The following is a 50,742-nucleotide window of genomic DNA, read 5'->3' on the forward strand; positions in this document are numbered from 1 at the left end:
AAAAAAATTGATACAGTACTCAATTCACGCATAAAAAAGGATATAAATTTTGCGCTCGTTCTTTGTAATTTGTGTTTTAATGACGCCAGCATTAACGGGCTGCTCCCTTTTCGGGGAAGTCCATACGAATACAGAACCACTTAATGCGGCCGATTTAGCAGCAAAACACATTTACAAGCTTCCTAAAAAAAACAATGCAGCGCAGCATTTTAAACGGTTTAACGATCCGCAATTAAATCAACTCGTTTCTGTTGCTCTCGTAGATGCACCTAATATGCATAGCGCTAAAGCACGAGTTAAACGCGCTCAGCATCTTGCCAAAATTGCCTCTTCATCACTTTGGCCATTTTTAGACTCCAGCGGTTATTTAGAAAAGGCATACTTTCCAATACGTGGTACAGTACCTCCCCCGTTCAATTCAATCAAAATTGATCAGGCGAAGATTGCCGATATTGGCTTAAAGTTTAATTATGAGCTGGATTTTTGGGGCAAAAACAGAGAAAACTTAGCAAGCAAAGTAAGTGAAACCTTTGCTGCACAGATGGATTTGGCAGAAACACAACTCGTTTTGAGTGCTGCAGTGGCTACAACTTATTTCGATATTCAAAATAATATGATCCAACAACGTTTAGCCAAAGAAAATGTGCGCTTACTTAAACAGCTTGCGGATATTATCATTGCCCGAGAAAAGCAAGGCATCGAATCCAATATTCCAGTAAAAACAGCATTAGCTAATTCCCAAGCAGCCATATTATCCATAGAGGATTACAAACGTGCAGAACTGCAGTCACGGCATCAATTGGCTGTATTAATGGGCAAAAACCCTCTGAACACACAAATTGATACAGCGACTTTTGTTTATAACAAGAGACAGCTTATGTTACCTGCAGTAATCCCTGCAAATATACTCGCGCAAAGACCTGATATTGCCTCTGCCCGTGCTCTAGCTGAAGCAGCAGCACATCAAGTGAAGGTTGCTAAAACAGCCTTTTTTCCCAATATTAATCTAAAAGGTTTGCTAAGCTTGCAAAGCTTTTACTTTACTAAAGCTTTTAATATATGGCTGCAAAACGATAACGCTTCGGCAGCGTTTGATTTACCTATTTTTGATGCGGGCGCACGCAGAGCAAACCTAGGGGTAAATTACACGCAATATGAACTTTCAGTGAACCAATATAATCAAACTATTTTAAATTCATTGCAGCAAGTCAGTGATCAATTATCGGCGTTAAAAACACTTGATGCTCAAATTAATGCGCAAAACCAAGCATTAAATAATACAGCATCCAATTACAAACTATTTCAATCACGGTATACTCAAGGGATTATTGACTACACCCAACTTATTGAAATAAAACAATTATTAATCCAACAAAAAGCTGCTTTGTACAACTTACAAACGCGTCAAAAACAAGCTTTTGTGGCCTTATTAGCAGCCTTAGGTGGAGAGCTTTAAGCGATGACAGAAAAAAACGAAACTGAAGCCAAGTCTCAAAAAAATGGTGGTCCCTCACCTGAAACCTTGCATAAACGTAAAACCGCGATGCTCATTCTTGGTGGTATTTTTTTATTTGTCGCCGTGTTGTGGTTTCTCTATTGGCTGATTTGGGGACGATTCGAACGCTACACTGACGATGCCTATGTCAGCGGGAATATGGTACAGCTTATGCCGCAAATCCCCGGGACTGTAATTGAAATCAAAACCGATGACACTCAATTAGTAAAAGAAGGGCAAGTCATCATTAAATTGGACCCTACTGATTATGCGGTGGCGCTCCAACGAGCAAAAGCAGATCTAGCGCAAACGGTACGCCAGGTACGCCAATACTTTGAAAATGCGGCTGAGTCCAAACAAAATGTGATTGTAAATAAAGCAAATCTAGTTAAGGCACAACTCGATTTTAAACGACGTGAAGGACTATCTGGCAACCGTGCGGTATCTCGTGAGGAGATGCAACATTATAAAACAGCGCTTGAAGCTGCACAGGCAACTTATGATTTATCATTACACCAACTGGATGCAGCCTTGGCAATAGTTGAAAACTCACATCTCTATACACACCCACTTGTTGAGGCTGCAAAAGCAAATTTGAAAACAGCTTATCTGAATTTCCAAAGAACAACCATTGCAGCACCAGTCACTGGCTTTATAGCCAAAAGGAATGTACACCCAGGCCAGCAAGTGTCCATGAGTTCGGCCATGTTAGCGATTGTTCCATTAGATGATACTTGGGTTGATGCAAATTACAAAGAATCGGAATTAGATGATATCCGCATTGGCCAACCAGTTACACTCTCTGCTGATGCTTATCCAGGAATGACCTATCACGGTAAAGTTGTGGGTTTAAATGCCGGAACAGGTGCGGCGTTTTCCTTGCTGCCGCCCCAAAATGCAACCGGAAACTGGATTAAAATCGTACAAAGACTTCCTGTACGCATTAGTCTCAATCCCGATGAGTTAGAAAAAATTCCGTTACAACTTGGATTGTCCATGCGTGTAACCATTGATGTGAGTAATTTAGATGGGTATCGGATGCCCCAAACGGCAGAGCCTAAATTTAATTATCAAACAAGGATTTTTGAACAACAACTTGCAGAGGTAGAATCGCTTATTAATGAAATTTTACATGCGAACTCATCTGATATGTACTTGCCAAGGACAAAAGCATAATGGCTGAGCTCGCCCCACTCACTGGCAGTAGATTGGCATTAATGACGATTTCTTTGTCATTGGCGATTTTTATGAATGTTCTTGATGTATCCATTGCGAACGTGGCCATTCCAACCATTGCTGGCGATTTGGGGGTTAGTCCTGATAATGGAACTTGGGTTATTACCTCTTTTGCAGTAAGTCAGGCGATTATGCTCCCCCTGACAGGATGGCTGGCCAAACGCTTTGGTGAGGTTCGTTTATTCCTGTTCTCTACCACCTTATTTACCATAACCTCCGTGCTATGCGGATTGTCGGCAAATTTAGAGATGCTGATTTTTTTCCGTGTGCTTCAAGGGGCTGTTTCTGGGCCGATGATTCCTTTATCACAAAGTATTCTTCTCGCCAACTACCCTCCTGAGAAAAGAGGGCTGGCAACTGGAATATGGGCCATGACTGCCGTTGTAGGTCCCATATTTGGTCCAATTATGGGGGGTATAATTACTGATAACTATACCTGGCCTTGGATTTTTTATATTAACGTTCCTGTAGGTATTTTCTCTGTAATATTCACAATGATCACCTTGAGTGGTCGAGAAACACCCATCACCAAATTGCCTATTGATGTTATTGGCTTAGCATTGTTATCAATAGGAATTGGCTGCTTGCAGGTTTTATTAGATAAAGGGAATGATTTAGACTGGTTCAACTCGAATTTCATTGTTACGTTAACAATCATCTCAACAGTCACGCTAAGCTTTTTAATCATTTGGCTTTTAACACAAAGTCATCCAATTATTGATTTATATTTATTTGCTGACCGCAATTTTACTATTGGGACAATCAGTCTGACTTTTGGCTATTTGGTATATTTTGCCACTGTAGTTATTTTTCCTTTATGGCTGCAGACACAAATGGGTTATACCCCAACTTGGGCAGGGCTGGCCGTTGCTCCAGTAGGAATCCTACCTTTCTTCTTAACCCCTATTGTGGGCAACTATATGGGCAAATTTGATTTGCGCATCATTATCAGTCTTGGATTTATTGTCTTTGTAGTGACGTCCTTATGGCAATCTAATTTTTACACTGACGTGGGTTTTATCCAACTGCTTGAGCCTCGATTAGTTCAAGGAATTGGCATTGCTTTTTTCTTTACCCCATTAATCGCCTTAATACTCGCAGATCTCCCCGCGGAACGCTTGGCAAGCGCCTTAGGTCTTGCTAATTTCTTTAGAATTTTGGGCGGAAGTTTTGGAACATCGATCAGTGTTACTTTATGGAATCACAGGGAATCATTTCACCAAAGTCGCCTAGTAGAACAAATAACTGCATACAATCCTTTAGTTCAACAATCATTAGATAAACTCCATTCATTAGGAATATCTGGCCTAAAAGGTTTTGGTGTCATCTACGCCACTGTAATTAATCAGGCATTTATGCTCGCTACTAACGATATATTCAAACTTGCCGCATGGATCTTTATGATCTTACTTGCCATAATTTGGCTTGCAAAACCAACCTATGCTCGCGCGTCTGGAGGTATTGCAGCAGAGTGATTGTTTTATACCCAATACTTCCCTATAATCCGCAGCGGATCTAATAATAATAAAAGGTACGCTGAAATGAAAAAATGGATGATACTGGCAACAACCAGCTTGATGATGATGAATGCGCACGCAGATAATAAATCTTGGTGCGGTTATAAAGATTACTTCCGACTAAGTGATACTTCTCACCCTGGAATCTACGTAGTGAGCGGATTTAACGATGCAGACGTGCTTCTCCACATCGTTGGCCCACGTAGTTTTGAGCTCTTAGACTCATTCCAATGCCGTAGCGGTTATGCCCATGTCACTGTTGCTTATGATTCAGAGAATTGGTGTGTTCTTGATATTAAAGATGGCCCATTAATGAATCATCCATCAGTGAGTGCTTCTTGCAACGGAATTCGTTATATTGATACCGTGTATGATGGCATAGGCACCTACTCTTATACTATTAATCTCGATTAATGTGTAGGCTGGGCTGTTAAGCCCAGCGCTTGCTGAGCTAATTCTTATTATTCAAAATGTCCATTATGAAAAACCATCATGGTAATCTCAACTAACTGGCTTAGCAGTCCAGCCTACGTTTATTGAGATAATAAAATAGGTGCAAAATCAGGAGATCCTTGGCTTCTTCTTCCCCATATCTAAAGACCACCCCCCTCCTAAAGCCTTAATTAACTGAATACTGGCAATTTGACGACGAGTGCGGATATTCACTAAAGCAAGTTCTGACTGTAATGCAATATTTTCAACAACCACCACCTGCAGAAAAGTAACAAGCCCGCCTTTATATCGATACAACTCCTGCTCCCATGCACGCTTTGCCGCGCGCGCCGCAGCCTTTTGACTTTGATACTCCTTATCAAGCTGGCGAATCGCCACCAAATTATCCTCCACTTCCTGAAAGGCGGTTAGCACGGTTTGTCTATAAGTAGCTACCGTTTCAAAATATTGAGCTTTGGCCTGATTTAATAACCCTCGCAGTCGCCCTCCATCAAAAATAGTTACTTCTGCTATGGGTTGCGCTAAGGTTAATAAACTCAGAGGGCCAAGCGACCAAAAAAGACTGGGTTTGGAAATAAGATTTGCTAAGCTCCTGCTTTGAAAACCTCCACTTCCAGTTAAATCAATCACGGGGAAAAATGCAGCGCGCGCTACACCAATATTTGCATTTGCAGCCAGAACCTGAGATTCAGCGGCAACTATATCAGGTCGTCTATCTAAAATAGTTGAAGGAAGATTAGGAGCTATTGCCAGAAAAATCTTAGGTGATTTTGCAGGAGCCAATGAAAAATTACTAGGTATTTCTCCAACTAATACGGCAATCGCATGTTCTAGCTGCGCTCGTTGTAATCGCATGTCAGCGGCCATCGTTTTGGCATTTTCAAGCTGAGTTTCAGCTTCGTCCACATCAGAGATGGGGGCTGCGCCGCCTTGATAACGTTTTTTCGTTAAATAAAGTGCTTTTTGATAAGCCACAACAGTTATGTCTAAAATGCGTTGTGCCTCATCACTTCCCCTTAAGGCAAAATAATTATTCGCAAGTGATGCTTGTAAACTCAAGCGAATTGATGCCATATCGGCAACGCTTGCCTTGGCTTTGCTTTCACTGACAATGACGGAATTACGAATACTTCCCCAAGCGTCAAGCTCGTAAGAAAGAAAACCACCCAACAAAAATTGGTTATAGACTGGGGTCGTTGGCGGGTTTGCAACAGTTTGTGAGTTTTGTTGTCTATCCGCGTTGAATAATCCCTGAGCGGTAGGGAAAAAATACGAACGCGCGACTTGCACCAATGAAATCGACTCCTGAAAATGGGCATAAGCTAATTTCAAGTCTTGGTTGGCAACACTCAACTGTTTTTCCAAATCATTTAACACGGGATCATGAAAAGCCAACCACCAAGCATCTGGAGCAATGACTTTTGGTGTTGATTTAATTTTTACCCATTGTCCTGGTTCCTTAAAATGCTCAGGAATTGGCATGGCAGGACGATGATAGTGTGGTGCCAAAGAACAACCCACCAAAGCAAAAACAAGTATTCCGACAGCAAACAACTTATTCATGAAACAACTCGCACGGTTTCGCCGTTCATAATAGAATCAGGAGGATTAATCACGATTCGCTCCCCCGGTGATACCCCTGTAGCAAGTTCAACTTTTGAACCAAAATCACGCTGCACAGTAACCGATTTCAAGACAATCTTATTGTCTTTGCCAAGCACTGCTACTTGCAATCCTTGAGCACGAAAAAGCAGGGTATTAACAGGTAAAATTACAGTCTTGGGAGGGATAGGTAAAGTAAACCAAACTTCGGTATAACCACCAGGTAATAGCTCTCCATTTTTATTCTTAGAAACAAATTGGGCGAGCAAAGTCCGCGTCTTAGGATCAATAGCATGTGCGGTTTCAAATAATTTTGCAGGAAAAACTTGTTTAGGATGTTCAGCAAAATGAAGTTTGACTGACATATTGGGTTTAATCCGTGCAGAATAATACTGAGGGATTTTGACATAAATGCGCAAAGGACTGGTTTGAGCAATACGAAATAACGGTCGTGCTGTTGAACTGCTTCCTGCGTCAATTAAATCACCTATGTCTGTAGCACGAGCAGTGATAACGCCATCAAAAGGTGCGATAACCTGTTCAAAACCTACTAACTCTTGTAATCGTTGTAAATTAGCTTTCGCTGAAAACATAGCCGCCTCAAGAGCTGCGGCTGAGCTCACCTTTTCATCCGTTTCCTGTTGGGAGACAGATTCCGTTTTTAATAAATTAAGCCATCGTTTTGCGGTAATTTGAGCCAGTTGATTATTGGCAATTGCGGTATTCAAATCAGCCTTAGCCTGACGCTCTTGCGCATCAAGTTCTGGGGTTTCAATGACGGCAAGTAGATCCCCTTTTTTAACACGACTACCAATATCGACATACCATTTTTTTACATAACCGTTAGTACGGGCAAAAATAGGTGATTCGTGCCAGGCCTGAACATTGCCCGGCAAAATAATTTTATCTACCCCTGCTTCTTGTTTTGCTTCCATGAGGCGCACTATAGGGACGGCATCTGCCAGTGTCTCATTCCGTAAGTTTATTGCCGCATAAACGCGAAAAAAAATGATGACTAAAAGAATGAATAAAAAAACAGCAATCGCAATAATAAGTCGTCGATGCGGGTGGTTCTGTAAATGCGACTGAATCGTTTTACGCATGGTCCTTCCTTTGCTTCTTCTTCAATTTGCGTTCATGAATCACATAAAAAACAGAAGGGACAAAAAAGAGTGTGGCTATTGTTGCAAAAGACAACCCTCCAATTACCGCCCGTCCTAAAGGAGCATTCTGTTCACCGCCATCCCCTAGCCCTAATGCCATAGGAAACATACCAATTATCATGGCTAATGCCGTCATCATTACGGGTCTTAAACGTGTATTTCCCGCTTCAAGAGCTGCCTGCATTGGATCATTTTCAATTGCCAGGTGATCTCGAGCAAAACTAATAATAAGAATACTATTCGCCGTTGCAACCCCCATACACATAATTGCTCCCGTTAAAGCAGGAACACTTAATGCAGTATGAGTAAGAAATAACATCCAGGCAATTCCAGCAATAGCTGCGGGCAATGCAGTAATAATAATAAAAGGATCAGTCCAAGATTGAAAGTTAATAACAATTAATAAATAAACTAATAAAATTGAGAATGCTAATCCCCAATACAATCCATGAAATGCATGCTCTTTAGTTTCAATTTGCCCACGAATCACTACAGATGAACCTTTAGGCACATCTTTTTTTGTGTCGTGAATAATTTGCTTGATATCATTTGCCACTGATCCTAAATCCCTATCTTGTATCGAAGCAAAAATATCAAACACTGGCTGCACATTATAATGTGACTCAACCACAGAGGTCCAAGTACGTCTCAATTTTGCAAAAGAACCTAAAATCTGTGCTTGGCTAGGCGTTGTTAAACTTCCAATGGGAACATTAAGCAAATCGTTTAATGAGGTCATCACATATTGAGGAGCTTGCGTCACAATGGGGTAAGAAACTCCGCTTTTAGGATCCAACCAAAATGTGGGTGTCGTTTGAAAGCTTCCAGACAGTGTAATTAATAAATCCGACGCGACATTAAGTTGTGTAAATCCAAGTTCACTTGCCAAACTACGATCTACATCGACAAAAAACTCAGGATAGTTATTGGCTTGTCTTATGCGTACATCAGTAAGACCAGGAACCCGTTTTAGCTGGCTCATCAACTTATTCGCATAACGCGCATTTTCTTCTTTTTTTAAGCCAATCACCTGGATATTAATGGGCGATGGCAAACCAAAGTTAATAATTTGGTTGACGATATCCGCTGGTAAAAATGCGAACGTTACTTGTGGAAAACGCTCTCTTAACGTAGATCGCAATTGATGCTCATAACCAGAACTTGGACGATGTCCATCGTTTAGAGAAATTAAGATATCGGCATCTTCCGGACCATTTGTTGCTGAATTACTGTACGATAAATTAATTCCACTCACAGGTAGGCCAATATTATCCACAATACTTCCTAGCTCCTTAGGAGGTATCACCTGTCGAATCATTGTATCAATATTATCAACGAGCCGAGCCGTTTCCTCTACTCGTGTCCCTGTTGGCGCACTAATGTGTAATTTAATTTGTCCTGCATCGACATTAGGGAAAAAATTCGAACCAAGCCATGGCCAAAGCAATAATATTGAGACGCCAACAAAAACTAAGAAGCAAGGAATAAAAACTTTAGCATTGTGTAATACCCATGCTAATGCTTCAGAATAATGAGAACGTAATCGTGAAAATTGGTCTTCGAACATCCGATGAAAACGAGCCAATCGGCCTTTATCTTTCTCCTCGGACATCAACTCATGTTTGTGCAGCCAATATTTTGCCAGAGTAGCAACCAGCGTGCGTGACAAAATATACGACATGAGCATAGCAAAAACGACAGCTTCAGCTAAAGGAACAAATAAATATTGAGCAACGCCTCCCAAAAAAAACATCGGTACAAACACAATACAAATGCATAAGGTCGATACAAGTGCTGGTATTGCGATTTGTTTGGCACCATCGAGAATAGCCTGCTCTACTTCTTTGCCTTGCTCCAAATTCCAATTAATGTTCTCTATGGCAACCGTAGCATCATCAACCAAAATACCCACCGCAAGAGCCAAACCACCTAAAGTCATAATATTAATTGTCTCGCCTAAAGCAGAAAGAATAGTAATCGAGGCAATAATCGATAAAGGAATAGACAACGTAATAATCAAGGTGCTCCGCAAACTTCCCAAAAAAAGTAAGATCATCAGCCCTGTTAATGCTGCAGCAATGACTCCCTCAACAATAACCCCATGAATCGCTGCGGTGACAAAAATCGATTGATCCCCAAAATAAGATAAATTAAGTCCTGCAGGAAGCATCTCCTTAACTTTGGGTAATAAAGCCTTAACCCGATGCACAATATCTAAAGTTGACGCATTCCCAGTTTTTTGTATCGACATCATGACCGCACGCTTACCATCTACCCGCACTATGTTCGTTTGCGGTGCGAAACCATCGCGCACATGCGCGACATCGCGAATATATAGGACACGACCAGGGGTTGATTTAACAGGCACATCATTTAATTCAACGGGTGAAAGCGGGCTGCCATTTAATTTCACAATATACTCATACTCACCTATTTTTTGTGTACCTGAGGGTATAATCAGGTTTTGAGCAAGAATTGCCGTATTAATGTCTTGTGCAGATACCCCATAGGTTTGCATTGCTTGTAAATCCAAATCGACCTGTATTTGACGTACTTTCCCCCCATAAGGATAAGGAAGTGCCGCTCCTTGTACGGTTGCAAGTTGCGTACGTAGAAAGTTATTGCCCAAATCATTTAACCTTTGCTCAGGAATGGTCGCACTCGATAGCACAAGTTGTAATACGGGAACAGTTGATGCTTTATAACTTAAAATTAATGGAGGTAAAGTCCCTGGCGGTAAATTGCGTAGCATGGTTTGTGAGATTGCAGTGACCTGGCTTAGAGCCATATCAACATTCACACCAGGTTGAAAGAATAATTTAACCACACTGACACTAATCAGAGACTCTGATTCAATATGTTCAATATCATTCACTGTGGTGGTTACCGCGCGTTCAAACACACTCGTAATGCGGTTTCCCATTTCATCTGGGGGTAAGCCAGTATAATTCCATACAACACTCACAACAGGAATATTGATGTCAGGAAAAATATCTGTAGGAGTGCGCATAATTGCCAAAGGCCCGATAATAAGAAGCATTAGAGCCATTACAATAAATGTGTAGGGTCGCGAAAGTGCAATCCATACAATCCACATAAATATCCATATCGCAGTTTGAAAAGTAGACCATTATATCAATGAACTACATGAAACTTTAAGAATAAACCTGAGTTTTTCTTATTTTAATTTCTGAGGTAATTATTTGCATTTTTAATTGAGATCAAACTCTTGTCCACAACGAACAAAACCAGCAAAACCATGAGATTTTGCATCAGGCAAGTCCCCATCATTGTAATGATATAGCCAAAGCTTTGCTTTTATTTTGGGATCTAATGTATCTAACTGATTAAAATGGGTATGCACTCCACTGGGCACATCCAATGTTTCGCAATCATGAAAAATTAATGTTGCAGCACGATAATAAGGTTTAAAACGATCGAGGGTAAATTGTGTATCGGTGGTAATAAAAAAAGTTTTTCCCTTATAGCCAATATTCAAACCATAGCTTGGCATCAATTTTTTATTTGAATAAATATGTACTGTTTGCACTAAATCTAATGTTAAACCTTCCCAATTAAAAATTTCGCCATCATTGACTACGTGCACCACAAAATAATCACTTAACGTTGCTTCTCTATCATCAAGTGTTTTCAAACCGCCGCTTAAGCTATGCTCCCACAACGGATGCACCAGGCGTTCATGAGCTATTAACTGGGGAGCGCCATTCTGCGAAGCAAATTTACGTTGGAAAGCGAACCATTCGATACCTCCTATATGATCAGCATGCAAATGGCTAAGATAGACCGCATCTATCTCTTCGGGAACATAACCCGCTTTAGTTAATGAAAAACGAATGTCCGTGCCACAATCTATCAATAGCTTCTTGCCACTATCAGTTAGAAGTAACATATTTGATTGGAAATTTCCAAAATCCGTCCCTAAGCCACTACCCGCGCCTAAAAATAACAATTTCATTAATTAATCCCTGAACTTAGTTAAGGCTTATCCTAAAAAAATTCCTTAATAAAACAACCATCTTCTTCATTAAAGAATAGCATTTAAAATTGGTTATTAGAAATAGCTCAACGATTATAAATGAGCTATCCTTCAAAATAAGTTGGCAAAGAACGTGAGACAAACGTGCTAAAAAAGTTCCATCTTAAAAATACTCGCCTTTTAAAACTTTTTTTCTTTTTTCTCGCGATTACACTTACAAGCCTAATCGTTTGTTTATTTGCATTAAAACACATTGCGGTACAAGAAGTTATTGATAGCAATGAGCGTTATCAATTGTATGTGTTAGCCAATAAACTTCGTCAGAGCTCCGATGATTTAACTGAGTTATCTCGTCTTTATGTGATAACCGGCGAGAAAAAATACCGTAACTACTATAATGAAACTTTGGCTATACGTGAGGGCACCTCGCCTCGTCCTGTAAATTATGATGAATTGTATTGGGATTTGATTATTGGTAATAATCTTCCCCAATCCTATGGTCCAGCAAAATCGTTAGCAGCAATGATGTTAGAACATCATTTTACTCTCAAAGAGTTTTCCTTATTGACTGAAGCAGAAAATCAAAGCAATAAACTTGCAGAAACTGAAATTAAAGCGATGAATTTGATTGAAGGAAAATATCAAGATAAATTAGGAAATTATACTATTATCGAGAAGCCTAATCCCGAATTAGCCAGAAAAATGCTTTTTGATACTGATTATATGAAGGCAAAATTACAGGTGATGGAGCCCTTACAGGAATTTTTTACCCTCGTAAATGATCGAACATTCCTAACAAATGAAAAAATTGAGACCAAAATGTCAAAGATTATCGCCTTAGCCCTCGCACTCTCATTTCTATCAACAATACTGATGCTCTTTTTTATAATTCATGCATTAAAAACATTATCCAGGGTCAATGAGGAAAATGATTTATTACTTTTGAATATCCTGCCTGAATCAATTGCCTCACGCTTGAAAATGGGAGAGGAAGGTATCGCTGATGAATTCCCCCAAGCCAGTGTGATGTTTGCGGATATTATTAATTTTACGCAGCTAACCGAACAATTGGGCGCAAAAAAAACCGTAAATGTTTTAAATCTATTGTTTGCTGAGCTCGATCAGCTCACTGAAAAATATTACGTAGAAAAAGTTAAAACCATTGGTGACAACTATATGGCTGTATCAGGTGTTCCCGAGCAAACAACACGACATGCAATCAATATTGCCAATTATGCTTTGGCCATCATAGACAAGCTGCTGTCTTTTAATCAAGATAATAAGATGCAACTCCAATTACGCATTGGTATTACTTATGGACCTGTAGTCGCAGGGATAATTGGTCATAAAAAATTTGTTTATGATGTATGGGGTAACGTGGTCAACCTAGCCAGCCGCTTAGAAGAAACCTCTCTCCCTAATAAAATCCATATTTCAGAAAAAATGGCTTTTATGCTGCAAGATGAATTTATTGTTGAACCACGTGGAACTGTAGAAATGAAAGGAATTGGTTCTATAAGAACCTATTTTCTTCTGGGCAAGAAAGAAAAATAAACTAAAATTATCTTATCGTAGCGTGTGCACACAGGCAGCTCATCCACCTTTATGACAGCGTGGACATATTCCATAAATATTTAAGGCATGATCAGTCATGTGAAAATTGGCACGTTCGGCTATTGTTTTTTGCCTCTGCTCGATGATTTCATCAACAAATTCCTCAACACAGCCACATTTGATGCAGACTAGATGATCATGATGAGCCCCCTGACTTAATTCAAATACTGAATGCCCCCCTTCAAAATTATGGCGATTAACTAATCCTGCAGCCTCAAATTGTGTTAACACGCGATAGACCGTGGCAAGCCCCACATCTTCTCCGGTCTCCAATAAAGCCTTATAAACACCTTCCGCGCTTAAATGATGATTAGGGGATTGCTCCAATATTTGCAATACTTTTAAACGTGGTAAAGTAATTTTTAATCCAGCATTCTTCAGCTGTTTACTTTCTTCCATCAATGCTCCCCTCGCCGTAATGAATTTGCCTTTCCAGGTTAGGTGTCTTTCAGTAAATGACGTGTTATTATGGCGAAATTTTTCACGATAGGCAAAAAAATGAGAATAATAATTTTTCTACTTGGAATTATACTTTCCTTAACCCTGACTCAATGCAAATCCTATGATCTGTCTCGACGAGTAGTCCAGCAGGGAAACTTATTACCAAAATCGAGGATTGACCGACTTAAAGTAGGAATGAGCAAGAATGATGTTGCCATCTTAATGGGTACCAGTCTATTAAGCCCTACATTTAATAATGACCGCTGGGACTATGCATACACATGGCGTAGAGGCCATGGCGCGATAACAATGTCCTCACTAAGCTTATATTTCCGCAATAATACTCTAATACGTATAGAGCATGACAAATTTAAACCAGGACCTGGATTCAATCACCCTGATATTAATCAGGAATAATTAAGACACCTCCGTCATCTCTATATATGTTATGACAAAAAAAACTAAATAACCGTAGGCTGGGCTGCTAAGCCCAGCATGTAACAATGCGCTGAAGTAGTTCTTTCTTAGAAAACCATAGATTAAGATACGTATCAATTGGGCTTCATAATGGAATTTTGGAGAGGACGAATGAACTCAGCAGATGCTGGGCTTAACAGCCCAGCCTACGTCTGTCCTTTTTGTCAGCGAATTAGCTAACCTCTACAATGACAGCAGTTTCATCGACCCTGGATTATGCTGCGCTAACCCAGGCACAAAGCTCAGCTACGTGCCCGACGAACATTTGCTTTTTGACGTCGTTTCTCTTTAGGATCCAAAACCAATGGCCTGTATAGTTCTACCCGGTCACCATCCTGTAAAACCTGTTCCAGAGAAACTTGCTTTGCATAAATACCCACGCACATATCTCGCGTTTCTGGATGAGTATCATAGATTTTGGAGGCATGGAGTGCATCAAGAACGGTTGCTCCGTGTTGAAGATCTAGAGTCATATGAACGACAGCCTTTTCTGCAGTCACGTAAACTAACTCAACTTTAACCATAAATGGCCTTGGCTCTATCGCAAAATGAATCAACCATCTTATCCGTTACTTGTTCAAATACAGGACCAAGCAACATAGAAAACATACGCCCTGCAAATTCAAATTCCAGGTCAAAAGAAACTTTGCATCCATCATCGACTTCATCAAAGCGCCAGAACCCTTCTAAGTGGCTGAAAGGGCCATCAACAAGGCGAATCTCTATCATTTTATTACTTTGAAGTCTGTTGCGTGTAGTAAATGACTTGCTCATACCCGCCGCACCAATAACTAAAGTTGCCTGTACCTCATCTTCATCGCGATGGTGTACTAAGCTTTCTGAGCAATAAGGTAGAAACTCTGCATAACGCTCTACTTCATTCACCAACGAAAACATTTGCTCGCAGCTATAATTAACAGTACGTGACTTTTTCACTATGGGCATTATGCCTCTCCCCGAATTTTATTCTTTAACCAAAGACTCAGATCTTTAATTTCCTCAAAACAAATTGAATGCTCCATAGGATACTTATAATACGAAATGTGGTCATATCCTTTATTCAATAGCCAATCCTTACTTGATTCAGTCCATTGAGGTAATACTAAGGGGTCAAATTGCCCTGCCCCCATGAAAAAAGGTGTACTTTTATCCAGCTTTGCTCTAGTATGTGCTGCTAAGGGTAAATAAGCAGATAAAGCAACCACTCCTGCCAAGCGAGCGGTTGTATGCAGAGCAGTGTGCAATGCCATAGCTCCGCCTTGCGAAAATCCTGCTAAAAAAATCTGATTGTAGGCAAACCCATCGTTTAGCTGTTCATCCATGACTTTACGAATCACTAATTCAGATTGCTCAATACCTTCTTTATCTTCCCTATCAATTAGTTTCATACCTACAATATCATACCAAGCAGGCATAACCATCCCACCATTCAGGGTCACTGGACGCTGGGGGGCATTAATAAACACGTGGCGTAACGCAACATCAGAAACTGTTAGCTGATCGGCTAAGCCCATCATATCGGAAGCATCAGCACCTAGTCCATGCATCCAAATAACGCACGCCTGGGCTGGAGCCTGTGACTCATTTATAAATACATTCAAAACAAATCCCCCACAGACAAAAAAGAGAAATTATCGCTAATGCATTAACACAGTGCAAGTTATACGTTCTCGATATTTTATAGAATCGACACATCAAAAAATAAAACGACACCAATTTGAGCAATTATAAAACAAAAGCACCGCCAAACCTATTTTATTATTAGCCAACATGAATTATAGTGCGCTACTATGGCTTAATTAGCGGCAAAAGCATGATTGAAATTGAAAAAGTAGATTCTAAATCATTTACCCTGACAATGTTGGGGACAGACACATTTTATACGCCTACTTTAAAAAACAAGAAAAAAGTACCGTTACAAGCAGGGGAGAAAATACAAGAGTATTATCCTAAGGGAGAAACTCTAAGTCTTGTTTCTACATTGATTAAAACAGAAAGACCTTTGATTAATAACAAACAACTTGTTCCCTATCAATCAATAGATGTCGCAGTTGTTAATGGGCCTAAGACCGAAGGGACCGATGTTGGCGAAAAAATTGGCATTGGACTTGGGCTTGCTTTAAATGCCATTGTTCGTGGGCAAACAGAACTGAATGATATTGCACACAGTAGAGGTGGGGTTGAATCAATTCTGATAGCCCATGAACTTAATGCGATAAAAGACACCATTAACTCTTGCGAAAATTTCGAACAATTAATCAAAGAGCTAACGCAACAACAAGCAAACAGGAAAAAAGGCCTGCCCTATAATAATACCCCTGACATTATTAAATCGCTGTTAACCCAACTACCGCAATCAGCAACAGACAAACAGTTATGGTTTAATGCTCTAAAAATTAATATTGCCAAGGCGTCAATGAATCTTTTTATTATTGATCCAGTTCCTGGCGACTGCTGGCCTATAACCTGGTACGACCAAAGATTTTATACGCTTCCTCCTATTGTTAAACATGCTGAATTCACCTATTACGAAAATGAACGCTCTGACTGGGGCTTTACACCAATCTATACCGAAGCGTCAACTCCAGAGCAAATAATAGTACGCAGCACCCTGCCTGGACATCATGGCACAGGTTCAGCCGGAACTAATGCATCGCAACAAAATTTTGCCGTTTCTCCTGAGAAAACAAAAGCGACGCATGTGCAAAAATTAATGATTTTCAAATTACTTAAATTTTTGTCATCACATGGAGTCGCCTTTAAAGATGCTCGAGAAATTTTTCATGAGCACACCGCTTTAGGTAGAAAATACATCTCCTTCCTAGAGGAAATGGGAGGCGATGGCTTTGATGTAGCAAAACTTGATTTCCCAACGATATTTCGTAAACTCTATGACAAAATTTATGCCAATAGAGCCGCATACGAAGCATTCAATGCGACGCACTACACATTTATGGGTGTAGCACCACAAAGAAAAATGCTCCGTACTGACCATAAATATGCCCTTTTAACTGAGGCCTTCCCTAAAAACATGGGATATGTGAATGAGGAACACAGTTTATTAATGAAGGAGTATTTCTTCAAAATCCTCCAAGTCGATGCCTATAAAGAGCAAACGATGGTAGAACTCATTCAATCAGCACAAACCGTATTATCTAAAAACATAAAAGCAATTACCAATTTGTCATCATCTCTTGTAGAACATTCAATTGCCCCCGCAGCAATACTTGATAGTGAAAATGCGCGTAAAGATGTTTTGAGTTCATTTGGTACCTTAATTCAAAGAGTAAGCCAACAATATCTTACCGATGACTGGAGTACTGAGGGCAAGCAAAAAGAAAAAGAAGAACTTTTTGCTGCAATCATTGGCATCTTTGCTGAGTTTGAAGAGTTATCAAAAATTGATAATCAAACCATCAAAGAGTTTGTGGCATCACTTATTGCTTTGAGTCTAAAAGGCATAATTCAAACCGTTGCGCAACAGCGTACCAATCTAGAAGAAGAGTTTGAGCGCCTACAAACACCAACTGATACAAACTTACAGTTCTTTTTTAGCAGCTTATTAGCACAGATCAATAAAGATGAAAGTTATACCGGTTCAGAAATAAACCCCGATATTGTCAGGATCTTTGAAAGTCCTGATTTTGCTCAATTAGCAAATTACCCAATAAGAATAAAAATACAATACATTTGCCAACAACTAAAAGAAAAACTACCTCAAAGCGAAAGTGCAGACAGCCTGGTTTACCAACTGACACAACGATTTGCAGAACATTATGACAGCTCTTTTGAGGAATTTGAAAAACTGTATCGGCAAATAGAAATCTTTACTAATGATACGGCAGCACTAGGTCGACAATTTGTAAGTGAGGAAGCAGTATTCAACAAACATGAACTCTTTCTGCGAAAAAAAGCTGACGCCTTAATCGATGTCGCGGCACAAAAATTTTATCGAGACCGACCGAATGCATTACCTTCGCCCGCAGAAAAAGGAACTTTTCAAGAGTTAGTTGAACGTCACGCCATTAATCAATATGGCGTCGTTGATAGACTCAAACAAGCAAAAAACGCCTTAGAACAAGAAAAGGCGCAATTAGGTACACGCATCCACCAAATGGAACAACAAATAGCCGAGAAAGAGCAGCAAAAAAAACAAACGCTTGCCGCATTAGAAACAGAAAGAGCAAAAAAAACTGAATACCATGCTGCAATGAATGATAACAAAGAAGCAGAGTACTTACTGCTTATTAATAAAAAGCTCATTCCATTAACCGAAGAATATTTGGCTTCACTCAGAGCAAAATTGTCCAATAGAACGCCAGAAGAAGAACAAGATGATGAGATAAAACAAAGGGATGATAAGGTCAAAGCCAAAATCTTAAAAGCGACTAAATTGTACGATATTTTGCAAGATAAAAAGCAAAAACCACACCCTAAAGACCGTTTACGCTCATTTTATACCAAGCTGGATAAGTATGAAGATAAATTCGTAACGCATAATGATCCCGATTGGATACGCTATACCAAAAATACGGTAATTGCTGCAGGAATTCTTTTGAGTTTTATCTTTCCCGGAATAGTTGTACTTGCAATTTATACTCATGTAGGCCTTAGCTCTGTAAAATCATGTTTCTTTTGGCAATCCGCAGGACAAAATGCTGTGGAGTCCTTGAACGAACATAGGCCAGATCTTGCCCTAAGCGATGATGCGAATAGCGAGTCTGCTGAGAATGAACATTTAGCATTTAATGATGCCCTAATCATGTGATTCATTACTGTAGCCTGGGTTAGATGTAGTTCATAATCCAGGCTACGTGCAGAAAACAATATCCATGACTTGAATTTTTACATAAATAAATGGATAGTTAGCGTTCTAAAACTTTTAACTACTATTCTAATGAAACAAATTTACTTTTTATTTATGGTTTGTATTGCCATACTCTTAGTAGGTTGTGGGCAAAAAGGTCCGCTCTATTTGCCAGAATCAACAAAAAACACCGCCAGTTAGACAGGGCAATTATGAACATTAAATTTACCAAAATGCATGGCTTGGGTAATGATTTCATGGTGATTGATGGAGTAAATCAACAGATTACCCTAAGTCCGCAACAAATAATGACTATGGCTCAACGCAATACCGGCATTGGCTTTGACCAATGCTTGTTGATTGAATCAAGTGTGCAGCATGGTATTGACTTTAATTATCGGATTTTTAATGCCGATGGCCAGGAAGTAGGCCAATGTGGTAATGGAGCACGCTGTCTTGCCTTATTTGCAAAATACTATGGATTAACTGATAAAAATCACTTAACCGTGGCCACTCACACGACACAAATGCGTTTACACATCAACGCAGACTCTAGTGTTAGTGTCGATATGGGAATTCCCCGATTATCCCCATCTGATATCCCATTCATAGCAGAGCAGCAATCTGTTGAATACTCCTTAGAACTTCAAAAAAACAAACCGGTTCACTTCAATGCATTAAGCGTGGGCAATCCACATGCAGTATTAGTGGTAGAAGATATAGATAAAGCACCGGTTCATACTTTAGGAAGCGAAATCAGTGTACATCCACGTTTTCCCGCGCAAGTAAATGTTGGCTTCATGCAAATTGTGACTCCAAACCATATCAAATTACGAGTCTATGAACGTGGCTGCGGAGAAACTCAAGCATGTGGAAGTGGTGCTGTTGCAGCAGCTGCTATTGGACGTTTATATCATCAATTGGACAAACAAATAAAAGTGACATTACCTGGTGGTGATTTATTTATTGATTGGCCAGCATTTAATGAATCGCTTATCCTGACTGGCCCCGCTGTTTTTGTTTATGAGGGCATGTTGTTTTAAGCACGGTTCAACCCCTATCCCTATGCAAAATTAACACAAGTATTGAATTTTCTTTACAAAGAGTTATCCTGAAAGAACGCCTCACACTCGCACCGCTCCAAATTTACACTAGACTTTTTTCGAAATTCACTGTGGCTAAGTGCGAAAAAAATGGAGCCTAGACTAAAATATACCCCCAAGTACATGAGGACTAGGTACCGTTTTAATGAAGAGTTCGCCGCTACAGTCGTGTTTCGAAAGAAGTCCATTAGGGAATTGGTGCTTGGCTAAAAGGAGAGAGTGCTATGACAGGAAGCAAAATACAAAGTTTTGAGTTATTCAAAGCGGCTATGGGAAACCAAGAGTATTTAACGGAAATCAATAAGGATATAGTAAGTCAGACGCAATTCTTAGTCACTCTTGAAGAAGGGAAATTAACAATCCCCAATATTCTTGACGCCATTCAAATCGTTAAAAACCTACAAGTAAAATCGCTCTTAATAATTTACTTATTAAGTAAAAAAGAATACTTGTCGTGCTTAAAAGGTGAATCATTATTAAATAGGTTAACCCAGCAAGATCATCATATCCCTTCGCGTCTTAACGCCCTAGTGTACCAATTAGACTTAAAAGTCCTCTCAAATCCATTAATAGGTAAATTAGAACCTGAGGCAGCAGTAAGTATTCTTTGCTCAGTTCCTCATTTTCATCAACTAACTAAAGCTCAATTAGCGGCCCTGATTGAGCGATGCCCTCTCTATGACCGACACAATGTGATTGCTTATTGGATGAATCATTTTGCGTCAATGCCCAATGCTCATTATATCTTGGCTCATTTTATGGACATTGCAACACCCAATGTGATTGATGTATTAGGGAAAATGGAGCCAACTCGAAAAGAAGCTGCTGTTGTTAGTATCATTGAGAACTTAGGACTATTTCATAACATTCCGAATAAATTTCTCGAGCATGCGGGCAAAGAATCTCATTTGCTGTTGGCAATACGTCTTTATCTAAATGGTCATTATAATAAGGCCTATGCATCTTATATTAATCAATTAACTAAAAAATTATTGGATAAAAATCATTCCTTTTCATTAGCAGCAATAGAACTCCTTTTTTTCTTGAATGATAAACTCGCATTTAAGGAGTTGGCCGCGAGAACGGCGTACTTAACCAATCGCTATTTAAGAAATAATGCATTAAAAGGAGATACATCATTATTTTATCAAAATAAGCGGCTCACTATTCAAAGAATGCTACAAGATATTCATTTAAATCCCCCTCTTCCTGGAACGCTAAAAGAACAAAGACAATCAGTGAATTCTAATGAAAGCTCTTTTATAGATGAGTTGATTAAACATGATAAAACAATTAATTGTTTTGAGTATTTTTTAATACATTATAGAGGCAGTCCGGCACCAATCCTTACATTGCTTGATGACTACATGGGCTTTTATGAGCGTTCCGTAAATATCCTCATTCGCAACAAAGCAATACACCACCTTGGATTCATGTTAAAACGTTCAGAAGTAGACGGCACAGTAAAAGAAGCGATTTTTTCCGCATTATTAGCTCATCCTGCTTTTTTTGATGAGCAGATTAGTTATCAATTGTTTGTATTTGATGCAAAGAGAGTTATTCGCCATTTTGGCCTCCGAGGAGGAAAAGAAAATTATCAACGCGTTATCAATTTGTGTACCTTCGCACTAAAAAACCTTCATCCTGAAAAAAATCAAGAAATCATTCAAGTGGCGCATAAAGCGCTTAAGGAAGCACAACTTGAATTAAATTTTGCCAATGAACAAGGATTTTTTTCTGTTTTCATTAAATGGATTAAACGTTGTTGGATTTATGGATGGACCGGCTTTTTTAAACCTAACGCGCCCGAGTACATTGCCCCTGAATCATTAGCCCTAGTAGAAAACGATGAACCATCATCTTCAAAACAGACAAAAAGTTCCGGGCCAGTTCAAGAATCAGAACACGATCTGCTGGATTTGTTAAATAAAATGACCCTTCCCCTAACGCATGAAAAACTTGAGGAGATTATTAAAGCATTCGACAAATTCTCGTTACAGACAATTCCTAAAGATGAGTTCATTACACGACAAAAACTTCACCGGTTATATCATTATGCAATCAAGCATAGAGAAGAAAATGAACAAATTTACCATTGGTTAAAAGACAATCAAAATCCATTCATTGTGAATCAATTCCGTCTTTTAGAGCTGATGTTAAAAGAAAAATCTCGTGGTGAGATTGATTCATTGCTGGTACAGGTTGGGGAAGATTCCGATCAATTGCAATATGTTTCTGACGAGCTGGATAATCTCATGCCAGAACTTATAGTCACTCCCAGTAAAGAGCCTTCAACCAGCTCAGAAACAAGTGATTTTGTAGCAAGCGCAGGCAAAATGCTCTCCAAATATACATGCGAAGCAACTGTATATGCACAAAGCGCGTTGAGTTGGGCTGAGGGTTTTTTTACCAAAATGAAACAGCCCACACAAGAGGAGGAGGAAGAACCCTTTGAAGTGGAACATAATGCATCTTTTCAAAAGATAATAAACAGCAAAGGAACGATTACAACTTGAGTTTCCAGCGCTTATGCATCCAATTCCATTGTTCTGGATGGGCTAAAATAATACGCTCTAATGCTTGGTTATAAGCAAGCGTATTATAATAAAGAGACTCTTGAGCATTCTCATAGTCTTTCCATGGAATAGGCTCATAAAACTCTAAAACATGCTTTCCATTTGGCAATCTATATCCTGCAGCTGGAATTACAGGAACTCCCGTATAACGAGACAACGTTGCCAGGCTACGGTAAGTTCCTGCTTTCACCCCAAAAAACTCTACGGCAATCCCGTCACGGTTAACCAATGAGGCATGTTGATCAAGAACAAAAATAACGGCGTGATTTTTTTCCAGAGCAGCACAAACCTTATCCAAAGAGTTTTTTTTAGGGATAACATTCAAGCCAACTTGGTAGTACTGCTTGAATAAACTGCGCTCAATAAATTTAATTGACAAAGTCCGACGAATAAAATGAAACTGCCCTTGAAATTCTTGAAAATTTAAAACACCACCAATTGGTGCCACTTCCCAATTGCCAAAATGCCCTGTTAAAACTAAAACTCCTTTTTGTTGCGCCACAACCGACAACATGTTTTCATGGCCTCGCACCTCGACCATATTGCGTAAATTCTCTTCAGACATAAAACGCAGTTGCATTGCTTCTTTAAAGGATTTAAGTAAATGTGAGTAATATGAGATAGCAAGTCGTTTTTTTTGTGCACCATTCAGTTGCTCACCAAAAACACGATCAATATTTGCCATAACAACTTGTCGCTTATAGGGCAAAAATTTATGTACGAATCGCCCAAACATGCTTATTGGCAATTCATTAATTTTTCGTTCTAATTCAGTCACAAGCTTTGATCACTAAACACGCATTCATACTGGCAAATCCTCGATTGATCGTCAATGCATAAGGGCCTCTTTTTAAAGGTTGATGCTCCGCACTTACGGATAAACCTTTACAACCGGATGCTATATTTTGCAAATTCGCTATCCCAGGTACGCACTTAGATGAAAGTGCATAAGTTGTCATTACTGTGTCAATCAACCCGGAAGCACATATAGAATGCCCTACAGACCATTTAAATGCAGTGACAGGGATTTCCTGTTCAGGAAAAACATTTTGTATTGCCTGAGACTCACTATAGTCCGATTTACTATTACCATTGCCATGAGTCACAATAAAACCTAAATCATTAGGATTTACTTCTACACATTCCAAAGTACGTTGCATCAACTCAGCAAGTTGTTGGCCGCTGGCATCCAGAGAAAATAAGCCTTCAGCTTCAGTGCTTGATAAGCCACCAAGAATCTCACCATAGCACGTTGCTGAGCGCGCACGCATGCTGGCTTCACTTTCCAACACCAAAGCAGCGGCACCATCAGCTAAAATTGTGCCATTATGCGCTGCATCAAAAGGTTTTAAATGTTGATTACTTAATACCCCTAATTGCTCGTAGTAAAATAACGCTTGCGGTTCAACAGCTGCATCATAGGCAACAACTACCGCTCGCTCTGCCTGACCACTACGAATCGCATGGTATGCTTCCAATAATGCTTGTGTTCCACCTACAGCATGATTCGTTACATTATGATTTGGGCCTTTAAACTCATAAGTTATCCCAGTGTATGCAAGAACATTATTTGGCAATATACGTAACAACCACATCGGATGGACTGTTTCAAATAGGTGTTGCGCAAATTGCTGCATATCACCTTGAGTTTTGGCCAACAAAGGCAAAAAATCATATTGTTGAAAATATTTATTTCCTGGTGATCCTACAAAAACAGCAGTTTGCTCATTAAATAAACTAGAGTCGTCAAGCGTATCGCGATAGGCAATCATTTGGCTGTGCTCAATTGCCTGTACTGCAGCATGAATTCCCATCACGTCTTGTCGTGAAATAACTTTCATCAATTTGCGATCTGGTAGCATTTTTGCTGGACTAAATTCTTTTAACTCGCCGCCCAAGCGATACTGCCATTGCGATACATCCCATTGCGTTATTTCACCAATTCCACTCTGGCCAGAAAGAATCGCATCCCACGTTGCATCTGCAGTAGCGCCTGATGCAGTTAATGCGCTTCGCCCTGTAATAAATACTCTGTTGCTTTGACTCATAGCCCGGCTCCTTCAAACTCAGGATGCTTAAATAACAAGCAACTATTGGAGCCGCCAAATCCAAAAGAATTGGAAAGCACCACTCCTAAAGAGCGCTCGCGTGGTCCATCAACTACATAATCTAAATCACATTCTGGATCTGGAGTAGTTAAATTGGCTGTCTTGGGTATCTGTGCCTGCTCTATGGATTTAACTGATAATACAGCCTCAAGTGCTCCTGCCGCGGAAATCAAATGTCCGGTTTGACTTTTAGTCGCACTGACCGGCAAGTTTGCGACAGATTCGCCAAAAACTGCTTTAATTGCATTCGTTTCACTTAAGTCATTCATTTTAGTTGAGGTGCCATGTGCATTAATATAATCCACATCTGAAGCTTGGACTCCTGCATCTTGGAGAGCTCGTTCAATTGCCTGAATGGCACCATCACCATTTGGATGGGAATCAGTAATTCGATAAGAACTTAATGAATTACCTTCACCAGCTAATTCTGCATAAATACGTGCACCTCGAGCTTTGGCCTTATCCCATTCTTCTAGGATTAAAAAAGCAGCACCTTCACCTAAAACAAAACCATTCCGTGTTGCATCAAAAGGTCTGCTCGCTGTTTCGGGGGTACTGTTATAAGTAGATAAGGCGCCTAATAAGCAAAAGCTGGATAATCCCAACGGATTAATCATTGAATCAAAGCCTCCAGCCAGCATAAAATCCGCCTCTCCGCGACGAATTACTTGCATCGCGAGTCCTAAAGCCTGTCCACCTGATGCACAAGCGGTGTGGACGGAGGATGCATATCCTCTAATGTTAAATTGTTGAATCAATAAAGACAGACCAGAGTTTGTAGTTGTTTTACCAAAATCAGATAATTTATAAAATTCTTGTGTACTAGCCTGCAAACGTTCCCAATCTGCTTCACCATTTTGAGCACACGTTTGTTGAAATCGAGATAGATAGTCAAACTCAGAGGTCATCATGCCGCTTCCGGTAACAACGCCCCACTGAGTCGCAGTTTGCTCCGTAGGCACGATGCCTGCATCATCAAAAGCTTGTTGGGCAGCTTCAAGTGCATATCGCGTAAAATTGACAGAAAAACGACTGCGTTTTGTGGTTAATTTAGGCGCAAGCGAAAAATTTTTCACCTCAGCTGCAATATAAGTTGGAAACGCACTGGCATCAAATTGCTTGATTTCAGCAATACCTGAACGTCCTTCCAATAAATTGGACCATATAGACTGAACGTCAAGCCCTAAAGGAGAAACGGCTCCCATACCTGTAATCGCAACTCGTCTTTTTTTCACTTTTATTTACCTCTGGGAATAAGCACTACATCCACAACACAAACACGTTTACCTGCAACCTCACTACGATAAGCTAGGATCAACTCGTCTTCCGTTTGCTTTTTGACGGTTACAGAACACTCAAGAATGTCGCCTGGATAGACAAACTCTTTCATTTTTATTTTGCGAAATTCGCTCACTTTATAATCGACTGGGTAGCCTGCACGTCGAATAAATTCCTTCGCCAAATTTAATTTACATTCCAATAATACCGTCAATGGTAATACCGGTTTTTTGGGAAAATGATCCGCAAAATAAAGGGCTGCACGTGATATTCTTTTTTCAGCAGTTAAACTAACTCCTGGTTCACTGGAGCAAATTCTGTCGAAGGTCATGGGCACTACCGGCAATTCCGAGCTCATAATCAAATCGTCATTCAATATTGGTGCACTCTTCTGACTCACAGCAAGCCAATCACCAGGACGATTAATTTCGGAAAATTGCTGTTTCACTTCATCTAAATCAATAAAATCATCCATAGGTAACAATGGACCTAAGGCGCCTTCAAGACTGAAGACACGCTCATTACCTACTCTCGCTTCACTATAGTATTGCATTACTGAATGATCTAAGTGCTCAATAAATGACTCAAGCAATAAAGTCTCACCTACATATGCTGGACGATGCAGGGCGGCACAGGCAACAATCCCGGCTACAGGTCTGTAGGCAAACTCTTGAAGCGCCATCACATTCCACGCAGCCAGTTGGCCTAGTGTTTCACCGATTAACGAAGGGATGAAGCAGGGCCGTCCCTGTTCATCAACTGTGAGGTATGTATCATTCGGGGTAATATGTTTAATTCCCCGGACCACCTGACCGGGAGATGACTCCACGATACGATCAACGAATAAAAATCTCATCAGTATTTATTAAGCCCTATTAACTTGATTTTAAATAACACCTAAATTAAGCCACAGATCCAGCAGTTTGTTGTTCTTTAACCGCAGCAACAACTAACTTGCAAAATGTTTCAATGGTAAATAGCATAGGTATTTCATTGACTTTCATATTCGGCTTGAACTGCTCTGCAGGAATTTCACTCAAATAATTTTGCAATGCCTGCAAACCTCTTTCGGTAATAACGCCACCTTTCTCAAATTCATCTTCTGCCAAATCACCTCGTGCATTTTTTTCTAATTGACCACGGGGAATTTTAATTTTGAATTCTTTTTCTAATTGGAATACCAAATCAAGAAAATCAATAGATTCTGCGCCTAGATCTGCTATCAAACGACTGTTAAGAGATACTTCTTCTACATCAATCACTAGCACATCAGCAACAATTTCCCTAACTTTAGGATAAACGTCTGCTACATTCATATTTTTTCCTCAGAGATAGCTAATTTACAAAGCCCGAAATTATATCATATATTTTTTTAAAGGCATAAAATTAAGAATGACAAGGTATTAACCCACCTGACTGTACCCTGCATCAACAAATAAAGTATGCCCATTAATCATGGCTGCTTCCGGCAAGCACAAGAGATAAATAGCATTGGCCACATCTTGAGTTGTCAATGGCCTATCAGCCAAAGAGTGGGCCTGATATTCATCAAGTAGCTGTTCCCTGTTAGGAAAATGTTTCAATGCATCGGTATCAACTACTCCAGCAGAAACAGTATTCACAGTAATTCCATCGACAGCCAACTCAAGACTCAAAGAACGGACTAAAGCTTCAAGAGCAGCCTTAGACGCGCCAATAAATGCATAGTTAGGAATCGCTCGAGATGCACCAAGGCTTGATAAGGCAACAATTCGGCTCCCTTTAGGCATCGATGAGCGCGCCTCTGTAGCCAAATGATTTAATGCCAAAGCATTTGTTTCTAAGCACCAGCGCCAATGTTTTGTTGACATCTTAAGTGCTGATTTTAAAACACCGCTTGCAGCATTACTAATTAAAAAATCAAGTCGGTTAAAATGCTCACGAAATTGCACAAACATTTCTTTTACCGACTGATGGTCGGCTACATTAGCTTGTAACGCAATCGCTTTGCGCCCCATAGCATGGATTTCTTCAACCAAAGTTTGAGCTTCATCAGAACTGTTGTAATAAACGATGGCAATATCACTTCCTGACTGAGCTAACTTTAATGCAGTCGCCTTACCGATACCTCGAGCACCGCCAGTAATTAATCCAACTTTACCTGCGAAAACCAAACTCATGAAATATTCCTCATTAACTTCATTTATTAAAAACTGTTGATACAATACGATAGTGACAACTCATGCGACACATGGAGCATAATAGCCTACTAGTACTTCTAAACTCAGAAGCATAAGTTGACATTTATTGACCAACAATTACAAAAAACTACATTTTCATTTTTATTGAGCAATAAAGCAATGTTTCATGCATTAAATTTTTAAATATCTTGTTTCTAGATGGCTAACTTTGTACTATCGGCACACAATAAAGATAAACATATATTAATGAATGAAGCATTCTTGGTCTAAAACTGTCTTTCCTATAGCCGCGATTTTTTCTTTCCGCATGTTAGGTTTGTTTTTGCTCATACCCGTATTTAGTATTTATGCAGAAAATTTACAAAACGCAACACCTGCACTAGTAGGGCTTGCTCTAGGAATTTATGGTCTTGCTCAAGGCCTCCTGCAAATGCCTTTTGGTATGCTTTCTGATAAGGTAGGAAGAAAACCCATGATAGCCATAGGGTTACTCCTTTTTGCTTTGGGTAGTTTACTTGGTGCTCTAACCAACTCTATTTATGGGATGATACTTGCAAGATCCTTGCAAGGCACTGGCGCAATTGGTAGTGTTTTAATCGCCTTGCTTGCAGATTTAACCCCTGATGATCAACGTACTAAATCGATGGCGGTCATTGGCATGACTATAGGGACATCTTTTAGTCTTGCGATGGTTGTTAGTCCAGCCCTTACCCATCATTTTGGCCTATCTGGTATTTTTTACCTAACGACTCTATTAGCAATAGCTGGGATTATCTTGCTTTATTTGGTAATTCCCAAGCCTGTAAATGAACGTTTTCACATTGATAGTGAAACAAATCCTGCTTTATTGAAGAATGTTATTTCTAACGTCCAACTACAACTTCTTAATATCGGTATTTTCTGCCAGCATTTTATTCTCACCGCAACATTTTTTGCTATTCCTTTCATCCTAAAAAAACAAGTGGAACAAGGACATTTATCGCAACAGTGGCATTTTTATCTACCACTGATGATCATTTCATTTATTCTCATGATCCCATTCATTATTCTTGCCGAAAAGAAAAAGCGCATGAAAGGCGTGTTTCTTTCATCAGTGCTTATCATGGCAATGGCACAATTATTATTAGCTTATACCTCACAACATTGGGTGAGTCTGTGTGTTCTCATGTTAATTTATTTTGTTGCGTTTAATATTCTAGAGGCGGCATTACCCTCTCTAGTATCTAAACAGGCAAATCCTCACAGTAAGGGGACGGCTATGGGGATTTATTCAACCAGCCAATTTTTAGGCCTTTTTATTGGTGGGGCACTCGCAGGTGTATTGTATCAATGGAATAGCAGCCAGGGTATTTTTGTTACTAATGCAATCATTGGTATTATATGGTTGCTTGTTTCATTTTCAATGAAATCGCAAGCCTCCTTTTCAACACTTGTTTTACCTGCCCCTTGGGCCGAAAAAAATGAGCCGATCATCAACAAATTATTGAATATTAAAGGGGTGATTGAAGTTGCATTTGCAGAAGATGAACGAGTAATTTATTTGCGTGTTGATAGGGAACGTTATCTTGCAGGCAGTGCGGAAAAAATTATTCATCATGGATAACCGTTAATCAAGGAGGCAGTAAATGAAAATTTCTTTGAAACATCAAACGACCGAACACAGTAATGCTCCATCCTGTAAAGTCAGTGAGCATCATCTGAATGATCCAATGATGGATTGTGCTATTGCAAAAATATCAGGCCGATATCCTGAAACGCGACGAGTAGTGAATTTACAATGCAATGAATTAGTTTATGTGTTCCAAGGCGAAGGCAAGGTCGTCGTCAATCATATGGAACATAAATTATCCGCTGGCGATGCAGTATTGATTGAAGCAGGTGAAAAATACTATTGGGAAGGCGATATGCAACTGTTTATTTCTTGCCGTCCGGCGTGGAGTATGGAGCAACATCAATTGGTTGATTAGTCTACATACTACTCGTAGCCTGGTTGAAACGAAGTGTAACCCGGGGTTTTTCTTGCAAAAAACCCGGCTACTCGACTGATATTATCGGCAATACCCAGTAAGTTACTGACGAACCAAGCGCAAATTTTTACCAACAAATGAGCTCTTCTCCGTAGAACGGTATGGATTGATATCTAATCCACCTCGGCGTGTATACCGGCCATATACGGTTAGTTGTTCTGGTTGGCAATAATTCATAATATCGACAAAAATTCGTTCAATACATTGCTCGTGAAATTCATTATGATTACGAAATGAAACAAGATATTTTAATAAACCTTCCCGATTAATTTTTTTACCTTTGTAAGCAATTTGCACGCTTCCCCAATCAGGCTGATTTGTCACCAGACAATTAGATTTCAACAGATTTGAATATAATGATTCTTCTACAAGCTCCTCGCTTACAAAAAGAAATGAAGGTTCTACATGATAAATTGAGCATTCTATATCAAGGTCGTCAAGCAAATCTCCCGCAAATGACGGTTGTATTGCAAACTGATTGGTAGAGTCTAAAAGATGTATGTTAACCCAAACTTCTGCACCAACACGCTCTTGTAAATCTCTTTTAATTGTATTTTCTAACTCACTCACACTGTGAATTCGCGTATTGTTAAATGAATTAAAATAAAGTTTTAACGATTTTGATTCAATTAAATTAGGTGAGTTACACTCATAAAACAACTCAGCAATCGCAACCATGGGTTTGCCTTTCGCATTAAGCCAAGAAACTTCATAATGATTCCAACAATCAAAGCCATAAAAAGGCAATTTTGATGGGTCCACACCAATTTCTTGTCGCTTCCCCGCCCTGGGGATAGGATATAATCGATTGGGATTATACGTATCATCGTAAGCAGATTTCTTACCTAATTCCGACTGCTCCGCTTCAGCTTGATATTTTTGCAAAACTTGATCATTCATTGTATTGAGCTCCAATATTTCTATTATTTTTGCAGTACTTTTCCAATTCACAGATTGATTCATTTCCAGTTGACTGGAAATATACGTAAGAAGAGATGCCGCCTCATTAATTCGCGCTGCTTTTTCAGTCAATTCACGTGCTTGTATGCCAACGGAAGCCGCTACATCAAAACCTGGACTTTCTATAATCTTCTTTATAGTCGACAAAGAAAATCCCAAAAATTTTAGCGTGGTGATCTGCTGCAATCGAATTAAATCCCTTTCACAATAAAGTCGATAGCCACTGTCTGAACGCTTCGTAGGTTTTAATAAGCCAATTTCATCATAATATTGTAATGACCTAATTGTTAATGAAGTCATTTGGCTAATCTCTTTAATTTGGTAATATTTCATTCAACCCTCTCCTGTACATTGATTTTAAACTATCACGTAACGTGAGAGTCAAGAGAATATGCAATAAAATACACCAAAGGGATAATAAATTATGTCTAAGAAAGATTTAAGTTGGTTAAAATATATTGCTGAAATTCAAGCAATCGCACAAAATGGACTGACCTATTCAAATAATGAGTTTGATAAAGAACGTTATTTAAGACTTCGCGAAATTGCCTCTGAATTTATGGCGAATTATTCAGACACGCCACTTGCTGAGATAAAACAGATTTTTTCATTAGAAGCAGGATATGCCACACCTAAAGTTGATGTTCGAGCGTTTATTTTAAAGGATAACAAGCTCTTATTGGTTAAGGAGCGTGCCGATGAATTGTGGACTCTACCTGGTGGTTGGGCAGAAACAAACGAGTCTGCCGCCGAATCCGTAATTAGGGAAACTAAGGAAGAAAGTGGATTTGATGTTTCTGTAATTCGGCTGCTCGCTCTATGGGACAAACAGAAGCATGATCATCCATTACAATGGCCTCATACCTATAAATGCTTTTTTCATTGTGAAATTATCTCTGGTGTGGCCAAGGAAAATCTAGAAATTTCTGCGATTGATTTTTTTGATTTAGCACATTTACCACCTCTTTCAACACCAAGAGTCACACAAAAGCAAATTGCGCGCTTATATGAACTTGTTAATAGTTCTGATAAAACTCTTTTTGACTGAGCATGTACTTGACGCAGTACTTACGTCATACTTGGCCGTTACCAACGAAAAGGAAAATCGATGGAACAGCAGTGCAAGGGCTATATAAATTAGGTATACTCTTTTCTAACTTTCGCATACAGGAGATCAAAAAATGGCACGTGGTATAAATAAAGTCATCTTAATTGGCAATGTCGGTGTCGACCCTGACGTACGCTATTTACCAAATGGTAATGCTGTAACTACTCTCTCAATAGCAACCAGTGAATCATGGAAAGATAAAGTAACTGGTGAAAAGCAAGATCGTACAGAATGGCATCGCGTGGTGTGCTTTAATCGCTTGGGTGAAATTGCCGGTGAATATGTACGTAAAGGTTCTAAGCTTTATGTAGAAGGCAGCTTAAGAACCAGAAAATGGCAGGATCAACAAGGCCAAGACCGATATACCACTGAAATTGTTGCCAATGACATTCAAATGTTAGACAGCAAAGGGACGGCTTCATCCGGTTTTGATGAGATGCCACAAGCCCAATTTTCGCCAAGCAATCAAAGTGCTCCAAGACAACAACCGACTCAAGTGCCACAAGATGCTTTTGATCAATTAGATGATGATGTCCCATTCTAATTTCAACTGAATAGTAGTCCTTACTTCTTACTTTATTGCCCTTACTAATAAGGGCTTTTTTTCATAACGAGTTATTTTTCTACTGCGGTGTAAATGCCGTGAAGCAAAACCTGGAGATACTGTATATCGAGGGCAACGCGAATGCTACTTCGCTACCCAAACTACCGACTCCACATTATCATTATTAATTGTGAACTGATATTTTACATACTTGATCATGAACCAATATTTTCATTCATTAATCCAATTGAGGTTTGTATGGATACAATTAATTTAGTTGAGAAATTCAAACTTTTAGCGAGTATTGGTCACCACGTATTGTTGGAGAACTTAATGGTCAATATGTCAAACTTGCAAAATTCAAGGGAGAGTTCATCTGGCATAGCCATGCTAATGAAGATGAATTATTTCTAGTTGTGAAGGGCATTCCAAACATTGAGTTCAGGCATAAAAAAATCACCTTAAATGAAGGTGAATTTTATATTGTACCCAAAGGCGTAGAACATAAACCGGTTGCACACGAAGAGGTACATGTCCTCCTGTTAGAACCAAAATCTACAGAGCAGACAGGTGGTATTGAGAGTGATTTACTTGTAGAACAGCCGTGGATTTAATTTGTTGATAAAAACAAATAAATCGCTAGTTTAGACCTCATATTTTTTTTCAGTAGTGGTAGAATTGAGTTTGTATCAAGTTCCTTTTGATGCATGCTACAGCAAGCACCATCACTTCAATGAAGGAGAAAGTCCCTCATGCTAAAAGTTGGACGAACATCCTAAAAATTCAAGAATTTATTTATATAATTTAGCATTATTTACAGGCGATATAGGCATTTAATGATCGAAAAACACAGCTTTTTTCCTTATCTCAAAAAACAAAAGTACGTCGTTATATTTAATTATATTCATTATGATGGCATAGGTGATTTTAATCATCTTCTTGATTTTGCAAAAGAATTTACTCCGCAGGCTGAAAAATTGGGGATAAAAATCATTCTTCTTGTTGTAAGTACTGCACATAGGGAAAAATTAGTAAAACAACGCCTACAAACTATATTACCAGCACTAAAAGCCCATGTCCTGGAGTTGGGGGAAAGCTCAGGAGATAAGGCAATTCAGGAGTTTTCCAATTTCATTCAAAACAACCTCGAATTAAAGAGCGAATTAAGTACCACTTGCAGCATTTTTCAAATCTCTACATCCATGGCCAAAGCACAAAAAGATGCTATATTGAGCTTTTGCCCATCCGAAATACCCGTCATCACTATCCCCGAAATCACAGGGTTACGTACCTCTGCCTTAAATCTGCCGCTTAGTCATATTGATCCGAGAGATGAAATGACTCAGATAGATTTAAAAACCCAAAATATTAATACACGATATCTTGGACTGCAAAAGGTTCCTTATCAGTATGGGTTGAAAATTAGGAGTCACTGTCTTCTAAGTTTGATGGCATTGGAAAATAGAAATTTTTTCAAGCATGTAACAGGTCTAAACGATTCCGCACCAATCACTCCAGAAGACATATCAAAAATGTTAGCTAAAACACAGTTAGTCCCTGCTTACCTACAAGACTGGGATAGTATCAATCGATTTCTATCTTTTTGTATTCAGAGATTTCAAATATCTAATCAGGAGCACTTGGTAATCTATTTAAATAATATTAGACACAATAATCGAACTGGTGTCTTTAGTGTAGTTCCTCATATTCTACTCGACGCTGAAGAAATTCTATTTCTAGAAGAGAATCAATTTGATGATTTAATCATCAAACGAAAAAACAAACAGTATTTGCCATTTATGGAAGAACAGCTAATATTCGGTTCCTTATTCTTATTCGCAAGAAATTCAAATATTTCTGCTATAGAAATTAATGTAAATGGCAATATTCGTAGAATTAACTACAGTCCCACAACGATTTGCAATCCACCAAAGGTTGTTTCCATTTTAACCGATTTTAATTTGAATGATACTGATTACGATCTCCTGATAGAAAACGCGTCCGACATAGTTGGAGTCTCAGGTGATAATACCATTGAAAAAGCGCTCTCATACAATAAACTACCCTTTTTGCAACCCAACAACAAAGAAAACTTTGAATCGGTCATGAGGTTGCTCGGTCACTTAGCCAAGCTCTATTTACCGATTGACACACCAAATCTGCATAAAGACTTTGAAGCATTTTTTTGTAATAAAATGATGCGCTTAGATAAACCTGAGTGTTTTACCAATTTACTAGAGATCGACATTCGATCACTTTATAAGGTATGGCCAGCAGTGGTTGAAGGTTTACGCCAGAATTACAATATCTTTAATCAAATTCATGCCATCTTTTATGAACCACTTCTTCACTACAGTGCTCAAACAGGCGATATCGCCTTGTTGCATTTAATTCATAATCATTTTGAAGACATCAATTTCAATATTCCTAATAAACAGGATGAAACGGCATTAACAATTGCTGAAAAAAATAACCACAGATTGTTTATTAAGGAGTTGCAATCTCTTATGCAAAAAAAGGAAGAATCAAAAGATCTTAGAATAAGCAATAAAAACTGTTTATCCAATAACGTTGGTTAAATTATATTAAGCAACTAAAAATTGATTCATTAGACAACGTTAAGCATTAATGCAATGAGGTCTTTATTTTGAATACAGGATAAACATGTCGACTCAATGATTATTCTATGTAGGGATCCGTCATTAAATTCCCCAAACCTAAAGAAAATCACCTTGAGGGGACTCAATGTACTTAAAAAAAACCCGCATAATGCGGGTTTCTTTAATTAATGCGAATACTAAATTTATTCTTCAGCTTCGTCACTAACAGCAGGTCTGTCTAAGAGCTCTACAATGGCCATAGGAGCATTATCACCCTCTCTAAAACCACATTTGATGATACGTACATAACCACCAGGACGCTCCACAAAACGTGGACCTAAATCAGTAAATAATTTACCAACAGCAGACTTAGATCTTAAAATATCAAATGCATGACGACGTGAAGCAACTGAGTCAACTTTTGATACAGTAATTAAAGGTTCAATATAACGTCGCAAATCTTTAGCCTTAGGCAGAGTTGTTTTGATCAACTCATGCTCGATTAAAGAATTACACATGTTTGCAAACATAGCCTTTCTATGGCTACTTGTACGGCCAAAACTTCGACCTGAATTACGGTGACGCATAACCAAAACTCCTAAACTTTATTCGCCAAGATTCGCTGGCGGCCAATTCTCAAGTTTCATACCTAGCGATAATGAACGTGACGCTAAAACATCCTTAATTTCAGTTAAAGATTTCTTACCTAAATTAGGAGTTTTTAAGAGTTCATTTTCAGTTCTTTGTACTAAATCGCCAATATAATGAATATTTTCTGCTTTCAAACAATTTGCAGATCGAACAGTTAATTCTAAATCATCGACAGAACGTAATAGAATAGGATCAAAATCGTTGCGTTCTTTATTATCAGATCGAGACTCTTCAAATTTCATGTCTACAAAAGCATGCAGTTGTCTTTGAAGAATACTAGCAGAAATCCGTATTGATTCTTCAGCATCAATAGTTCCGTTAGTTTCTAACTCAATAGTTAACTTATCAAGGTCAGTTCGATTTTCTACACGAGCACTGTCAACATAATAAGCCACTTTTTTAACTGGAGAGAAACTATTATCAATTTTTAGCTTACCAACTGATTTTCTTTCTACTTCATCATCGAAATGTCTAACGAATGAATCAGTACTGTGGAAACCAATCCCTCGTTCAACTTTTAATGTCATATTTAATTTGCCTTTTTCATTCAAATTAGCAATGACCAGCTCTGGATTAACAATTTCTAATCCATGAGTCAGTTGAATATCACCAGCCGTAACTTGACAAGGACCTTGCTTGTTTAATGTTACAAGAGCTTCTTCACCGACTGTCATTTTTGTCGCAACTAACTTCAGGTTCAGTAAAATGTCTACGACATCTTCCTGTACACCTTCAATTGTGCTGTACTCATGCAAAACACCATCGATTGAAACTTCAGTAATCGCACTTCCAGGCATTGATGATAGTAAAATACGTCTCAAAGCATTGCCGAGAGTATGACCAAAGCCACGCTCCAAAGGCTCTAAAACTATTCTAGCTTTATAGGGCGATTCAGCCTGGACCTTAAGAACATTAGGTGTCAACATTTCATTGATTTCAGTATACATTCAGCTATTTCTCCGAGCTTACTTAGAGTAAAGTTCTACAACCAAGTTTACGTTGTAGTCTGAAGATAAGTCAGTTAACGTTGGTGCTGTAGAGAATGTTCCCTTAAAAGAAGAATTATCTACAGTAATCCAATCACAAGCAGCTCTTTGTTCTGATAAAGCTAAAGCAGCCTGAATACGACCTTGAGCTTTTGCTCTTTGACGAACAGACACAACATCACCTGGTTTAACAAGTAACGATGGAACGTTAACTACTTTATCATTAACAAGTATCGCTTTATGCGTAACTAATTGACGCGCTTCAGCACGTGTACTTGCAAATCCCATACGATAGACAACATTATCTAAACGTCTTTCAAGCAATGACATTAGATTTTCACCTGTTGAGCCTTTCATACGAGCAGCCATTTTGTAATAGCCACGGAATTGCTTTTCAAGAACACCGTACAATCTTCTGATTTTTTGTTTCTCTCTAAGCTGAATTCCATAACCATTCAGACGTGGTTTTTTATCTCCATGTTGTCCAGGTAATTTTTCTGATTTACATTTGGACTTGTGATCACGGACACCACTTTTAAGTAATAAATCACAACCTTCACGACGTGATAACTTACATTTTGGACCAAGATATCTAGCCATTAATTACTCCTGAGTCTTATACACGACGTTTTTTAGGTGGCTTACACCCGTTATGGGGAATACCAGTAACATCGGTGATTTCAACAATTTTAAAATCCTGTGAAATTAATTCACGAATGGTGGATTCTCTTCCAGGGCCAGGACCATGGACAAATACAGCCACAGATTTCATACCGTATTCTTTTGCAACAGCAGCAGCACGCTCAGTAGCAACCTGCGCAGCATAAGGTGTACTTTTTCTTGATCCTCTAAATCCAGAACCACCAGATGTTGCCCAGCATAGAGCATTACCTTGTCTATCAGTAAAGGTCACTATAGTGTTATTAAAAGAAGCATGAACGTGAACGATACCATCTGACACGACACGTTTTGCCTTCTTGCGTACTTTTTGTTGTTTTGACTTAGTTATTGCCATCTTACTTTCCTACATGAAAAATCAACCGGTAGTGCCTTTTCTGCGACCTTTACGTGTACGAGCATTAGTTTTCGTACGTTGTCCGCGTAATGGCAACCCTCTTCTGTGTCTTAGACCACGATAACATCCTAGATCCATAAGGCGCTTAATGTTCATTGTCACAACACGACGCAAATCACCTTCCACTGTAATTTTTGCAATTTCTGTTCTTAAAGACTCAAGTTGAGCATCGGTTAGTCCTGAAACCTTTTTAGAAGGTTCAATACCAACTGCAGAACACAGTTTTAAGGATGTAGGTTTACCAATACCATATATTGCTGTTAAAGCAATCACAACATGTTTGTGATCAGGTATATTTACTCCTGCAATACGAGCCATTAACTTCTCCGAACGTTATTTGTTCTGTCGAAAGGGACAGAAGAATACTATTTTTATAAAATTAAATCAAGCAGATATTAACCTTGCCTTTGTTTATGTCTGGCATCTTTACAAATAACTCGTATAGTGCCACTTCTTTTAATAATCTTGCAATTGCGACAAATTCGCTTTACAGATGCTCTTACTTTCATTCTTAACTCCGATAAAAATCATAAAAGACCAGGTAGTTTGGTACCTTTAAAATTAGCCTTTTTCATTAAAGAATCATATTGCTGAGTCATTAAATGAGCTTGTACCTGAGCTACAAAATCCATAATAACAACCACGATAATCAGCAAAGATGTTCCTCCGAAATAAAAAGGGACATGCCATGTATACATCAAAATCTGTGGCAAAAGACAAACCAGAACTAAATAGATTGCACCAACTAATGTCAAGCGAGTCATTACACCGTCAATATATTTAGTTGTTTGCTCACCGGGTCTAATTCCAGGTATATATGCACCAGATTTCTTCAAATTATCAGCAGTATCTTTGGGGTTAAACACCAGAGCTGCATAGAAGAACGCAAAAAATATAATAGCTACTGCATAAACTATTAAATATAAAGGTTGTCCAGGTGACAAAGCCATTCCGACATCTGCAAGCCAGCCTAAACCTTTTGTATGCGAGAAAAATTGAGCTAAAGTCGCCGGTAACAAAATAATACTGGATGCAAAAATAGGCGGTATTACACCAGACATATTGATTTTTAAAGGCAAATGACTGGTTTGAGCAGCATAAACCTTTCTACCTTGCGTCCTTTGCGCATAATTAACTCTTATACGTCGTTGTGCACGCTCCATAAATACAACAAAACCTGTTACAACTACTACAACCACTGCGATAAGAATCATAGTCAAAGCTTGCATTTGTCCTTCTTTAACTTGTTGAAGAACCGAAGCAATCGCAGTAGGCATACTTGATACAATTCCCGAAAAGATAATTAAAGATATTCCATTACCAACACCTTTTTCAGTAATCTGCTCACCTAACCACATTAAAAACATAGTTCCTGTAACTAAAGTTACAACTGCAGTAAAGTAAAATGAAAAATCAGCTTGAAGCGCAATTTGCTGCCCTGCTAACCAGCGTGCCATTCCTAAAGATTGAAACACTGAAAGCAACAAAGTTAAGTATCGTGTGTACTGATTTATCTTCCTGCGTCCAGACTCACCTTCTTTCTTAAGTTGCTCAAGTTTAGGTGAAACAACTGTAAATAACTGGAGTATAATAGACGCTGAAATATACGGCATGATTCCTATTGCAAAAACCGTAACACGCGATAATGCACCACCAGAAAACATATTGAATAAGCCAAAAATTGTATTCTGTTGCTCGTTAAAAAAATTAGCCAATCGTGCTGGATCCAAACCTGGCACAGGTATGTGAGCACCCAATCGATAAACTAAAATAGCGAGAACAACAAACAATAATCTTGATTTTAGTTCAGCCAATCCACCACGTGATTGGCTCGCATTATGTTTTTGGTTTTTCATAGTCACTCTTCTATGCTGCCGCCTAAACCTTCAATGGCTAAACGAGCTCCTTTAGTGACCCTTAAACCTTTAAGTTTGATGGCAGTAGTTAATTCACCAGATAAAATAACTTTTACATCTTTAATAGAGCCATTAATCAAGCCTGCTTCACGCAAAACATTTAAATCAATTACATCAGCAGATATCTTTGCAAGCTCACTGAGGCATACTTGATCTATTGTTTTTCCAACTCGTGACTTAAAGCCCATTTTTGGTAATCTTCTTTGAATAGGCATTTGACCGCCTTCAAAGTTAATTTTATGAAAACCACCAGCTCTTGCTTTTTGACCTTTATGTCCTTTACCACTTGTTTTACCTAGTCCCGATCCAATACCACGACCTAAACGTTTTTTAGGGCGTCTTGAACCAGGATCTGGTGATAGTGAATTTAAATTCATTATACACTCTCCTCAACCAGCAATAAGTAATCAACTTTATTAATAAGACCACGAATAGCTGGAGTATCATTATGAGATACACTTGAATTAGTTTTACCTAGACCTAATTGTTTTACTATAGAAATATGCTTTGGTTTTCTGCCTATAATGCTTTTTACCAAAGTTATTTTAATTTTCTTTTCCATAATTAGCCCGCCATAACTTCTTCAACAGTTTTACCACGCTTGGCCGCAACATAATCTGGGGTACCGATATTAGTTAAAGCACCGATCGTAGCTCTTACAATATTGCTTGGGTTGGTAGAACCAATACTCTTAGCTAATATGTTTTGTACGCCGAGAACCTCTAATACAGCTCTCATCGCACCACCAGCAATAATTCCAGTACCTTCACTTGCTGGCTTCATAAATACCTTAGAAGCACCATAGTTCCAAGTAATTTCGTGGAATATAGTTGATCCAGAAAGTGGAATATAAACCATATTTTTCTTTGCTTGTTCCATTGCTTTTTGAATTGCAATTGGAACTTCGCGCGCTTTACCTCTACCAAAACCAACTTTACCTTTGCCGTCACCAACAACAACAAGTACTGCGAAACCAAAAACACGGCCACCCTTAACAACTTTAGCGGTACGGTTTACCGATACTAACTTTTCTTGGTAGCCATCTGATTTAGGTGATGAATCATCGAATGCCATAATCGTTCCTTAAAAATCTAATCCAGCTTCGCGTGCACCTTCTGCAAGGGCTTTCACTCGGCCATGATATTTATAACCAGCACGATCGAATGCAACTTGCGTAATACCTTGCTCGCTTGCGCGCTTACCAAGTAGTTTGCCAACTAAGCTAGCTTGCTCTACTTTACATTTACCGGTCAGGCTGGATCGTAATTCTTTATCGTTAGTTGAACATGTTACTAATACTTTATCTCCAAGCTTATCAGCTTGAATGATTTGTGAGTAAATGTGTAAACCACTTCTATAAACGACTAGTCTTGCTCTGCCTGATTTACGAATCAATGCCTTTGCTTTTAATCCACGTCGAGCACGTGAGTTATGTTTATTCATGACTTAAACCTTATTTCTTTTTCGCTTCTTTACGCGCAATATACTCGCCAGCAAGTTTAACACCTTTACCTTTATATGGTTCTGGTGGTCTAAATGCTCTTATTTCAGAAGCTACTTGACCCAAAATTTGTTTATCAACACCTTTCAACAATATTACAGTATTACTTGGTGTTTCGACTAAAACACCTTTAGGTAAATGGTATTCAATAGGATGAGAATAACCTAGAGATAAAGTAATTGAATTATCTTTAGATTGTGCTCTATAACCTACGCCAACCAGTTCCAAGGTAACAACAAAACCTTCAGTTACACCCTTGACCATATTATTTACTAATGCACGCGCTGTTCCAGCTTGAGCCCAAGCTTTAGGATCATTTGCAGCAGGAGCAAACTCAACATGGTTAGAATCTTTATTTTTAGTTACTTTTACTAACCTATTAATTTTTTGGGTTAGTGTTCCTTTAGGCCCTTTTACAGTAACTTCACCATCACCTATTGTTATTTCAACATTTGCTGGTTGAACTACTGGGGCTTTTGCTACTCTAGACATATTATTCCTCGCAAGTATTAAGCCACTTCACAAATGACTTCACCACCAACGCCTTTCATCTTTGCAGATATATGGGTCATTATACCTTGTGATGTAGACAGTATAGCCACACCAAAACCAGGAATAGAAGTTAAATCTTTATAAGACTTATATACTCGCAATCCAGGTCTACTAATTCTCTTAATAAGTTCAATAACAGGTCTGCCATGATAATACTTCAGCTTTATTGTCATTAATTTAAGATTATTATCTAGTGGTTCTACAAAGAAGCTTTCAATATATCCTTCTTCCTTTAAAACACGAGCAATTTCTTCTTTCAATTTAGAAGAAGTTAACGTTATTTGCTGACGTTTTGCTTGTTGACCATTTCTAATTCGGGTCAGCATATCAGCAACTGGATCATGCATACTCACAATCGTTCTCCAATTAAAAAATTACCAGCTGGATTTTCTTCCGCCAGGTATATTACCAACCATTAGTTGTTGTCTTAAGCAAATTCTACAAAGAGCAAATTTACGATATACACCATGTGGACGACCACATTGTTGACATCGTGTTTTGAAACGAACAGGATTAGAATTAACAGGCAATTTAGCTAACTTTAACTGACTATCCATAATTACCTGAAAATCATCAGATGATTTAATCAATTGTTTCAATTCGTTTCTGCGTTTACTGTGTTTATTCACCAGCTTTTTACGCTTTAACTCTCTCATAAGCATTGATTTCTTAGCCACAATTTCACCCTTATTTTTTATCTCTATCTTTCAATGGAAGGTTAAAAGCTTCTAATAAAGCTTTAGCTTCTTCATTTGTTTTAGCAGTTGTAGTGATACAAATGTCTAAACCACGGATACCATCTGTTTTATCGTAATCAATTTCTGGAAATACGATTTGTTCATGTATCCCCATACTATAATTACCAGTTCCATCAAAAGATTTAGGATTTAAACCACGAAAATCTCTTACACGCGGCAAAGTTACGGAAATCAATCTGTCTAAAAACTCATACATACGTTGACGTCTTAGTGTTACTTTACAGCCTATAGGCCATCCTTCTCTAATTTTAAAACCAGCAATAGATTTTCTTGCTTTAGTGACAACAGGTTTTTGTCCAGCAATCAAAGTCATATCTTCAACAGCATGATTCATAACCTTTTTATCACCAACAGCTTCGCCAACACCCATATTTAAGGTGACTTTAAGCAGTTTTGGAACTTCCATAACGCTGGAATAGTTGAACCGTTTCATCATCATTGGGATGATTTCTTTTTTATAAAATTCATTAAGTCTTGCCATTTCAATCACCTAACTAAACACGGTCAATTATTTCATTGTCAGATTTAAAATATCTAACCTTTTTACTTACACCGTTACTCTCAATAAACTTAAATCCTACTTTATCCGCTTTATTTGTATTGGGATTAAACAGAGCAACGTTTGAATCGTGTACCGGAGCTTCAAGGGATACTATTCCACCCTTATTTTCTGGCTTTTGAGGATTAGGCTTAACATGTTTCTTTATTAAGTTTCCACCTTCGACAACAACGCCATTTTCTGTGACACGTAGGACTTTACCTCTATGACCTTTACTTTTACCGGCGATTATAATCACATCGTCGCCTTTTTGAATACGTTTCATATCTAAATCCTTCTCACAAAACTTCTGCAGCCAGAGATATTATCTTCATAAATCTCTCTCGTAGCTCGCGAGTAACAGGGCCAAATATACGAGTACCTATTGGCTCGTTTTGATTATTTAAAAGTACTGCTGCGTTGCCATCAAAACGAATTAAAGAACCATCGTCTCTACGAACGCCTTGCGCCGTACGAACTACTACAGCTTTCATTACAGCACCCTTTTTCACTTTACTTCTTGGTATTGCATCTTTAATACTTACTTTAATTATATCGCCTACGCGGGCATATCTACGGTGCGACCCGCCAAGCACTTTAATACACATAACTTTACGTGCTCCGCTGTTGTCAGCCACTTCGAGCACTGTCTGCATTTGGATCATTTTTTACTCCAGCTCTGATTTCGACCAGAAAAAGGTTGCTGATTATATCAGGCCTTTTAGGGTTTTAAAAGTAAATCAACAGGGTTGATTAAGAAATTACTTCGACTAATACCCAGCTTTTTGTTTTCGAGAGTGGTCTTGACTCACGGATTTTAACTATATTGCCAATTTTACATACTTGATTTTCATCATGAGCATGTAATTTGGATCTACGTTTCATAATTTTTCCATACTTTGGATGTTTAACAGAACGTTCAATCATCACAACTATGGTCTTATCCATTTTGTCACTAACTACTTTTCCAACCATTGTTCTGGCATTTGATTCACTATTAGACATGTCACTTACCTGCCTTTTCAGTCAATGTTGTTTTAACTCTTGCCACTGACTTACGCACCATTGTGATAAGATGAGTTTTATCTAGTGAGCCACTTGCTTTCTTCATTCGTAAATTTAATTGTTCTTTACGTAATGAAAGCAATTCATTTTGCAGTTCTTCTATAGATAAACTGCGTAATTCTTCAATCTTCTTCATTACATCACCTTCCTTTCTTCAAATATAACTTTGAAAGGAAGTTTTGCTTTAGCCAGATCAAAAGCTTCCATCGCAAGCTCTCTGGATACACCTTCCATTTCAAATAAAACCTTACCTGGTTGTATTTGAGCAACCCAATATTCAACACTACCTTTACCTTTACCTTGTCTTACTTCTAAAGGCTTTTGTGTAATAGGCTTATCTGGGAATACTCGAATCCAAATTTTACCACCACGCTTAATATGACGTGTCATTGCTCTACGAGCGGCTTCAATTTGTCTTGCTGTCAAACGACCACGTTCAAGAGCTTTCAAACCAAATTCACCGAAGCTGATGTTGCTACCGCGTAAAGCTAAGCCTCTATTACGGCCTTTCATTTGTTTGCGGTATTTTGTACGTTTAGGTTGTAACATGATTCTTAATCCTCACTCACTGGGCAACGTCAGATGATCTTTTCTTTTGTGGGAGAATTTCGCCCTTGAAGATCCAGACTTTTACACCAATAATACCGTAGGTAGTTTTAGACTCTGCTGTTCCATAATCAATGTCTGCTCTGAAAGTATGTAATGGTACACGACCTTCTCTATACCATTCGCTACGAGCAATTTCAGCGCCACCAAGTCTTCCGCTAACACAAATTTTAATTCCTTTAGCACCTGCTTTAAGAGCCGCAGTTACAGCACGCTTCATAGCACGTCTAAACATAACACGTTGCTCTAACTGTTGCGCAATTCCTTCAGCAACTAATGTTGAGTCAAGTTCAGGTTTCTTAATCTCTTCAATATTAAGATGAACAGGTACACCTAATCTGCTAGAAATTTCACTACGAAGTGTTTCAATACCACCACCTTTTTTACCGATAATTACACCGGGTCTTGCAGTCAGTATTGTTACTACAGCATTGTTAGCAGGACGCTCAATAAGAATTTTACTTACAGCAGCTGCCATGAGTTTCTTTTTAAGTTCAGTACGTAATTTAATATCTTGAATTAGAAATTCAGCATATTTTTTACCTGCGAACCATTTAGAATTCCAGTCTTTAATAATACCAAGGCGTATGCCTATAGGGTTAACTTTTTGTCCCATTGCTATTCCTCGTCAGACACTTTAATCGTGATATGGCAGGTACGTTTGCAAATTCTATTTGCACGTCCTTTAGCTCTGGGACTAATGCGTTTTAAAGTCATTGCTTCATCAACACAAACCATACCTACTTTTAAATCATCAATATCTGCCCCATTATTGTTTTCAGCATTGGCAATAGCCGACTCCAATAATTTAAGCATCAATTGAGCACCTTTTTTTGGTGTAAACTTGAGGACATCAAGTGCACCAGATACTTTCATATTTCGTATCATATCTGCCACCAATCTGCCCTTTTGAGCGGATAAGGGAGCACCTTTCAACTTTGCTGTAACTTCCATCATATCCTCTTATTTACCTTTTGCCTTTCTGTCACCAGAGTGGCCTTTGAAAGTACGAGTCATGGCAAACTCACCTAATTTATGACCGACCATGTTATCTGTTATGTAAACAGGGACATGATCTTTGCCGTTATGAACGGCAATTGTTAAGTCAATCATTTCAGGAACGATTGTTGATCGTCTTGACCATGTTTTAATTGGTTTCTTAGATTTCGATTCAATTGCAGCTTCTACTTTGGCAATCAAATGATGGTCAACAAACGGACCTTTTCTTATAGAACGAGCCACTTGATATCCTCTCAAAAATTATTTCTTCTTACGTCTTCTGACAATAAAATTATCAGTACGCTTATTACTTCTAGTTTTGTAACCTTTAGTAGGTAAGCCCCATGGTGATACAGGATGACGTCCACCAGAAGTACGACCTTCACCACCACCATGTGGATGGTCAACTGGGTTCATAGCAACCCCACGTACTGTTGGTCGAATACCTCTCCAACGCTTAGCACCTGCTTTACCTAATGCGCGCAAACTATGCTCACTATTGCTTACTTCACCAATTGTTGCTCTACAAAGAACATGAATTTTACGCATTTCGCCTGAACGAAGTCTCAATGTTGCATAGATACCTTCTTTAGCAACTATTTGTCCGCTCGCCCCAGCACTTCTTAAGACCTGTGCACCTTTCCCTGGTTTCATCTCAACACAGTGAATTGTGGTACCAACAGGAATATTTTTTAGTGGAAGACAATTACCTACGCTAATAGGAGAATCAGCACCACTTACAACAGTATCGCCAACATTTAAATTGGCTGGTGCAATAATATATCTTCTTTCACCATCTTTATAAACGATTAGTGCAATCAATGCAGTACGATTTGGATCGTACTCAATACGTTCAACACGAGCCTCGATTCCATCTTTATTACGTTTAAAATCAATGATGCGATATTGATTACGTTGACCGCCACCGATATGTCTTACAGTGATTCTACCTTGGTTATTACGACCCCCAGTTTTCTTCAGTTTTTCAACCAAAGCATCATGTGGTCTACCTTTATGGATATGGTGGTGAACCACGCGTAATTCGCCACGCTTTCCGGGCGAAGTAGGTTTAGATTTTAATAGTGCCATCTTAATCTGCCTTATTCGGTAGCTGTAAAGTCAATATCTTGATCAGCATGAAGAGTTACAAATGCTTTTTTCCAATCACTACGCTTTCCGCTCATTTGTTTAAAACGTTTTGTTTTTCCCTTCACATTGACAACAGACACATTTTTAACTTTAACGTTAAATATATTCTCTACCGCCATTTTAATTTCAGGTTTGGTTGCAGTTTTCAATACTTTGAAAGTGAACTGTTTCAGCTTATCAGCAATAACAGTAGCTTTTTCAGAAGTATGTGGTTCTCGTAGAACCATCAACAATCTTTCAGCGTTCATTGTAACTGTTCCTCAATTTTTTTAATTGCAGCTTCTGTAACAACAACTTTCTCAAATCTGAGTAAAGAAACAGGATCTATAGTTGTAACGTCGCAGATATCATAATCAATTAAGTTTCTTGAACCAAAATACTCATTCTCACCCACTTCGCTCATCACGATGAGAGCATTTTTTATATCCAGCTGGTTCATTTTAGTAACAAAATCTTTAGTTTTTTTGCTTTCACATTGGAAATCACTAACTACTACAAGGTTTCCAGTGCGACAAAGTTCGGAGATTATACTACGTAATGCGCGTTTGTACATTTTTTTATTAATTTTTTGTGAATAATCTCTTTTTTTAGAAGCAAACGTCACACCACCGGTTCTCCATAGTGGACTTCTTATGGTACCAGCACGAGCACGACCTGTACCTTTTTGATTCCAAGGCTTTTTACCACCACCTCTAACTTCAGAGCGAGTTTTTTGAGCACTGTTACCACTACGTGCATTATTCATATAAGTTACTACTGCTTGATGAATTAAGCCTTCGTTATAAGAATATGCAAATACTTCTTGGTTCAGTGTTAATTTTGAATTTGTATCTATCGTAGTAATTTCCATCACTCACCTCGCACTTGCTTTTTAACTGAAGGTTTAATTTCAACTCGCGAGCCAGGAGCACCAGGTATAGCACCTTTGATAAGAAGTAAATTTCTTTCGGCATCTACGCGCACTAGTTCAAGGCTTTGAACTGTACAACGAACATTACCCATGTGGCCAGCCATTTTCTTACCTTTGAACACGCGTCCTGGAGTTTGGTTTTGTCCAATTGAACCCGGAACACGATGCGATCTAGAGTTACCATGTGTAGCATCTTGCGTTCTAAAATTATAACGTTTTACTGTTCCAGCAAAACCTTTACCTTTAGTGATTCCAGCAACATCAACAAATTGACCAGCAGCGAATACATCAGCTACTGAAATAACTTGTCCTGCTTTGAATGCATCTTCAGAGTCAACTAAAAACTCAACTAGCGTGTCACCTGCTTCAATTTCAGCTTTTGCAAAGTGACCTGTTAAAGCTTTGTTAACTTTACTTGCCTTTTTAGTGCCACCAGTTAATTGAACAGCTGAGTAACCATCAGATTCTTTTGTTTTAACTTGTGAAACTCTATTAGGGTGAACTTCAACAACAGAAACTGGAACTGAAACTCCATCTGCCATGAAGACCCGCGTCATACCGATTTTACGGCCTAATAAACCGATCATCATTCTAACACCTCTTTAATATCCTTCACCCTAATATTTAGTCATCAAGGCTTATCTGAACATCAACCCCAGCAGCCAGATCTAATTTCATCAACGCATCTACTGTTTTCTCAGTTGGATGAACGATAACGACCAGGCGTTTATGAGTACGTAATTCGTATTGATCTCTTGCATCTTTATTAACATGCGGTGAAGTCAATACAGTAAATTTTTCCTTACGGACAGGTAGTGGTATTGGCCCACGAACTTGTGCGCCAGTACGTTTTGCTGTCTCTACAATTTCTCGAGTTGATAAGTCAATCAACCGATGATCAAAGGATTTTAATCTTATTTTAATGTTTTGATTGCTACTCATTCTAATTACTCGATAATTTTAGCGACAACACCGGCGCCAACAGTACGGCCACCTTCCCGAATTGCGAAACGTAAACCTTCGTCCATTGCAATAGGTGCATGCAAGTTGATGGTTAATTGTACGTTATCACCAGGCATTACCATTTCTACTCCAGATGGCAGATCACAAGTACCTGTTACGTCTGTAGTTCTGAAATAAAACTGAGGTCTATAACCATTAAAGAATGGTGTATGACGTCCGCCTTCTTCTTTTGATAATACGTATACTTCTGCTTCAAACTTTGTGTGTGGCTTAATTGTACCTGGCTTAGCTAATACTTGGCCACGCTCAACCTCATCACGTTTCGTTCCACGTAGTAACACGCCAACGTTATCTCCCGCACGTCCTTCATCCAACAACTTACGGAACATCTCCACGCCTGTACAAGTGGTTTTTTGAGTATCACGGATTCCCACAATCTCAATCTCTTCACCCACTTTAACAATTCCACTCTCGACACGACCAGTTACTACTGTTCCACGTCCAGATATAGAGAATACATCTTCGATTGGTAACAAAAATGCTTTATCAATGTTACGTACTGGTTCTGGTATGTATGAGTCCATTGTCTCAACCAGTTTCTCAATCGCTTTAACTCCGATATCACTCTCGTCGCCTTCCAACGCCTTCAACGCTGAACCAACAATAATAGGAATATCATCACCAGGGAAATCGTAACTGCTTAACAAGTCACGTACTTCCATTTCAACTAATTCTAACAACTCCGGATCATCTACCATATCCGCTTTGTTCATGAACACAACAATATAGGGTACGCCTACCTGACGTGACAACAGAATGTGTTCTCTCGTTTGTGGCATTGGACCATCAGCTGCTGATACTACGAGTATCGCTCCGTCCATTTGCGCCGCACCAGTAATCATGTTCTTAACATAGTCAGCATGTCCTGGGCAATCTACGTGTGCGTAGTGTCTGTTTGCTGATTCATATTCTACGTGTGCTGTAGAAATCGTAATGCCACGCTCTCTCTCTTCTGGAGCCGCATCAATCTGGTCATAAGCTTTTGCTGTACCACCAAACTTCTTCGCCATAATCGTGGTAATCGCCGCTGTTAATGTCGTCTTACCGTGGTCTACGTGACCAATCGTGCCCACATTAACGTGTGGTTTTTTACGTTCAAATTTTTCCTTCGCCATTGGAAAGTCTCCCCATTGCTAATTGACATTATGGTGCCCACAACTGGACTCGAACCAACGACCTCTTCCTTACCAAGGAAGTGCTCTACCGCCTGAGCTATGTGGGCTTATATTAACTTGCCAACTTCTTAAGGCAAGCAAATATTATCTATTTCTAATTTGGAGCGGGTGATGGGAATCGAACCCACGCTATCAGCTTGGAAGGCTGAAGTTCTACCATTGAACTACACCCGCTTTTATCCTTCTTTTTAACTGGTGGAGGGGGAAGGATTCGAACCTTCGAAGGCAGAGCCGTCAGATTTACAGTCTGATCCCTTTGACCGCTCGGGAACCCCTCCAAAAAGAACGTTATTGTCTTTTAAGATGAATAGAATGTCAACATTTTGTTAACGGCCAACCTAATAAGATGGTGCTGGCACCAGGAATCGAACCCGGGACCTACTGATTACAAGTCAGTTGCTCTACCAACTGAGCTACGCCAGCATGTACGCTTTTCCCATTTTTCAACGGGAATTCAGTGATATACAACTATCACTTAAATAAAACCCTGGCGATGACCTACTTTCACATGAGGAAACCTCACACTATCATTGGCGCGGGTTCGTTTCACTT

61 protein-coding genes, 4 tRNA genes and 1 pseudogene (1 of these 66 only partly in view) are annotated in these 50,742 nt (G+C 38.9%); 16 read left to right on the forward strand and 50 right to left on the reverse strand.

The annotated features are described in order from the left end of the window. Window positions 1–92: the start of an entericidin A/B family lipoprotein gene (locus Lste_RS19790; RefSeq protein WP_420324179.1), read on the reverse strand. 247 nt of this gene lie to the left of the window's left edge; 92 of the gene's 339 nt are visible here — the first part of the coding sequence; its start codon is at window positions 90–92; the stop codon falls past the left edge of the window. Between Lste_RS19790 and Lste_RS03870 the strand changes: the two genes are divergently transcribed. The 4 genes from Lste_RS03870 to Lste_RS03885 all read left to right on the forward strand — a co-directional run bounded on the left by Lste_RS03870 (window position 50) and on the right by Lste_RS03885 (window position 4,662). Then, entirely contained in the window at window positions 50–1,456 is a 1,407-nt protein-coding gene (locus tag Lste_RS03870) for an efflux transporter outer membrane subunit (protein WP_058509772.1), read from the forward strand. The genes Lste_RS19790 and Lste_RS03870 overlap by 43 nt on opposite strands. A 3-nt stretch (window positions 1,457–1,459) precedes the next feature. After that, the gene (locus tag Lste_RS03875) at window positions 1,460–2,671 is read left to right on the forward strand and encodes an HlyD/EmrA/EmrK family protein (RefSeq protein ID WP_058509773.1); all 1,212 of its coding nucleotides are present in this window, start codon (window positions 1,460–1,462) and stop codon (window positions 2,669–2,671) included. Next, on the forward strand, window positions 2,671–4,206 hold the full coding sequence (locus Lste_RS03880) for a DHA2 family efflux MFS transporter permease subunit (RefSeq protein WP_058509774.1): 1,536 nt from the start codon (window positions 2,671–2,673) through the stop codon (window positions 4,204–4,206). Before Lste_RS03875 ends, Lste_RS03880 begins: the two co-directional genes overlap by 1 nt. Window positions 4,207–4,272: 66 nt before the next feature. After that, window positions 4,273–4,662, forward strand: a complete 390-nt coding sequence (locus Lste_RS03885; protein ID WP_058509775.1) for a hypothetical protein — start codon at window positions 4,273–4,275, stop codon at window positions 4,660–4,662. 147 nt (window positions 4,663–4,809) lie between these two features. Here Lste_RS03885 and Lste_RS03890 read toward each other — a convergent pair whose 3' ends face one another. From Lste_RS03890 to Lste_RS03905, 4 genes are all read right to left on the reverse strand, one after another. Further along, window positions 4,810–6,264, reverse strand: a complete 1,455-nt coding sequence (locus tag Lste_RS03890) for an efflux transporter outer membrane subunit (RefSeq protein WP_058509776.1) — start codon at window positions 6,262–6,264, stop codon at window positions 4,810–4,812. Continuing rightward, window positions 6,261–7,406: an efflux RND transporter periplasmic adaptor subunit gene (locus tag Lste_RS03895; RefSeq protein ID WP_058509777.1), complete on the reverse strand. Its 1,146-nt coding sequence runs from the start codon at window positions 7,404–7,406 to the stop codon at window positions 6,261–6,263. Before Lste_RS03895 ends, Lste_RS03890 begins: the two co-directional genes overlap by 4 nt. Beyond that, entirely contained in the window at window positions 7,399–10,563 is a 3,165-nt protein-coding gene (locus Lste_RS03900; RefSeq protein ID WP_058509778.1) for an efflux RND transporter permease subunit, read from the reverse strand. The genes Lste_RS03895 and Lste_RS03900 overlap by 8 nt, the downstream gene beginning before the upstream one ends. Before the next feature lie 114 nt (window positions 10,564–10,677). Next, complete coding sequence (locus Lste_RS03905; RefSeq protein WP_058509779.1) at window positions 10,678–11,442, reverse strand: MBL fold metallo-hydrolase; 765 nt, start codon at window positions 11,440–11,442, stop codon at window positions 10,678–10,680. Window positions 11,443–11,607: 165 nt separating this feature from the next. Here Lste_RS03905 and Lste_RS03910 point away from each other — a divergent pair, with 165 nt between their 5' ends. After that, window positions 11,608–13,017, forward strand: coding sequence for an adenylate/guanylate cyclase domain-containing protein (locus Lste_RS03910; RefSeq protein WP_058509780.1), 1,410 nt, complete (start codon window positions 11,608–11,610; stop codon window positions 13,015–13,017). 39 nt (window positions 13,018–13,056) lie between these two features. On the opposite strand, the gene fur is transcribed toward Lste_RS03910, so the two are convergent. Then, window positions 13,057–13,476: a ferric iron uptake transcriptional regulator gene (gene fur / locus Lste_RS03915; protein WP_058509781.1), complete on the reverse strand. Its 420-nt coding sequence runs from the start codon at window positions 13,474–13,476 to the stop codon at window positions 13,057–13,059. Between the two features lie 69 nt (window positions 13,477–13,545). On the opposite strand from fur, the gene Lste_RS03920 reads away from it, so the two are divergent. Next, the gene (locus tag Lste_RS03920) at window positions 13,546–13,935 is read left to right on the forward strand and encodes an outer membrane protein assembly factor BamE (protein WP_058509782.1); all 390 of its coding nucleotides are present in this window, start codon (window positions 13,546–13,548) and stop codon (window positions 13,933–13,935) included. 302 nt (window positions 13,936–14,237) lie between these two features. On the opposite strand, the gene Lste_RS03925 is transcribed toward Lste_RS03920, so the two are convergent. The 3 genes from Lste_RS03925 to Lste_RS03935 are packed head-to-tail and all read right to left on the reverse strand — an operon-like array spanning window position 14,238 to window position 15,596. Next, complete coding sequence (locus tag Lste_RS03925; protein ID WP_058509783.1) at window positions 14,238–14,519, reverse strand: RnfH family protein; 282 nt, start codon at window positions 14,517–14,519, stop codon at window positions 14,238–14,240. Continuing rightward, window positions 14,512–14,940, reverse strand: coding sequence for a type II toxin-antitoxin system RatA family toxin (locus Lste_RS03930; RefSeq protein ID WP_058509784.1), 429 nt, complete (start codon window positions 14,938–14,940; stop codon window positions 14,512–14,514). Before Lste_RS03930 ends, Lste_RS03925 begins: the two co-directional genes overlap by 8 nt. Continuing rightward, window positions 14,940–15,596, reverse strand: coding sequence for an alpha/beta hydrolase (locus tag Lste_RS03935; protein WP_083503899.1), 657 nt, complete (start codon window positions 15,594–15,596; stop codon window positions 14,940–14,942). The genes Lste_RS03930 and Lste_RS03935 overlap by 1 nt, the downstream gene beginning before the upstream one ends. 212 nt (window positions 15,597–15,808) lie before the next feature. On the opposite strand from Lste_RS03935, the gene Lste_RS03940 reads away from it, so the two are divergent. From Lste_RS03940 to Lste_RS03950, 4 genes are all read left to right on the forward strand, one after another. Further along, on the forward strand, window positions 15,809–18,763 hold the full coding sequence (locus Lste_RS03940; RefSeq protein ID WP_058509829.1) for an AAA family ATPase: 2,955 nt from the start codon (window positions 15,809–15,811) through the stop codon (window positions 18,761–18,763). Between the two features lie 129 nt (window positions 18,764–18,892). Continuing rightward, on the forward strand, window positions 18,893–19,003 hold the full coding sequence (lptM, locus tag Lste_RS18690; protein WP_083503900.1) for an LPS translocon maturation chaperone LptM: 111 nt from the start codon (window positions 18,893–18,895) through the stop codon (window positions 19,001–19,003). Between the two features lie 11 nt (window positions 19,004–19,014). After that, the gene (gene dapF, locus Lste_RS03945; RefSeq protein ID WP_058509786.1) at window positions 19,015–19,845 is read left to right on the forward strand and encodes a diaminopimelate epimerase; all 831 of its coding nucleotides are present in this window, start codon (window positions 19,015–19,017) and stop codon (window positions 19,843–19,845) included. Window positions 19,846–20,129: 284 nt separating this feature from the next. Beyond that, complete coding sequence (locus Lste_RS03950) at window positions 20,130–22,421, forward strand: hypothetical protein (RefSeq protein ID WP_058509787.1); 2,292 nt, start codon at window positions 20,130–20,132, stop codon at window positions 22,419–22,421. Here Lste_RS03950 and Lste_RS03955 read toward each other — a convergent pair. The 6 genes from Lste_RS03955 to fabL form a co-directional block, all read right to left on the reverse strand. After that, window positions 22,411–23,217: a lysophospholipid acyltransferase family protein gene (locus Lste_RS03955; protein ID WP_416338575.1), complete on the reverse strand. Its 807-nt coding sequence runs from the start codon at window positions 23,215–23,217 to the stop codon at window positions 22,411–22,413. The two genes, Lste_RS03950 and Lste_RS03955, sit on opposite strands and share 11 nt — an antisense overlap. A 34-nt stretch (window positions 23,218–23,251) precedes the next feature. Beyond that, the gene (locus tag Lste_RS03960) at window positions 23,252–24,529 is read right to left on the reverse strand and encodes a beta-ketoacyl-[acyl-carrier-protein] synthase family protein (RefSeq protein WP_058509789.1); all 1,278 of its coding nucleotides are present in this window, start codon (window positions 24,527–24,529) and stop codon (window positions 23,252–23,254) included. After that, complete coding sequence (locus Lste_RS03965; protein ID WP_058509790.1) at window positions 24,526–25,824, reverse strand: beta-ketoacyl-[acyl-carrier-protein] synthase family protein; 1,299 nt, start codon at window positions 25,822–25,824, stop codon at window positions 24,526–24,528. Before Lste_RS03965 ends, Lste_RS03960 begins: the two co-directional genes overlap by 4 nt. A 2-nt stretch (window positions 25,825–25,826) precedes the next feature. Continuing rightward, on the reverse strand, window positions 25,827–26,723 hold the full coding sequence (locus Lste_RS03970) for an ApeI family dehydratase (protein ID WP_058509791.1): 897 nt from the start codon (window positions 26,721–26,723) through the stop codon (window positions 25,827–25,829). 46 nt (window positions 26,724–26,769) lie between these two features. Continuing rightward, window positions 26,770–27,183, reverse strand: coding sequence for an acyl carrier protein (locus Lste_RS03975; RefSeq protein ID WP_058509792.1), 414 nt, complete (start codon window positions 27,181–27,183; stop codon window positions 26,770–26,772). An 87-nt stretch (window positions 27,184–27,270) separates the two neighbouring features. Continuing rightward, entirely contained in the window at window positions 27,271–28,026 is a 756-nt protein-coding gene (gene fabL / locus Lste_RS03980) for an enoyl-[acyl-carrier-protein] reductase FabL (RefSeq protein WP_058509793.1), read from the reverse strand. Between the two features lie 271 nt (window positions 28,027–28,297). On the opposite strand from fabL, the gene Lste_RS03985 reads away from it, so the two are divergent. Then, a complete protein-coding gene (locus Lste_RS03985) occupies window positions 28,298–29,650 on the forward strand; it encodes an MFS transporter (protein ID WP_058509794.1) in 1,353 nt (450 codons plus the stop codon). 22 nt (window positions 29,651–29,672) lie between these two features. Continuing rightward, entirely contained in the window at window positions 29,673–30,014 is a 342-nt protein-coding gene (locus Lste_RS03990) for a cupin domain-containing protein (protein ID WP_058509795.1), read from the forward strand. 102 nt (window positions 30,015–30,116) lie between these two features. Here Lste_RS03990 and queF read toward each other — a convergent pair whose 3' ends face one another. Both queF and Lste_RS19755 read right to left on the reverse strand, forming a co-directional pair. Further along, on the reverse strand, window positions 30,117–30,974 hold the full coding sequence (gene queF, locus Lste_RS03995) for an NADPH-dependent 7-cyano-7-deazaguanine reductase QueF (RefSeq protein ID WP_058509830.1): 858 nt from the start codon (window positions 30,972–30,974) through the stop codon (window positions 30,117–30,119). A gap of 240 nt (window positions 30,975–31,214) precedes the next feature. After that, window positions 31,215–31,367: pseudogene (locus Lste_RS19755) on the reverse strand (MerR family DNA-binding transcriptional regulator); the annotation flags it as partial. A 91-nt stretch (window positions 31,368–31,458) separates the two neighbouring features. On the opposite strand from Lste_RS19755, the gene Lste_RS04000 reads away from it, so the two are divergent. The 4 genes from Lste_RS04000 to Lste_RS04015 all read left to right on the forward strand — a co-directional run bounded on the left by Lste_RS04000 (window position 31,459) and on the right by Lste_RS04015 (window position 35,265). Then, window positions 31,459–32,082 carry an NUDIX hydrolase gene (locus Lste_RS04000; RefSeq protein WP_058509796.1) on the forward strand — a complete coding sequence of 208 codons (624 nt, stop codon included), beginning with the start codon at window positions 31,459–31,461 and terminating at the stop codon, window positions 32,080–32,082. Between the two features lie 133 nt (window positions 32,083–32,215). Continuing rightward, entirely contained in the window at window positions 32,216–32,686 is a 471-nt protein-coding gene (gene ssb, locus Lste_RS04005) for a single-stranded DNA-binding protein (RefSeq protein WP_058509797.1), read from the forward strand. Window positions 32,687–33,102: 416 nt separating this feature from the next. Next, window positions 33,103–33,300: a cupin domain-containing protein gene (locus Lste_RS19535; RefSeq protein WP_237760412.1), complete on the forward strand. Its 198-nt coding sequence runs from the start codon at window positions 33,103–33,105 to the stop codon at window positions 33,298–33,300. A gap of 222 nt (window positions 33,301–33,522) precedes the next feature. Further along, on the forward strand, window positions 33,523–35,265 hold the full coding sequence (locus Lste_RS04015) for a hypothetical protein (protein ID WP_058509798.1): 1,743 nt from the start codon (window positions 33,523–33,525) through the stop codon (window positions 35,263–35,265). A 224-nt stretch (window positions 35,266–35,489) separates the two neighbouring features. On the opposite strand, the gene rplQ is transcribed toward Lste_RS04015, so the two are convergent. The 33 genes from rplQ to Lste_RS04175 all read right to left on the reverse strand — a co-directional run bounded on the left by rplQ (window position 35,490) and on the right by Lste_RS04175 (window position 50,613). Further along, window positions 35,490–35,873 (reverse strand): 50S ribosomal protein L17, encoded by a 384-nt coding sequence (rplQ, locus tag Lste_RS04020; RefSeq protein ID WP_058509799.1) that lies wholly within the window; start codon window positions 35,871–35,873, stop codon window positions 35,490–35,492. Window positions 35,874–35,891: 18 nt separating this feature from the next. Continuing rightward, window positions 35,892–36,884, reverse strand: a complete 993-nt coding sequence (locus Lste_RS04025) for a DNA-directed RNA polymerase subunit alpha (protein WP_058509800.1) — start codon at window positions 36,882–36,884, stop codon at window positions 35,892–35,894. Window positions 36,885–36,902: 18 nt separating this feature from the next. After that, window positions 36,903–37,523 (reverse strand): 30S ribosomal protein S4, encoded by a 621-nt coding sequence (gene rpsD, locus Lste_RS04030; protein ID WP_058509801.1) that lies wholly within the window; start codon window positions 37,521–37,523, stop codon window positions 36,903–36,905. Window positions 37,524–37,539: 16 nt separating this feature from the next. After that, window positions 37,540–37,938 carry a 30S ribosomal protein S11 gene (rpsK, locus tag Lste_RS04035; protein ID WP_003633055.1) on the reverse strand — a complete coding sequence of 133 codons (399 nt, stop codon included), beginning with the start codon at window positions 37,936–37,938 and terminating at the stop codon, window positions 37,540–37,542. Window positions 37,939–37,959: 21 nt separating this feature from the next. After that, complete coding sequence (gene rpsM, locus Lste_RS04040; RefSeq protein ID WP_058509802.1) at window positions 37,960–38,316, reverse strand: 30S ribosomal protein S13; 357 nt, start codon at window positions 38,314–38,316, stop codon at window positions 37,960–37,962. Between the two features lie 77 nt (window positions 38,317–38,393). After that, window positions 38,394–38,507, reverse strand: coding sequence for a 50S ribosomal protein L36 (gene rpmJ / locus Lste_RS18695; RefSeq protein WP_083503902.1), 114 nt, complete (start codon window positions 38,505–38,507; stop codon window positions 38,394–38,396). 18 nt (window positions 38,508–38,525) lie between these two features. Further along, a complete protein-coding gene (gene secY, locus Lste_RS04045) occupies window positions 38,526–39,854 on the reverse strand; it encodes a preprotein translocase subunit SecY (protein WP_058509803.1) in 1,329 nt (442 codons plus the stop codon). 2 nt (window positions 39,855–39,856) lie between these two features. Then, on the reverse strand, window positions 39,857–40,291 hold the full coding sequence (gene rplO / locus Lste_RS04050; protein ID WP_058509804.1) for a 50S ribosomal protein L15: 435 nt from the start codon (window positions 40,289–40,291) through the stop codon (window positions 39,857–39,859). Beyond that, the gene (gene rpmD, locus Lste_RS04055) at window positions 40,291–40,476 is read right to left on the reverse strand and encodes a 50S ribosomal protein L30 (RefSeq protein ID WP_019233377.1); all 186 of its coding nucleotides are present in this window, start codon (window positions 40,474–40,476) and stop codon (window positions 40,291–40,293) included. Before rpmD ends, rplO begins: the two co-directional genes overlap by 1 nt. A 2-nt stretch (window positions 40,477–40,478) precedes the next feature. Beyond that, window positions 40,479–40,988 (reverse strand): 30S ribosomal protein S5, encoded by a 510-nt coding sequence (gene rpsE / locus Lste_RS04060; protein ID WP_058509805.1) that lies wholly within the window; start codon window positions 40,986–40,988, stop codon window positions 40,479–40,481. Window positions 40,989–40,997: 9 nt separating this feature from the next. Continuing rightward, window positions 40,998–41,357 carry a 50S ribosomal protein L18 gene (gene rplR, locus Lste_RS04065; RefSeq protein WP_058509806.1) on the reverse strand — a complete coding sequence of 120 codons (360 nt, stop codon included), beginning with the start codon at window positions 41,355–41,357 and terminating at the stop codon, window positions 40,998–41,000. Window positions 41,358–41,367: 10 nt separating this feature from the next. Continuing rightward, a complete protein-coding gene (gene rplF, locus Lste_RS04070) occupies window positions 41,368–41,907 on the reverse strand; it encodes a 50S ribosomal protein L6 (protein WP_058509807.1) in 540 nt (179 codons plus the stop codon). 17 nt (window positions 41,908–41,924) lie between these two features. Then, the gene (rpsH, locus tag Lste_RS04075) at window positions 41,925–42,314 is read right to left on the reverse strand and encodes a 30S ribosomal protein S8 (RefSeq protein ID WP_202814160.1); all 390 of its coding nucleotides are present in this window, start codon (window positions 42,312–42,314) and stop codon (window positions 41,925–41,927) included. Between the two features lie 27 nt (window positions 42,315–42,341). Further along, window positions 42,342–42,644 (reverse strand): 30S ribosomal protein S14, encoded by a 303-nt coding sequence (gene rpsN / locus Lste_RS04080; protein WP_058509809.1) that lies wholly within the window; start codon window positions 42,642–42,644, stop codon window positions 42,342–42,344. Between the two features lie 10 nt (window positions 42,645–42,654). After that, window positions 42,655–43,206, reverse strand: a complete 552-nt coding sequence (gene rplE / locus Lste_RS04085; protein WP_058509810.1) for a 50S ribosomal protein L5 — start codon at window positions 43,204–43,206, stop codon at window positions 42,655–42,657. A gap of 13 nt (window positions 43,207–43,219) precedes the next feature. After that, window positions 43,220–43,549: a 50S ribosomal protein L24 gene (gene rplX, locus Lste_RS04090; RefSeq protein ID WP_058509811.1), complete on the reverse strand. Its 330-nt coding sequence runs from the start codon at window positions 43,547–43,549 to the stop codon at window positions 43,220–43,222. Between the two features lie 13 nt (window positions 43,550–43,562). Next, a complete protein-coding gene (gene rplN, locus Lste_RS04095; protein WP_003633077.1) occupies window positions 43,563–43,928 on the reverse strand; it encodes a 50S ribosomal protein L14 in 366 nt (121 codons plus the stop codon). An 88-nt stretch (window positions 43,929–44,016) separates the two neighbouring features. Then, window positions 44,017–44,268 carry a 30S ribosomal protein S17 gene (rpsQ, locus tag Lste_RS04100; RefSeq protein ID WP_019233369.1) on the reverse strand — a complete coding sequence of 84 codons (252 nt, stop codon included), beginning with the start codon at window positions 44,266–44,268 and terminating at the stop codon, window positions 44,017–44,019. 1 nt (window position 44,269) lies between these two features. Next, entirely contained in the window at window positions 44,270–44,464 is a 195-nt protein-coding gene (gene rpmC, locus Lste_RS04105; protein ID WP_058509812.1) for a 50S ribosomal protein L29, read from the reverse strand. Beyond that, a complete protein-coding gene (rplP, locus tag Lste_RS04110; RefSeq protein WP_003633085.1) occupies window positions 44,464–44,877 on the reverse strand; it encodes a 50S ribosomal protein L16 in 414 nt (137 codons plus the stop codon). Before rplP ends, rpmC begins: the two co-directional genes overlap by 1 nt. A 16-nt stretch (window positions 44,878–44,893) precedes the next feature. After that, window positions 44,894–45,550, reverse strand: coding sequence for a 30S ribosomal protein S3 (rpsC, locus tag Lste_RS04115; RefSeq protein ID WP_058509813.1), 657 nt, complete (start codon window positions 45,548–45,550; stop codon window positions 44,894–44,896). A 2-nt stretch (window positions 45,551–45,552) separates the two neighbouring features. Next, window positions 45,553–45,888 (reverse strand): 50S ribosomal protein L22, encoded by a 336-nt coding sequence (rplV, locus tag Lste_RS04120; protein WP_003633087.1) that lies wholly within the window; start codon window positions 45,886–45,888, stop codon window positions 45,553–45,555. Between the two features lie 9 nt (window positions 45,889–45,897). Next, the gene (gene rpsS, locus Lste_RS04125) at window positions 45,898–46,176 is read right to left on the reverse strand and encodes a 30S ribosomal protein S19 (RefSeq protein ID WP_058509814.1); all 279 of its coding nucleotides are present in this window, start codon (window positions 46,174–46,176) and stop codon (window positions 45,898–45,900) included. 18 nt (window positions 46,177–46,194) lie between these two features. Beyond that, entirely contained in the window at window positions 46,195–47,022 is an 828-nt protein-coding gene (gene rplB / locus Lste_RS04130) for a 50S ribosomal protein L2 (protein WP_058509815.1), read from the reverse strand. An 11-nt stretch (window positions 47,023–47,033) separates the two neighbouring features. After that, entirely contained in the window at window positions 47,034–47,330 is a 297-nt protein-coding gene (gene rplW / locus Lste_RS04135; protein WP_058509816.1) for a 50S ribosomal protein L23, read from the reverse strand. Further along, on the reverse strand, window positions 47,327–47,932 hold the full coding sequence (gene rplD / locus Lste_RS04140; RefSeq protein WP_058509817.1) for a 50S ribosomal protein L4: 606 nt from the start codon (window positions 47,930–47,932) through the stop codon (window positions 47,327–47,329). Before rplD ends, rplW begins: the two co-directional genes overlap by 4 nt. Then, window positions 47,932–48,582, reverse strand: a complete 651-nt coding sequence (gene rplC, locus Lste_RS04145; protein WP_058509818.1) for a 50S ribosomal protein L3 — start codon at window positions 48,580–48,582, stop codon at window positions 47,932–47,934. The genes rplD and rplC overlap by 1 nt, the downstream gene beginning before the upstream one ends. Before the next feature lie 34 nt (window positions 48,583–48,616). After that, the gene (rpsJ, locus tag Lste_RS04150; protein ID WP_010654833.1) at window positions 48,617–48,934 is read right to left on the reverse strand and encodes a 30S ribosomal protein S10; all 318 of its coding nucleotides are present in this window, start codon (window positions 48,932–48,934) and stop codon (window positions 48,617–48,619) included. Between the two features lie 5 nt (window positions 48,935–48,939). Then, window positions 48,940–50,130, reverse strand: coding sequence for an elongation factor Tu (gene tuf, locus Lste_RS04155; RefSeq protein WP_058509819.1), 1,191 nt, complete (start codon window positions 50,128–50,130; stop codon window positions 48,940–48,942). Between the two features lie 31 nt (window positions 50,131–50,161). Next, window positions 50,162–50,237, reverse strand: a tRNA-Thr gene (locus tag Lste_RS04160). A 53-nt stretch (window positions 50,238–50,290) separates the two neighbouring features. Then, window positions 50,291–50,364, reverse strand: a tRNA-Gly gene (locus Lste_RS04165). Between the two features lie 19 nt (window positions 50,365–50,383). Further along, a tRNA-Tyr gene (locus Lste_RS04170) sits at window positions 50,384–50,468 on the reverse strand. A 69-nt stretch (window positions 50,469–50,537) separates the two neighbouring features. Continuing rightward, window positions 50,538–50,613, reverse strand: a tRNA-Thr gene (locus tag Lste_RS04175). Between the last annotated feature and the right edge of the window lie 129 nt (window positions 50,614–50,742).

The organism is Legionella steelei, from assembly GCF_001468005.1.
Classification (GTDB): Bacteria; Pseudomonadota; Gammaproteobacteria; order Legionellales; family Legionellaceae; genus Legionella; species Legionella steelei.

Excerpts from the sequence above, each read along its gene's own strand:
- rplB (WP_058509815.1), bottom strand. The coding sequence starts at position 47,022 with ATGGCACTATTAAAATCTAAACCTACTTCGCCCGGAAAGCGTGGCGAA.
- rpmC (WP_058509812.1), bottom strand. The coding sequence starts at position 44,464 with ATGAAGAAGATTGAAGAATTACGCAGTTTATCTATAGAAGAACTGCAA.
- Lste_RS03985 (WP_058509794.1), top strand. The coding sequence starts at position 28,298 with ATGAAGCATTCTTGGTCTAAAACTGTCTTTCCTATAGCCGCGATTTTT.
- rplF (WP_058509807.1), bottom strand. The coding sequence starts at position 41,907 with ATGTCTAGAGTAGCAAAAGCCCCAGTAGTTCAACCAGCAAATGTTGAA.
- Lste_RS03950 (WP_058509787.1), top strand. The coding sequence starts at position 20,130 with ATGACAGGAAGCAAAATACAAAGTTTTGAGTTATTCAAAGCGGCTATG.
- rplN (WP_003633077.1), bottom strand. The coding sequence starts at position 43,928 with ATGATCCAAATGCAGACAGTGCTCGAAGTGGCTGACAACAGCGGAGCA.
- rplO (WP_058509804.1), bottom strand. The coding sequence starts at position 40,291 with ATGAATTTAAATTCACTATCACCAGATCCTGGTTCAAGACGCCCTAAA.
- rpmJ (WP_083503902.1), bottom strand. The coding sequence starts at position 38,507 with ATGAAAGTAAGAGCATCTGTAAAGCGAATTTGTCGCAATTGCAAGATT.
- ssb (WP_058509797.1), top strand. The coding sequence starts at position 32,216 with ATGGCACGTGGTATAAATAAAGTCATCTTAATTGGCAATGTCGGTGTC.
- Lste_RS03885 (WP_058509775.1), top strand. The coding sequence starts at position 4,273 with ATGAAAAAATGGATGATACTGGCAACAACCAGCTTGATGATGATGAAT.
- fabL (WP_058509793.1), bottom strand. The coding sequence starts at position 28,026 with ATGAGTTTGGTTTTCGCAGGTAAAGTTGGATTAATTACTGGCGGTGCT.
- secY (WP_058509803.1), bottom strand. The coding sequence starts at position 39,854 with ATGAAAAACCAAAAACATAATGCGAGCCAATCACGTGGTGGATTGGCT.
- Lste_RS04025 (WP_058509800.1), bottom strand. The coding sequence starts at position 36,884 with ATGTATACTGAAATCAATGAAATGTTGACACCTAATGTTCTTAAGGTC.
- rplD (WP_058509817.1), bottom strand. The coding sequence starts at position 47,932 with ATGGAAATTACTACGATAGATACAAATTCAAAATTAACACTGAACCAA.
- rpsJ (WP_010654833.1), bottom strand. The coding sequence starts at position 48,934 with ATGAGTAGCAATCAAAACATTAAAATAAGATTAAAATCCTTTGATCAT.
- Lste_RS04015 (WP_058509798.1), top strand. The coding sequence starts at position 33,523 with ATGATCGAAAAACACAGCTTTTTTCCTTATCTCAAAAAACAAAAGTAC.
- Lste_RS03905 (WP_058509779.1), bottom strand. The coding sequence starts at position 11,442 with ATGAAATTGTTATTTTTAGGCGCGGGTAGTGGCTTAGGGACGGATTTT.
- rpsQ (WP_019233369.1), bottom strand. The coding sequence starts at position 44,268 with ATGTCTAATAGTGAATCAAATGCCAGAACAATGGTTGGAAAAGTAGTT.
- rplQ (WP_058509799.1), bottom strand. The coding sequence starts at position 35,873 with ATGCGTCACCGTAATTCAGGTCGAAGTTTTGGCCGTACAAGTAGCCAT.
- Lste_RS03900 (WP_058509778.1), bottom strand. The coding sequence starts at position 10,563 with ATGTGGATTGTATGGATTGCACTTTCGCGACCCTACACATTTATTGTA.
- rpmD (WP_019233377.1), bottom strand. The coding sequence starts at position 40,476 with ATGGAAAAGAAAATTAAAATAACTTTGGTAAAAAGCATTATAGGCAGA.
- Lste_RS03880 (WP_058509774.1), top strand. The coding sequence starts at position 2,671 with ATGGCTGAGCTCGCCCCACTCACTGGCAGTAGATTGGCATTAATGACG.
- Lste_RS03890 (WP_058509776.1), bottom strand. The coding sequence starts at position 6,264 with ATGAATAAGTTGTTTGCTGTCGGAATACTTGTTTTTGCTTTGGTGGGT.
- Lste_RS03875 (WP_058509773.1), top strand. The coding sequence starts at position 1,460 with ATGACAGAAAAAAACGAAACTGAAGCCAAGTCTCAAAAAAATGGTGGT.
- rpsC (WP_058509813.1), bottom strand. The coding sequence starts at position 45,550 with ATGGGACAAAAAGTTAACCCTATAGGCATACGCCTTGGTATTATTAAA.
- Lste_RS03975 (WP_058509792.1), bottom strand. The coding sequence starts at position 27,183 with ATGAATGTAGCAGACGTTTATCCTAAAGTTAGGGAAATTGTTGCTGAT.
- dapF (WP_058509786.1), top strand. The coding sequence starts at position 19,015 with ATGAACATTAAATTTACCAAAATGCATGGCTTGGGTAATGATTTCATG.
- Lste_RS03930 (WP_058509784.1), bottom strand. The coding sequence starts at position 14,940 with ATGCCCATAGTGAAAAAGTCACGTACTGTTAATTATAGCTGCGAGCAA.
- Lste_RS03970 (WP_058509791.1), bottom strand. The coding sequence starts at position 26,723 with ATGAGATTTTTATTCGTTGATCGTATCGTGGAGTCATCTCCCGGTCAG.
- rpsD (WP_058509801.1), bottom strand. The coding sequence starts at position 37,523 with ATGGCTAGATATCTTGGTCCAAAATGTAAGTTATCACGTCGTGAAGGT.
- Lste_RS03925 (WP_058509783.1), bottom strand. The coding sequence starts at position 14,519 with ATGGTTAAAGTTGAGTTAGTTTACGTGACTGCAGAAAAGGCTGTCGTT.
- rplR (WP_058509806.1), bottom strand. The coding sequence starts at position 41,357 with ATGAATAAACATAACTCACGTGCTCGACGTGGATTAAAAGCAAAGGCA.
- Lste_RS03955 (WP_416338575.1), bottom strand. The coding sequence starts at position 23,217 with ATGTTTGGGCGATTCGTACATAAATTTTTGCCCTATAAGCGACAAGTT.
- rplE (WP_058509810.1), bottom strand. The coding sequence starts at position 43,206 with ATGGCAAGACTTAATGAATTTTATAAAAAAGAAATCATCCCAATGATG.
- rplW (WP_058509816.1), bottom strand. The coding sequence starts at position 47,330 with ATGAACGCTGAAAGATTGTTGATGGTTCTACGAGAACCACATACTTCT.
- rplP (WP_003633085.1), bottom strand. The coding sequence starts at position 44,877 with ATGTTACAACCTAAACGTACAAAATACCGCAAACAAATGAAAGGCCGT.
- rplX (WP_058509811.1), bottom strand. The coding sequence starts at position 43,549 with ATGAAACGTATTCAAAAAGGCGACGATGTGATTATAATCGCCGGTAAA.
- Lste_RS03990 (WP_058509795.1), top strand. The coding sequence starts at position 29,673 with ATGAAAATTTCTTTGAAACATCAAACGACCGAACACAGTAATGCTCCA.
- fur (WP_058509781.1), bottom strand. The coding sequence starts at position 13,476 with ATGGAAGAAAGTAAACAGCTGAAGAATGCTGGATTAAAAATTACTTTA.
- Lste_RS04000 (WP_058509796.1), top strand. The coding sequence starts at position 31,459 with ATGTCTAAGAAAGATTTAAGTTGGTTAAAATATATTGCTGAAATTCAA.
- tuf (WP_058509819.1), bottom strand. The coding sequence starts at position 50,130 with ATGGCGAAGGAAAAATTTGAACGTAAAAAACCACACGTTAATGTGGGC.
- rpsH (WP_202814160.1), bottom strand. The coding sequence starts at position 42,314 with ATGCATGATCCAGTTGCTGATATGCTGACCCGAATTAGAAATGGTCAA.
- Lste_RS03960 (WP_058509789.1), bottom strand. The coding sequence starts at position 24,529 with ATGAGTCAAAGCAACAGAGTATTTATTACAGGGCGAAGCGCATTAACT.
- rplC (WP_058509818.1), bottom strand. The coding sequence starts at position 48,582 with ATGATGATCGGTTTATTAGGCCGTAAAATCGGTATGACGCGGGTCTTC.
- rpsM (WP_058509802.1), bottom strand. The coding sequence starts at position 38,316 with ATGGCTCGTATTGCAGGAGTAAATATACCTGATCACAAACATGTTGTG.
- Lste_RS03920 (WP_058509782.1), top strand. The coding sequence starts at position 13,546 with ATGGCGAAATTTTTCACGATAGGCAAAAAAATGAGAATAATAATTTTT.
- queF (WP_058509830.1), bottom strand. The coding sequence starts at position 30,974 with ATGAATGATCAAGTTTTGCAAAAATATCAAGCTGAAGCGGAGCAGTCG.
- Lste_RS03895 (WP_058509777.1), bottom strand. The coding sequence starts at position 7,406 with ATGCGTAAAACGATTCAGTCGCATTTACAGAACCACCCGCATCGACGA.
- rpsK (WP_003633055.1), bottom strand. The coding sequence starts at position 37,938 with ATGGCAATAACTAAGTCAAAACAACAAAAAGTACGCAAGAAGGCAAAA.
- lptM (WP_083503900.1), top strand. The coding sequence starts at position 18,893 with ATGAAACAAATTTACTTTTTATTTATGGTTTGTATTGCCATACTCTTA.
- rplV (WP_003633087.1), bottom strand. The coding sequence starts at position 45,888 with ATGGAAGTTACAGCAAAGTTGAAAGGTGCTCCCTTATCCGCTCAAAAG.
- rpsE (WP_058509805.1), bottom strand. The coding sequence starts at position 40,988 with ATGGCATTCGATGATTCATCACCTAAATCAGATGGCTACCAAGAAAAG.
- Lste_RS03940 (WP_058509829.1), top strand. The coding sequence starts at position 15,809 with ATGATTGAAATTGAAAAAGTAGATTCTAAATCATTTACCCTGACAATG.